General features: G+C 39.2%; 62 protein-coding genes (2 of these 62 only partly in view). 18 read left to right on the forward strand and 44 right to left on the reverse strand.

All coding sequences use genetic code 11. The annotated features are described in order from the left end of the window. The 7 genes from BLQ05_RS10420 to BLQ05_RS10450 all read right to left on the reverse strand — a co-directional run. Window positions 1–263, reverse strand: partial view of a TerC family protein gene (locus BLQ05_RS10420; RefSeq protein WP_023575821.1) — the 5' end (the start) only. It extends 508 nt beyond the left edge of the window; 263 of the gene's 771 nt are visible here — the first part of the coding sequence; the start codon lies at window positions 261–263; the stop codon falls past the left edge of the window. A gap of 35 nt (window positions 264–298) precedes the next feature. Continuing rightward, on the reverse strand, window positions 299–676 hold the full coding sequence (locus BLQ05_RS10425; RefSeq protein ID WP_023575822.1) for a hypothetical protein: 378 nt from the start codon (window positions 674–676) through the stop codon (window positions 299–301). 130 nt (window positions 677–806) lie between these two features. Next, the gene (locus tag BLQ05_RS10430; protein WP_023575823.1) at window positions 807–1,046 is read right to left on the reverse strand and encodes a DUF6095 family protein; all 240 of its coding nucleotides are present in this window, start codon (window positions 1,044–1,046) and stop codon (window positions 807–809) included. 3 nt (window positions 1,047–1,049) lie between these two features. Further along, window positions 1,050–1,505 carry a hypothetical protein gene (locus tag BLQ05_RS10435; RefSeq protein ID WP_023575824.1) on the reverse strand — a complete coding sequence of 152 codons (456 nt, stop codon included), beginning with the start codon at window positions 1,503–1,505 and terminating at the stop codon, window positions 1,050–1,052. A 10-nt stretch (window positions 1,506–1,515) separates the two neighbouring features. Next, window positions 1,516–2,340 (reverse strand): N-acetylmuramic acid 6-phosphate etherase, encoded by an 825-nt coding sequence (gene murQ / locus BLQ05_RS10440; RefSeq protein ID WP_023575825.1) that lies wholly within the window; start codon window positions 2,338–2,340, stop codon window positions 1,516–1,518. 20 nt (window positions 2,341–2,360) lie between these two features. Then, on the reverse strand, window positions 2,361–3,056 hold the full coding sequence (locus BLQ05_RS10445) for a ZIP family metal transporter (protein ID WP_143000946.1): 696 nt from the start codon (window positions 3,054–3,056) through the stop codon (window positions 2,361–2,363). A 4-nt stretch (window positions 3,057–3,060) separates the two neighbouring features. Further along, window positions 3,061–3,804, reverse strand: a complete 744-nt coding sequence (locus BLQ05_RS10450; protein WP_023575827.1) for a class I SAM-dependent methyltransferase — start codon at window positions 3,802–3,804, stop codon at window positions 3,061–3,063. A gap of 142 nt (window positions 3,805–3,946) precedes the next feature. Here BLQ05_RS10450 and BLQ05_RS10455 point away from each other — a divergent pair, with 142 nt between their 5' ends. Together BLQ05_RS10455 and BLQ05_RS10460 are read left to right on the forward strand one after the other, a co-directional pair. Then, complete coding sequence (locus BLQ05_RS10455; RefSeq protein WP_023575828.1) at window positions 3,947–5,116, forward strand: THUMP domain-containing class I SAM-dependent RNA methyltransferase; 1,170 nt, start codon at window positions 3,947–3,949, stop codon at window positions 5,114–5,116. A gap of 54 nt (window positions 5,117–5,170) precedes the next feature. Beyond that, window positions 5,171–5,407 (forward strand): hypothetical protein, encoded by a 237-nt coding sequence (locus BLQ05_RS10460; protein ID WP_023575829.1) that lies wholly within the window; start codon window positions 5,171–5,173, stop codon window positions 5,405–5,407. 76 nt (window positions 5,408–5,483) lie between these two features. Here BLQ05_RS10460 and BLQ05_RS10465 read toward each other — a convergent pair whose 3' ends face one another. The 4 genes from BLQ05_RS10465 to BLQ05_RS10480 all read right to left on the reverse strand — a co-directional run bounded on the left by BLQ05_RS10465 (window position 5,484) and on the right by BLQ05_RS10480 (window position 8,713). Further along, on the reverse strand, window positions 5,484–6,188 hold the full coding sequence (locus tag BLQ05_RS10465) for a DUF6048 family protein (protein WP_023575830.1): 705 nt from the start codon (window positions 6,186–6,188) through the stop codon (window positions 5,484–5,486). Further along, window positions 6,160–6,699 (reverse strand): DUF6452 family protein, encoded by a 540-nt coding sequence (locus tag BLQ05_RS10470; protein ID WP_035654139.1) that lies wholly within the window; start codon window positions 6,697–6,699, stop codon window positions 6,160–6,162. The genes BLQ05_RS10465 and BLQ05_RS10470 overlap by 29 nt, the downstream gene beginning before the upstream one ends. 36 nt (window positions 6,700–6,735) lie before the next feature. Then, window positions 6,736–8,148 (reverse strand): 23S rRNA (uracil(1939)-C(5))-methyltransferase RlmD, encoded by a 1,413-nt coding sequence (gene rlmD / locus BLQ05_RS10475; RefSeq protein WP_023575831.1) that lies wholly within the window; start codon window positions 8,146–8,148, stop codon window positions 6,736–6,738. Window positions 8,149–8,257: 109 nt separating this feature from the next. Continuing rightward, on the reverse strand, window positions 8,258–8,713 hold the full coding sequence (locus BLQ05_RS10480; protein WP_023575832.1) for a hypothetical protein: 456 nt from the start codon (window positions 8,711–8,713) through the stop codon (window positions 8,258–8,260). 178 nt (window positions 8,714–8,891) lie between these two features. Here BLQ05_RS10480 and BLQ05_RS10485 point away from each other — a divergent pair, with 178 nt between their 5' ends. Next, a complete protein-coding gene (locus BLQ05_RS10485) occupies window positions 8,892–9,434 on the forward strand; it encodes a DUF1697 domain-containing protein (RefSeq protein ID WP_023575833.1) in 543 nt (180 codons plus the stop codon). Window positions 9,435–9,656: 222 nt separating this feature from the next. Next, window positions 9,657–10,901, forward strand: a complete 1,245-nt coding sequence (gene rocD, locus BLQ05_RS10490; RefSeq protein ID WP_023575834.1) for an ornithine--oxo-acid transaminase — start codon at window positions 9,657–9,659, stop codon at window positions 10,899–10,901. Between the two features lie 61 nt (window positions 10,902–10,962). On the opposite strand, the gene BLQ05_RS10495 is transcribed toward rocD, so the two are convergent. Both BLQ05_RS10495 and BLQ05_RS10500 read right to left on the reverse strand, forming a co-directional pair. Then, entirely contained in the window at window positions 10,963–11,292 is a 330-nt protein-coding gene (locus BLQ05_RS10495) for a CCC motif membrane protein (protein ID WP_023575835.1), read from the reverse strand. A gap of 29 nt (window positions 11,293–11,321) precedes the next feature. Continuing rightward, window positions 11,322–11,594 (reverse strand): DUF2752 domain-containing protein, encoded by a 273-nt coding sequence (locus BLQ05_RS10500; protein WP_023575836.1) that lies wholly within the window; start codon window positions 11,592–11,594, stop codon window positions 11,322–11,324. Between the two features lie 102 nt (window positions 11,595–11,696). Between BLQ05_RS10500 and BLQ05_RS10505 the strand changes: the two genes are divergently transcribed. Both BLQ05_RS10505 and BLQ05_RS10510 read left to right on the forward strand, forming a co-directional pair. Continuing rightward, window positions 11,697–11,879 (forward strand): hypothetical protein, encoded by a 183-nt coding sequence (locus tag BLQ05_RS10505; RefSeq protein ID WP_035654140.1) that lies wholly within the window; start codon window positions 11,697–11,699, stop codon window positions 11,877–11,879. Continuing rightward, entirely contained in the window at window positions 11,872–12,426 is a 555-nt protein-coding gene (locus BLQ05_RS10510; protein WP_023575837.1) for a Smr/MutS family protein, read from the forward strand. Before BLQ05_RS10505 ends, BLQ05_RS10510 begins: the two co-directional genes overlap by 8 nt. A 9-nt stretch (window positions 12,427–12,435) precedes the next feature. Here BLQ05_RS10510 and BLQ05_RS10515 read toward each other — a convergent pair whose 3' ends face one another. Beyond that, window positions 12,436–12,957, reverse strand: coding sequence for a hypothetical protein (locus BLQ05_RS10515; protein WP_023575838.1), 522 nt, complete (start codon window positions 12,955–12,957; stop codon window positions 12,436–12,438). 113 nt (window positions 12,958–13,070) lie between these two features. Between BLQ05_RS10515 and BLQ05_RS10520 the strand changes: the two genes are divergently transcribed. The 4 genes from BLQ05_RS10520 (at window position 13,071) to BLQ05_RS10535 (ending at window position 17,655) form a co-directional block, all read left to right on the forward strand. Then, complete coding sequence (locus BLQ05_RS10520; RefSeq protein ID WP_035654178.1) at window positions 13,071–14,849, forward strand: MFS transporter; 1,779 nt, start codon at window positions 13,071–13,073, stop codon at window positions 14,847–14,849. A 71-nt stretch (window positions 14,850–14,920) separates the two neighbouring features. Then, a complete protein-coding gene (locus BLQ05_RS10525) occupies window positions 14,921–15,853 on the forward strand; it encodes an EamA family transporter (protein ID WP_023575840.1) in 933 nt (310 codons plus the stop codon). After that, a complete protein-coding gene (locus BLQ05_RS10530; RefSeq protein WP_035654141.1) occupies window positions 15,831–16,952 on the forward strand; it encodes a cysteine desulfurase family protein in 1,122 nt (373 codons plus the stop codon). Before BLQ05_RS10525 ends, BLQ05_RS10530 begins: the two co-directional genes overlap by 23 nt. Before the next feature lie 88 nt (window positions 16,953–17,040). After that, complete coding sequence (locus tag BLQ05_RS10535) at window positions 17,041–17,655, forward strand: porin family protein (protein WP_023575842.1); 615 nt, start codon at window positions 17,041–17,043, stop codon at window positions 17,653–17,655. Window positions 17,656–17,687: 32 nt separating this feature from the next. Here the strand turns inward: BLQ05_RS10535 and BLQ05_RS10540 are convergent, their stop codons facing one another. The 9 genes from BLQ05_RS10540 to lpdA form a co-directional block, all read right to left on the reverse strand. Further along, complete coding sequence (locus BLQ05_RS10540; protein ID WP_023575843.1) at window positions 17,688–18,665, reverse strand: MlaD family protein; 978 nt, start codon at window positions 18,663–18,665, stop codon at window positions 17,688–17,690. A 7-nt stretch (window positions 18,666–18,672) separates the two neighbouring features. Beyond that, the gene (locus BLQ05_RS10545; RefSeq protein WP_023575844.1) at window positions 18,673–19,404 is read right to left on the reverse strand and encodes an ABC transporter ATP-binding protein; all 732 of its coding nucleotides are present in this window, start codon (window positions 19,402–19,404) and stop codon (window positions 18,673–18,675) included. Between the two features lie 2 nt (window positions 19,405–19,406). Then, window positions 19,407–20,189: an MlaE family ABC transporter permease gene (locus BLQ05_RS10550; protein ID WP_023575845.1), complete on the reverse strand. Its 783-nt coding sequence runs from the start codon at window positions 20,187–20,189 to the stop codon at window positions 19,407–19,409. Between the two features lie 141 nt (window positions 20,190–20,330). Further along, window positions 20,331–20,894, reverse strand: a complete 564-nt coding sequence (locus BLQ05_RS10555; protein WP_035654142.1) for a helix-turn-helix domain-containing protein — start codon at window positions 20,892–20,894, stop codon at window positions 20,331–20,333. 204 nt (window positions 20,895–21,098) lie between these two features. Further along, window positions 21,099–23,111, reverse strand: a complete 2,013-nt coding sequence (locus tag BLQ05_RS10560; RefSeq protein ID WP_023575847.1) for an OmpA family protein — start codon at window positions 23,109–23,111, stop codon at window positions 21,099–21,101. A 16-nt stretch (window positions 23,112–23,127) separates the two neighbouring features. Further along, window positions 23,128–24,888 (reverse strand): Ig-like domain-containing protein, encoded by a 1,761-nt coding sequence (locus BLQ05_RS10565; protein ID WP_023575848.1) that lies wholly within the window; start codon window positions 24,886–24,888, stop codon window positions 23,128–23,130. 176 nt (window positions 24,889–25,064) lie between these two features. After that, window positions 25,065–25,475, reverse strand: a complete 411-nt coding sequence (locus BLQ05_RS10570; protein WP_023575849.1) for a cupin domain-containing protein — start codon at window positions 25,473–25,475, stop codon at window positions 25,065–25,067. 70 nt (window positions 25,476–25,545) lie between these two features. Beyond that, window positions 25,546–25,818 (reverse strand): DUF4242 domain-containing protein, encoded by a 273-nt coding sequence (locus tag BLQ05_RS10575; RefSeq protein WP_023575850.1) that lies wholly within the window; start codon window positions 25,816–25,818, stop codon window positions 25,546–25,548. A 180-nt stretch (window positions 25,819–25,998) separates the two neighbouring features. Then, on the reverse strand, window positions 25,999–27,387 hold the full coding sequence (gene lpdA / locus BLQ05_RS10580; protein ID WP_023575851.1) for a dihydrolipoyl dehydrogenase: 1,389 nt from the start codon (window positions 27,385–27,387) through the stop codon (window positions 25,999–26,001). A 209-nt stretch (window positions 27,388–27,596) separates the two neighbouring features. On the opposite strand from lpdA, the gene BLQ05_RS10585 reads away from it, so the two are divergent. Then, a complete protein-coding gene (locus BLQ05_RS10585) occupies window positions 27,597–28,256 on the forward strand; it encodes a CPBP family intramembrane glutamic endopeptidase (protein WP_023575852.1) in 660 nt (219 codons plus the stop codon). A gap of 44 nt (window positions 28,257–28,300) precedes the next feature. On the opposite strand, the gene BLQ05_RS10590 is transcribed toward BLQ05_RS10585, so the two are convergent. Beyond that, window positions 28,301–30,055: an ABC transporter ATP-binding protein gene (locus tag BLQ05_RS10590; protein WP_035654143.1), complete on the reverse strand. Its 1,755-nt coding sequence runs from the start codon at window positions 30,053–30,055 to the stop codon at window positions 28,301–28,303. Then, complete coding sequence (gene truA / locus BLQ05_RS10595) at window positions 30,055–30,798, reverse strand: tRNA pseudouridine(38-40) synthase TruA (RefSeq protein WP_023575854.1); 744 nt, start codon at window positions 30,796–30,798, stop codon at window positions 30,055–30,057. Before truA ends, BLQ05_RS10590 begins: the two co-directional genes overlap by 1 nt. Before the next feature lie 167 nt (window positions 30,799–30,965). On the opposite strand from truA, the gene BLQ05_RS10600 reads away from it, so the two are divergent. Beyond that, window positions 30,966–31,463, forward strand: coding sequence for a metallophosphoesterase family protein (locus BLQ05_RS10600; RefSeq protein WP_023575855.1), 498 nt, complete (start codon window positions 30,966–30,968; stop codon window positions 31,461–31,463). On the opposite strand, the gene BLQ05_RS10605 is transcribed toward BLQ05_RS10600, so the two are convergent. The 4 genes from BLQ05_RS10605 to BLQ05_RS10620 all read right to left on the reverse strand — a co-directional run bounded on the left by BLQ05_RS10605 (window position 31,431) and on the right by BLQ05_RS10620 (window position 34,759). Beyond that, a complete protein-coding gene (locus BLQ05_RS10605) occupies window positions 31,431–33,152 on the reverse strand; it encodes an ATP-binding protein (RefSeq protein WP_023575856.1) in 1,722 nt (573 codons plus the stop codon). The two genes, BLQ05_RS10600 and BLQ05_RS10605, sit on opposite strands and share 33 nt — an antisense overlap. Before the next feature lie 71 nt (window positions 33,153–33,223). Then, window positions 33,224–33,505: a hypothetical protein gene (locus BLQ05_RS10610; RefSeq protein ID WP_023575857.1), complete on the reverse strand. Its 282-nt coding sequence runs from the start codon at window positions 33,503–33,505 to the stop codon at window positions 33,224–33,226. Between the two features lie 20 nt (window positions 33,506–33,525). After that, on the reverse strand, window positions 33,526–34,191 hold the full coding sequence (locus BLQ05_RS10615) for a response regulator (RefSeq protein ID WP_023575858.1): 666 nt from the start codon (window positions 34,189–34,191) through the stop codon (window positions 33,526–33,528). 157 nt (window positions 34,192–34,348) lie between these two features. After that, the gene (locus tag BLQ05_RS10620; protein WP_023575859.1) at window positions 34,349–34,759 is read right to left on the reverse strand and encodes a DUF4293 domain-containing protein; all 411 of its coding nucleotides are present in this window, start codon (window positions 34,757–34,759) and stop codon (window positions 34,349–34,351) included. A 185-nt stretch (window positions 34,760–34,944) separates the two neighbouring features. On the opposite strand from BLQ05_RS10620, the gene rho reads away from it, so the two are divergent. Further along, window positions 34,945–36,666 carry a transcription termination factor Rho gene (gene rho, locus BLQ05_RS10625; protein WP_035654144.1) on the forward strand — a complete coding sequence of 574 codons (1,722 nt, stop codon included), beginning with the start codon at window positions 34,945–34,947 and terminating at the stop codon, window positions 36,664–36,666. Window positions 36,667–36,729: 63 nt separating this feature from the next. On the opposite strand, the gene BLQ05_RS10630 is transcribed toward rho, so the two are convergent. The 3 genes from BLQ05_RS10630 to BLQ05_RS10640 are packed head-to-tail and all read right to left on the reverse strand — an operon-like array spanning window position 36,730 to window position 39,968. Then, entirely contained in the window at window positions 36,730–37,818 is a 1,089-nt protein-coding gene (locus BLQ05_RS10630) for an endonuclease (protein WP_023575861.1), read from the reverse strand. 11 nt (window positions 37,819–37,829) lie between these two features. Next, the gene (locus BLQ05_RS10635; RefSeq protein WP_035654146.1) at window positions 37,830–39,044 is read right to left on the reverse strand and encodes an RsmB/NOP family class I SAM-dependent RNA methyltransferase; all 1,215 of its coding nucleotides are present in this window, start codon (window positions 39,042–39,044) and stop codon (window positions 37,830–37,832) included. Between the two features lie 48 nt (window positions 39,045–39,092). Continuing rightward, window positions 39,093–39,968 carry a helix-turn-helix domain-containing protein gene (locus BLQ05_RS10640; protein WP_023575863.1) on the reverse strand — a complete coding sequence of 292 codons (876 nt, stop codon included), beginning with the start codon at window positions 39,966–39,968 and terminating at the stop codon, window positions 39,093–39,095. A 102-nt stretch (window positions 39,969–40,070) separates the two neighbouring features. Between BLQ05_RS10640 and BLQ05_RS10645 the strand changes: the two genes are divergently transcribed. Both BLQ05_RS10645 and BLQ05_RS10650 read left to right on the forward strand, forming a co-directional pair. Continuing rightward, window positions 40,071–40,430: a DUF983 domain-containing protein gene (locus tag BLQ05_RS10645; RefSeq protein WP_023575864.1), complete on the forward strand. Its 360-nt coding sequence runs from the start codon at window positions 40,071–40,073 to the stop codon at window positions 40,428–40,430. Between the two features lie 42 nt (window positions 40,431–40,472). Further along, window positions 40,473–41,573, forward strand: coding sequence for a WD40/YVTN/BNR-like repeat-containing protein (locus BLQ05_RS10650; RefSeq protein WP_023575865.1), 1,101 nt, complete (start codon window positions 40,473–40,475; stop codon window positions 41,571–41,573). Window positions 41,574–41,613: 40 nt separating this feature from the next. Here the strand turns inward: BLQ05_RS10650 and BLQ05_RS10655 are convergent, their stop codons facing one another. From BLQ05_RS10655 to BLQ05_RS10670, 4 genes are all read right to left on the reverse strand, one after another. After that, window positions 41,614–42,222, reverse strand: a complete 609-nt coding sequence (locus BLQ05_RS10655; RefSeq protein ID WP_035654185.1) for a PAS domain-containing protein — start codon at window positions 42,220–42,222, stop codon at window positions 41,614–41,616. Window positions 42,223–42,439: 217 nt separating this feature from the next. Continuing rightward, entirely contained in the window at window positions 42,440–42,883 is a 444-nt protein-coding gene (locus tag BLQ05_RS10660; RefSeq protein WP_023575867.1) for a hypothetical protein, read from the reverse strand. A gap of 1 nt (window position 42,884) precedes the next feature. Then, entirely contained in the window at window positions 42,885–43,274 is a 390-nt protein-coding gene (locus BLQ05_RS10665) for a hypothetical protein (protein ID WP_143000945.1), read from the reverse strand. A 36-nt stretch (window positions 43,275–43,310) separates the two neighbouring features. Beyond that, a complete protein-coding gene (locus tag BLQ05_RS10670; protein WP_023575869.1) occupies window positions 43,311–43,853 on the reverse strand; it encodes an RNA polymerase sigma factor in 543 nt (180 codons plus the stop codon). 288 nt (window positions 43,854–44,141) lie between these two features. Between BLQ05_RS10670 and BLQ05_RS10675 the strand changes: the two genes are divergently transcribed. After that, the gene (locus tag BLQ05_RS10675; RefSeq protein ID WP_023575870.1) at window positions 44,142–44,807 is read left to right on the forward strand and encodes an HAD family hydrolase; all 666 of its coding nucleotides are present in this window, start codon (window positions 44,142–44,144) and stop codon (window positions 44,805–44,807) included. Window positions 44,808–44,827: 20 nt separating this feature from the next. Continuing rightward, complete coding sequence (locus tag BLQ05_RS10680; RefSeq protein ID WP_023575871.1) at window positions 44,828–45,574, forward strand: DUF3667 domain-containing protein; 747 nt, start codon at window positions 44,828–44,830, stop codon at window positions 45,572–45,574. Here the strand turns inward: BLQ05_RS10680 and BLQ05_RS10685 are convergent. Genes BLQ05_RS10685 through BLQ05_RS10695 form a run of 3 tightly spaced genes read right to left on the reverse strand, consistent with a single transcriptional unit; the run spans window position 45,571 to window position 48,081 of the window. Then, on the reverse strand, window positions 45,571–46,860 hold the full coding sequence (locus BLQ05_RS10685; protein WP_023575872.1) for a cryptochrome/photolyase family protein: 1,290 nt from the start codon (window positions 46,858–46,860) through the stop codon (window positions 45,571–45,573). The genes BLQ05_RS10680 and BLQ05_RS10685 overlap by 4 nt on opposite strands. Window positions 46,861–46,902: 42 nt before the next feature. Continuing rightward, the gene (locus tag BLQ05_RS10690; protein ID WP_023575873.1) at window positions 46,903–47,601 is read right to left on the reverse strand and encodes an SDR family NAD(P)-dependent oxidoreductase; all 699 of its coding nucleotides are present in this window, start codon (window positions 47,599–47,601) and stop codon (window positions 46,903–46,905) included. Window positions 47,602–47,604: 3 nt separating this feature from the next. Then, window positions 47,605–48,081 (reverse strand): SRPBCC family protein, encoded by a 477-nt coding sequence (locus BLQ05_RS10695; protein WP_023575874.1) that lies wholly within the window; start codon window positions 48,079–48,081, stop codon window positions 47,605–47,607. Window positions 48,082–48,231: 150 nt separating this feature from the next. On the opposite strand from BLQ05_RS10695, the gene BLQ05_RS10700 reads away from it, so the two are divergent. Next, the gene (locus BLQ05_RS10700; RefSeq protein WP_023575875.1) at window positions 48,232–49,077 is read left to right on the forward strand and encodes a DUF2911 domain-containing protein; all 846 of its coding nucleotides are present in this window, start codon (window positions 48,232–48,234) and stop codon (window positions 49,075–49,077) included. Window positions 49,078–49,264: 187 nt separating this feature from the next. Here BLQ05_RS10700 and BLQ05_RS10705 read toward each other — a convergent pair whose 3' ends face one another. The 5 genes from BLQ05_RS10705 to BLQ05_RS10725 form a co-directional block, all read right to left on the reverse strand. Next, the gene (locus BLQ05_RS10705; RefSeq protein WP_023575876.1) at window positions 49,265–50,947 is read right to left on the reverse strand and encodes a sodium:solute symporter family protein; all 1,683 of its coding nucleotides are present in this window, start codon (window positions 50,945–50,947) and stop codon (window positions 49,265–49,267) included. 265 nt (window positions 50,948–51,212) lie between these two features. Next, entirely contained in the window at window positions 51,213–53,702 is a 2,490-nt protein-coding gene (locus tag BLQ05_RS10710) for a PIG-L family deacetylase (protein ID WP_023575878.1), read from the reverse strand. Between the two features lie 212 nt (window positions 53,703–53,914). Next, window positions 53,915–54,559, reverse strand: coding sequence for a hypothetical protein (locus BLQ05_RS10715; protein ID WP_023575880.1), 645 nt, complete (start codon window positions 54,557–54,559; stop codon window positions 53,915–53,917). Window positions 54,560–54,775: 216 nt separating this feature from the next. Further along, window positions 54,776–55,309, reverse strand: coding sequence for a hypothetical protein (locus BLQ05_RS10720; RefSeq protein ID WP_023575881.1), 534 nt, complete (start codon window positions 55,307–55,309; stop codon window positions 54,776–54,778). Window positions 55,310–55,387: 78 nt separating this feature from the next. Further along, window positions 55,388–55,884, reverse strand: the 3' portion of a protein-coding gene (locus BLQ05_RS10725) for a mechanosensitive ion channel family protein (RefSeq protein ID WP_023575882.1). Its footprint extends 31 nt past the window's final position; the window shows 497 of its 528 coding nt (coding positions 32–528); the start codon falls outside the window, past its right edge; its stop codon occupies window positions 55,388–55,390.

The following is a 55,884-nucleotide window of genomic DNA, read 5'->3' on the forward strand; positions in this document are numbered from 1 at the left end:
GTAAAATCAGCACTGAACCAACCAAAGTCTACACTAAACCAAGGTTCTTTCATGGCAATCAGATAGGTGATTCCCATTAAAAGCGCAATTCGCATGAACATGGCCAAAAACAAACCTATTTGAGTGGCTTTTTTTCGTTTTTCTTCCGGTAACTTTCCGGTAACGATAGAAATGAAGATGATGTTGTCAATACCTAATACGATTTCAAGAAACGTAAGGGTTAATAATGCTACCCATGCATCGGGGTTTAAAAATACTTCCATAGTAGAGTTTAAATTATACTGCTGTTAAACGTATGTTATTCGATTTTTGTTACAGTGCCGCGTTGTTTTTTTGCATCGCCAACGAAAGCATATTCAAAAGTATACCCTTTGTCGCTGGTAGTCAGGATTTTCATGCCGATGGCTTTTTTTTCCTGCATGTTTTTTGGGTGCAATTTCTGAAGTACAAATTCACAATCGTTTACCCAGCGCACCGATGCCGTGTCTGTTTTTCCGTCGAAAGTTTCAATCTGAAGATTTTCGGTTCGTTCGAAAACCGATTTTTTCTCTTGACCGTCAATTTCCTGAACAAATTCAAATTTACCGGTTTTGTAATCGGTGCAATTGCGCTCCTGATTGTAGCACGAAGCCAGGGTTAAAGCGAGTACCACTACTGCTAGACTGTTTTTTTTCATTTTTAAGGAGCTGTTTCCTGCTATCCGCTGTATCTTTTTTACATCGTTCCGCTTCTTCCGCCAAGCGGAAACCCGAACCGATAAAAAAAAGGATGCCGCTTCTATCAGGGCTATTTAATCGGATTAATTATTATAATTCGGAGCCGTTATTTCCCTCGAATAAACTTTTCATCATGGTCTGAATGCCTTTGTACATCAAAAAACCGGAGCCGAGGCAAAAGATAATCCCGATTCCCAAAATCGGAATATAAAACGGATGTTCCTGATTTTTAAACGAACTGTGAATTACCGACGGTCCGATAAACATCAGCGGTAAGGCATAGGCCAGATAGCGAACGCCTTTTACTAAAAGAGTTTTGTTGGTTCCCATGATTTAAAAGGTGATTTGAAGACCGTAGCCGTTACCGTTTGCCAAAATATTCATATTGAAATCGGTTGTGCCGGTGGATTTCAGGCCGTTATTATACAGTTCGATGGCTTTCTCAAGCCGTTTTTTTCTTCCCGACATTACCGGTATGGAAGCGGCGATACAACCCGCACCCACATAAGTAAACCCGGATGGATAATCGGCATCCGAGACCAATCCTTTAACAAGGTCTCCAACAGTCAGTCCGATGCCCAATCCCAATAAAAAGCCTCCAACACCTTCTTTGGTTTTGGCACTTTTAAAATAGGTGTAGGCCTCATTGTTCGATTTCAGTAAGTTTTTAGTTTCATAACTGGAAATCTGAACCCCGTTTTGGTAAAATTTCCCTCTTTCCATTTTGATTTCCTGAGCTGAAGCTACAGTCAGAAGAAAAAAGCAAAGTAAAGTAAGTACGTTTCTCATGGTATTTTGTTTAAAGATTGTTTTTGGATAAATAGAAATCTACTGCTTTTCGAACACTTCCTTGGGCTTCCAATAGTATTTTCGCTTCGTCATAGGCAACCGGAATTTCACTCATAATCATGCGAACGCCACGGTCAATCAGTTTTACATTGCTCAGTTGCATGTCGACCATTTTGTTTCCTTTCACTTTTCCCAATTGAATCATCGTAGCGGTGGAAATCATGTTTAAAACCAATTTCTGAGCGGTTCCGGCTTTCATTCGGGAGCTTCCGGTTACGAATTCCGGTCCTACAACCACTTCGATTGGAAAGGTTGCGGTTTGCGATAGCGGACTTCCTTCGTTACAGGTAATGCAACCTGTAGTGATATTGTTTTCGTTGCATTTTTCCAATCCGCCGATTACATACGGTGTTGTTCCTGAAGCGGCAATTCCGATGACCACATCCTTTTCGTTGATGTGCCATTCGGATAAGTCTTTCCAGGCTTGGTTGGCATCGTCTTCGGCAAATTCCACGGCTTTTCGAATGGCAGTATCGCCACCGGCAATCAGTCCGATTACCATATCAAACGGTACGCCGAAAGTAGGAGGGCATTCGGAAGCATCCACAATACCCAAACGTCCTGAAGTTCCCGCACCGATGTAAAACAAACGGCCGCCGTTTTTCATTTGTGCCACAACTTTGGAAACCAATGTTTCTATTTGCGGTACTGCTTTTTCCACGGCAAGGGGAACGGTTTTGTCTTCGTTATTGATATTCGTCAGTAAATCGTGAACGGACATTTTTTCCAAATGTTCGTATCTTGAAGATTGTTCTGTGGTTCTGGTAAAAGCCATTCGTTAGATGTTTTTCAAATTTACATAAAATACGCCAATACAATTCCCAACACTATCGCTGAAAGCTTCGCCAGGTTGAACTTATGTCCTTCGCTGGTTTCAAAAATAATGGTAGAGGAAATATGAAACAGGATTCCGATTACAAAAGCGGTAATTTCCGCCTGATAATGAATGATAAAAGGTAACTTTTCAGAAAGTACGGTTCCCAGCGGTGTCATGACGGCAAAGGTAAGCATGAACAGTAAAATCGATTGTTTGTTTAGGTGGGACGTACTGAAAAACGTGGTTAAGATAATTGCGATAGGGAAGTGATGAATGGCAATTCCCCAAGCCAGATCGTTGTTCTGACTCACCGGCATGCCTTCCAACAACGCGTGCAGACACAAACTGATGAACAGCGACCACGGAATGTGATGCATCGTATCGTGCCCGTGTACGTGCCCGTGTTCGGCGCCCTGTGAAAAGTATTCGAGTACAATCTGAAACACGATTCCGAACATGATAAAAAATCCGATACCTCCGTGAACATGGCCGTCAGCTTCAACATGATGTGTGGCTTCATACACCGTTGGCAACAAATGCGACACTGTTAGCGCCAATAAGAAAGAACCACTGAAAGCCAATAACAGCTTGAGGTTTTTTTTGCTTTTCGGACGGAAAAACGTGGCTATCACATAACCGAAAATAACCGAAAGTAAAGGCAGGAGTAGGTACAGCATATTATTTAAAAATCATGATCAGACGTTCCGAATCGTTTTTATAGAATTTACGCAGTTTGTAATCGCCGAAAACATCCAAAAGATAAATTCCGGCTTCTTCCATCATCTGCTCAAAATCGCTTAAAGTTAAGGCTTTTACCTTTTCCGTGAAATGAAATTGTTGCCCTTTGTCTTCAAAATCGATTTCCTTGTAAATATGATTGTCTTTTACGTAACGTTTGATGTGAAAATCGATGCCTTCCACCGTTTTAACTTCTTCGGGAACCAGGTTGTTAATCACATAATTGGTGTTCATAAAATCAATTACCGCGAAACCGTATTCCGAAAGGCTGTCGTGAATGGCTTTTAAGGTGGTCAGGTTGTCCTCATCGTTTTCGAAATATCCGAAACTCGTGAACAGATTAAATACGGCATCAAACTTTTCCTCAAATGGCAAACGCATGTCGTGGACTTTAAAATGCAGTTTATCATTGGCTGCTACAGAAGCTTCCGCAATGCTGTTTTCGGATAAATCGGCACCGGTAACATCAAACCCTAACGTATTCAGATACATGGAATGACGCCCTTTTCCGCAAGCCAAATCCAGAATTTTAGCGTCTTCGGGAAGGTTTAAATAATGCGTGAGGTTGTCCATGAAATGATGGGCTTCTGCTTCATCACGTTCTTTGTATAAAATATGGTAATAGGGAGTGTCGAACCAGGAGGCAAACCAGTTTTCGGTTGATTTATTTTGTATGTCTGACATGTATTCTTCTGTTGGAGGATAATTAATCTTGCAAATTTAACGTATTTTTGCCGATGCAATCAATAAGAGGCAAGAAAATAGAAACAAGAAAAAAGAAGATGCTGAAATAACAGCTTATTGTCATTGCGATTGAAATTAAATTATGGAACAGAATTTTAAAATGATTGCCAAAACCTTTTTTGGCTTCGAAGAGATATTAGCAAAAGAGTTGCAGCAACTGGGCGCACAAAATGTCGAAATGGGAACCCGAATGGTGAGTTTCGTAGGCGATAAAGGATTTATGTACAAAGCGAATTTAGCGTTACGTACGGCCTTAAAAATCCTGAAACCCATTTACCATTTCCGAGCGTTTAATGAAGTTAGCTTATACAAAGGCATTCAGGGTATCGACTGGTCGCAGTATATGAATGCGCATCAGGCTTTTGTGGTGGATGTAACGTTACATTCGGAACATTTTAACCATTCGCAGTTTGTGGCGTTGAAAACCAAAGATGCGATTGTGGATCAGTTCCGCGATAAATTCGGAAAACGTCCGAGTATTGATAAGGATTTCCCCGATTTAAGAATTAACATCCACATCGACAAAGACCAATGTTCGGTTTCTTTGGACAGTTCCGGAGATTCCTTACACCACCGTGGTTATAAAACCGCTACCAATATCGCTCCGATTAACGAAGTGTTGGCAGCAGGAATGCTGTTGCTTTCCGGTTGGGACGGTCAAGGGGATTTTATAGATCCGATGTGTGGTTCGGGAACGATTTTAGCCGAAGCGGCGATGATTGCCTGTAACATTCCGGCGAACATCAACCGTAAGGAATTTGCTTTCGAGCGTTGGAGCGATTGGGACAACGACTTGTTCGATCAGATCCTGAACTCCTTAATGAAAAAAGTAAAAGAGTTTCATTATACCATTACAGGCTACGATAAGGCGCCGTCTGCCGTGATGAAAGCGAAGGATAACATTAAAAATGCGAATCTGGACGAATACGTAAAAATCTCAGAACGCAATTTCTTTGATACCGAAAAAGAAACACGCGGACCGTTGCACATGGTTTTCAATCCACCTTACGGAGAACGTTTGGATATTGAAATGGAGCGTTTTTACAGAGAAATCGGTGATACCTTGAAGCAAAGTTATCCGGGAACCAATGCGTGGTTTATCACGGCCAATCTGGAAGCGTTGAAATTCGTGGGTTTAAAACCATCCCGAAAAATCAAACTGTTCAACGGAAAACTGGAAGCCCGTTTGGTGAAATACGAAATGTATGAAGGCAGTAAGCGTACGAAGTTTCAGAATAACGATAAGGAGTAGGCAGTCTTAGTCTTTAAACTTATAACTCATAATTTATAATTCATAACTCGAAATATGACTTTAAAAACAAAATCCATCGTATATAACTTTTTAGGCTTTGCCGTATTGTTTACCATTATCCGTTTCGCTGTATTACCGGAGTTTACAAATCTTACGGGTATCTTTTTGCCTTTAACCGCTTTTGTGGTAGCAACCTTATTGGCGCCTAAATTTCAGGCCATTCAAACCAATGAAGGGGAGAAGTTGTTTATGAAATGGTTGTTTATAAAAGGAGTGAAGCAAATTAAGTAGGTAGAAAATTTTATCAATAAAAAAATCCCAAATGCTGTCTGCAAATAGTGCTTGGGATTTTTTATATGTTGTATAATTACTTTTGACTCTTATACAAAGGAATAAAGTAACTCAGCGTGTAATTAAAACCGGCGCCAAATTTTCCGTCATAGGTTCGGTTGAATCCCGGAATGTAAAGGTTGTCAAAGTTTTCCGGTTTTTTATCGGAAACCAAATAGTTGATGCGAACCGAAAAACCTAAATACAAATTATTGAACAATTCGGCTTTCATTCCGCCAATAAGCTCAATCCAACTGGCATTCAATCCGTCAAATTTTGTTCCGGGGGTTATGGTGGTTTGCCCGAAATACGGATTCGTGTTGTAGATGGTATAACTGTTCAGTTCCTGTGAAAAGGAGCTTACCCCATAACGCATTCCGGCATAAATCATGTTTTCCATGTCCAGCCAGTTTTCGTAAGTGTTGTAATCAAAACCCACTTTAAAATAACTTCCTTTGGTTGTGAAATTCAACTGGTCGTCTTTAACGGTTTTGTTTTCATTTCCCAACTCACCGGCGACGTAGATTTTTTTAGTCAGACGGTAATCACCGGTAACTTCAAATCCTTTGTAATTGTCATCGTAAAACGATTTGGTCAATCGGTGTAAATCAAGACCAACGCGAACGCCATAACGTTCGGTTCTGGTTTGTTTAACGGTATCTTTTGCCTGATTTTGTGCCAATGTTGTTAATGAAACCAACATTAAAGCGCTACTAAAAATAGATTTTAATATGTGTTTCATTTTCGTTTTGAATGTTTGATTGCATAACCTCTATATCTGTAATCCAAAATGTGGCATCCGCATCCGTTACAACCGGATTGTTTTCATTTAACTGAAAAACGGTTTTATAACCACAGGCTCTTGATATGAAAACATCTTCTTTTGTGTAGCTGAAATTCAGTATATCTGTATTGCTGTCTGCTGGATTTGCAGCGCCAGAGTTTAAAGCAAAACTGTAAATAACGTTTTCAGCATTCGTCTTTAAAGGAAGACGTAGTTTTGATCCATTAAACCAGTATTTTTGTTCTGTAATCGTTGCGTTCGGATTGAAAATAATGCCTTCATTCATTCCGTCAGCAATTACTTTCAGATTAGTTACACCCTTCAGATTGGTCGGATTCAAAGCATCATAAAACTCAATTACAACGCTTGGTGTTGTAGGAGTTCCTTCGGTACAGATATCGTCTTTTTCACAACCCCAAAAAGAATTGGCAAGCAAGAGCGAAAGGGCAATTATCTTGATTTTTTTCATTTTCAAATTTTCAAATCTGCAAATTTTCAAATTGATTTATCGTTTTTCCAAAAGTACAACATTTTCCACATGATGTGTTTGCGGGAACATATCCACCGGACGCACTCGGGTCACTTTGTACATTTCATCCATTAAAGCCAAATCACGTGCTTGTGTAGCCGAATTACAACTCACATACACCACTTTTTCAGGAGCGATACTCAGAATTTGTTTCACTACCTCGGCATGCATTCCGTCACGCGGCGGATCGGTAATGATTACATCCGGATGACCGTGGGTTCTGATGAAATCGTCATTGAATACGTTTTTCATGTCCCCTACGAAGAATTCACAGTTGGTAATGTTATTGCGTTTTGCGTTTTCTTTGGCATCGGCAATCGCTTCCGGAACGGCTTCCACACCGATTACTTTTTTCGCTTTTTTGGATACGAATTGCGCAATGGTTCCGGTTCCGGTATATAAATCGTAAACCAGTTCTTCTCCGGTTAATCCTGCAAATTCTCTTGTAATCGAATACAATTCATACGCCTGTGCGGAATTCGTCTGATAGAATGATTTCGCATTGATGCTAAAGTTCAACCCTTCCATTTCTTCCAAAATATAATCCCTTCCTTTGAAAAGGATAACGTCCTGGTCGTAAATTGTATCGTTGGCTTTCTGATTGATTACATATTGTAAGGATGTGATTTCCGGGAAGCGCTCTGCCAGGAAATTCAGCAATAATTCGCGTTTTGCTTTGTCATCCTCGAAAAATTGAATCAATACCATGATTTCCCCTGTTGAAGCGGTACGAATCATCAATGTACGCAACAAACCTTCGTGGTTTCTCGGATTGAAAAACGACAAATCATTTTCATTGGCAAATCGTCTAATCTCATTGCGGACATCGTTTGACGGATCCTGTTGCAAATGACATTTGTTGATATCCAGAATCTTATCCCACATTTTCGGAATATGGAAACCGACCGCATTTTTATTGTCCAATTCAAGATTGCTGTCAATTTCATCCTGAGTCATCCAACGCGAACTCGAGAATCCGAACTCCATTTTATTTCTGTAGAAAAATTGCTCCTTAGAACCTAAAATAGGTTCGAAATCGGGTAATTCAATTTTTCCGATTCTTTTTAAATGATTGTAAACTTCCTGATTTTTGTAGAACAATTGCTGTTCGTATTTCATGTTTTGCCATTTACAGCCACCACAAACCCCAAAATGCTCACAAACCGGCTCGGTGCGGTGTTCTGAAAACGAATGAAATTTTATCGCTTTTCCTTCAAAATAGGATTTGCGTTTTTTGAATGTCTGCACGTCCACCACATCGCCTGGAACGACATTAGGTATAAATATAACCTGACCTTCCGGGGCTTTTGCCACCGATACGCCTTTTGCACCCGCATCAAGGACTTTTACGTTTTCGAATACGATTTTGTCTGTTTTCTTTCTTCCCATGGCGCAAAAATAAGGATTCAATCAGAAACGAATCCTTTTTTGAAAAAATATAATAAAAAAAATACGTCTTTTTGTTTAAAGACGTATTCGAAACTAAGTGTAGTCGATATTAATAGTAGATATCAAAAGTTCCATCGGTAACTGAAACCGGTTCTATTATGTTAACAGTGTGCTGCATCGTGCCGGAAAATGTTCCTTTAAGTTTTTTCGCCGTGTTTTCTCCAATGGTTAGCGAAAAGGATTCCAAAGGTGCCGGTTGGTAATAGTTTCCGATTTCGGAATACTGTGCGAAATAAACTTCACCGCTGTCCCTTGTTAAATTCAATTCAAAAGTGGTGGTGGGATCACCCGATAGTTGAGCGGTTATCTCCACATCAGTATATTCCGCATATACCATAACAGCAACATTTGTAACAGTGAAATTTTTTTGAACACCGTTAATCTTTGCTGTAAATACATCTTCAGGTGTTGGAGTGGGCGAAGTGTCATTACTGTCGTCGTCATTGGAACAGGATGAAAAGAAACCGAAAGACAGCATTGCTAAAAACAGAATTAAATTTTTCATAATCAGGGTATTTTGGATTCAACATTAAGTGAATTTAACCATAATGGCTGAATTTCTTTTTCAGCGAACAGTGAAAATCGTTATCGGTTATTGTATTATCGTTAAAGAACAATAAATAAGAAGTTACTTCCAAATACATTTGTATTTTTGAAGTTTATTTTGAAATTCAGGAATACCTATGAAAACCCACTTAGCACTTTTGCGCGGAATTAATGTTTCCGGTCATAACATGATTAAAATGGATGCCTTGAAAACAATGCTTGAAGATGTTGGTTTTCAAAACGTTCAAACCTATATACAATCGGGGAATGTTTTTGTGGATTCGGAAGATGAAAGTCCTTCAGCGGTTGGTTTTAAAATTAAGCAGGAAATTTTTAAGAGGTTTGGTCATGAGGTTCCTGTAGTGGTAATAGGGAAGGAAGATCTGGAAGCCTGTTTTAAAAACAATCCGTATCTCAAAGAAAATCACGCGGATACTAAAAAACTGTATGTGGCGTTTATATCTAAAGAATTGGCGTCTGGTGCTTTAAACGATTTGAAAATGAGTCAGGTAAAGCCAGATGAAGCTTCGATTGATGCATCCAGAATTTATATAAAATATGATGTGGGTGCCGGAAAGACCAAATTTGATCAAAAGTACATTGAAAAGAAATTAAATGTTACGGCAACTATCCGAAATTGGAATACGGTTTCAAATTTACATGCACTGTTTTCGAAATAAAGAAAATTATCACATTTTATTTGATTTTTGTTAACCTCTTGTAATATAACTCCTTCCTTTATTTTTTGTTATAATTAACTATAAATTAATTGATATCTGTTATAAAAACACTAAATTACACTGTTAAAGTTTATTTTTTTCATTTTGAATTAGTAACTTGCGAAAAAATTAACCATTAAATAGTTACGTATAAAACAAAACTACTAAACCCCAATATTAATAATGCAAGTTTTAGAAAAAATGAGTTCAGCAGAAGCAATTCAGTTAGAAGACAAATTCGGTGCGCACAATTACCACCCGTTGCCGGTTGTTTTGAGTAAAGGAGAAGGCGTATACGTGTGGGATGTGGAAGGTAAAAAGTATTATGATTTTCTATCTGCGTATTCTGCTGTAAATCAAGGACATTGTCATCCAAGGATTATAGGAGCCATGATGGAACAGGCGCAAACGCTTACCCTTACATCACGTGCTTTTTACAATGATAAATTGGGTGTTTACGAAGAGTTTGTAACCAATTATTTTGGTTTCGATAAAGTGCTTCCGATGAATACCGGCGCCGAGGCTGTGGAAACGGCTTTGAAATTGTGCCGTAAATGGGCTTATGAGAAAAAAGGAATCCATGAAAATGAGGCTCAGATAATCGTATGTGAGAATAATTTCCACGGAAGAACCACAACCATTATTTCGTTTTCCAACGATGAAAACGCGCGTAAAAACTTTGGACCATACACCGCTGGATTTATAAAGATTGCCTATGATGATCTCGATGCTTTGGAAAAAGCAATCAGTTCTTCACCAAATATTGCCGGATTCCTTGTGGAGCCAATTCAGGGCGAAGCCGGAGTTTATGTGCCTTCTGAAGGATATTTGGCTAAAGCAAAAGTTTTATGTGAAAAATACAATGTTTTATTCATTGCCGACGAAGTTCAGACAGGAATTGCTCGTACCGGAAAATTATTAGCCGTTCACCACGAGAACGTGCAACCGGATATCTTAATTTTAGGGAAAGCATTGTCTGGAGGAGTTTATCCTGTTTCTGCCGTTTTGGCTAATGATTCCATCATGAATGTTATCAAACCGGGACAACACGGCTCTACTTTCGGCGGAAATCCCATTGCGGCTGCTGTTGCAATCGCTGCTTTGGAAGTAGTAACGGACGAGAAATTGGCTGAAAATGCCGAAAAATTAGGAAGACTTTTCCGTTCCGAGATTGGAAAATATATTGAAACATCATCTATTGCGACTTTAGTACGCGGAAAGGGATTGCTTAATGCTATTGTAATTAACGATACGGAAGAAAGCGATACAGCCTGGAATATTTGTATGGCTTTGCGCGATAACGGTTTGTTGGCCAAACCAACCCACGGAAACATTATTCGTTTTGCACCGCCTTTAGTAATGGACAAAGAGCAATTGTTGGATTGTGTTCGCATTATTACCGAGACGCTGAAACAATTTGAAAAATAAGCCTCATAGCATATAATAAAAAAATCCGCTTTTAAGCGGATTTTTTTATTTAAGAGAATGGTTATTTGCCTTTTTGCAGTTCCTCAATCATTTCCATGTATTGCGATTGCATTTCTTCGTATTTTCCGGTTGCAAGCAGGTAAACAAGATAAATCACAAAAAGGGCGCTGATAATCAGACTTACCAGGTTTATGATTTTCCATGTTTTTAAGGAGCCTGGAAGGTAACCCTCTGGATTTTCAGTCAAAAGTTTCTCATCTTTATTGGCAAGGTAAAGACCAATTCCCGATAAAATCACGCCTAAGATGCCGTTTGTGCAGCAACATCCGATATAGGATAATATTCCCAGAATCATAACTACTTGTTCATTCGGTAATTTTTGTTTTTCCATAATTTAAATATTGGTTAGTGATTGATTTCTTAAAAATGTTTTATGAAATAGGAGATTACCATAACGGCAGCATTGATTATTCCCAAGCTAACGATGTATTTATGGTAATTGCGGCTCTTGTCGATAAAATTAAGTCCTATTACAAAAAGAAAAGGAATCAGGGTGTAAATGGCAGGAAATAGGGTAAAGGCGTTTGCAAACTCGCCTTTAAGAAGCAGAACCAAAGCTCTTTGTGTTCCGCAGCCAAAACATTCAATTCCTAAAAATTTTTTACTTAGACAGGGCAGCATGTATTCTTCCATAGTAAGCTTTTTCTGTAAGCCAAAGTAATAAAAAAATATATAATTTTGGAATAATAGTACTGCTATTTTAAAGTTCACTATTTTTGAAAACTAAAAAAAATTATGAAAACAATATATATACTACTTATTTTCGGACTGATGGGGTGGGCATTTTACGAGCAGACCAAACCCAATCCGAATGTGTTTATTCAGGTGATAGGCGTACTGGCTTTTTTCTACGGAATGATGAAACTGATGTCTAAAGTGTCCTCAAATACTAATGATAAAAAAGAAGAGGATGTTTAATATAGGGGATAGGGTTTTTGTACTTGATGAAGACTTCAGTGGCGTAGTGGTTGGCTTTCAAAAAGAGCAGGTTATTGTCGAAACAGAGGACGGATTTATGATGACATATTTTGTCAACGAATTGATTAAAGAGCAGATTTCCAATGATTTAAAGTCTTTTACTTCAAGTCATAATATAAATCAGGTTTTAAAAGAGAAAGAGCAGCCACAAAAGCGTTCTTTTGTGAAAGAAAAGAAATCCCGTAAGGAAGAATTTGTGCTGGAAGTCGATTTGCACATCGAAAAATTAGTGCCTAATAAACGCGGAATGTCAAACTTTGATATCTTGAATTTACAGATGGAAACGGCAAAACGCCAACTCGATTTTGCGGTCAGAAACCGAATGCCGAAAGTGGTTTTTATCCACGGTGTGGGTGAAGGGGTTTTAAAAGCCGAACTGGATTTTCTGTTGGGAAGGTATGAAGGGATTTCGTTTCAGGATGCCAACTATCAGAAATACGGATTGGGTGCCACCGAAGTGTACATCAAACAAAATCCGAACCGGTAAAAATGGAAATTATAAAGTAGTAGTGTAGGTTCCGAAAAGGTATTCGTCAAAAACAAACGAATCGTTGCTGCCCACAAACTGAATGTTGATAAACTTGATTTGGTGATTGTAGCCTGTTGTTGTAACTTCTCCAGTAATCTCATCGGTTATGGTAATGGCTGTGGTAATTATTTCAACCGTTCCTCCGTTAGCGGCAGTCCATTCGTTTGAAACTATAGGAGAGGCTGGCGGAACATCCGCGCAAATGCTGCTGCTTGACACGTTATCACTGTATTTACGGTATAAAACACGGTTTATTGATGAAATGGTTGCAATTCTGGGTTCTCCGTCCGGTGTAATTTCATTGGGGAAATAAATGGATGGAATATCCAATAACAACATTTCCTCTTCATTGATTTTAAACAGAACTTCTTTGTTACTGCATTTCTGAATGGCAACTGTGTCAAAGTTAAATGACTGTAAAACAATTTCGCCATCATCACAAGAGGATAAAAGCAGGGCACTAACCAATATTCCGAATAACTTTTTCATAAGTAGCAATGTTTGGGACAAAAATAGCATTTTTAGATTGCAAAAGCCAATAAAAGAAATAACGAAAATTCAGCAATATTGCTATATTTGAAATCCAAATGAAAAACGAATTTATGTCATCTAAACACCAAACCAATTATCCTGCGCTCTATACGCTAATTACGGTCTTCTTTTTTTGGGGATTCATCGCAGCGGGAAACAGTATTTTTATTCCCTATTGCAAAATTAAATTTTCACTGGATCAGTTTCAGTCACAGTTAGTCGATTTTGCGTTTTATACGGCGTATTATGTGGGTGCCTTGTTGCTTTTTATTTTCGGCACCTCCAAGCAGAAGGATATTGTAGGGAGTTGGGGCTATAAAAAAAGTATTGTTTTCGGATTGTTGTTTTCCGCTTTGGGTGCCGGAGCGATGATTATTGCTGTAGAGGCCAATATCTATGCAGGAATGCTGGCCGGTTTATTCATCGTGGCGTTAGGGTTTTCGTTGCAACAAACCGCTGCCAATCCGTTTGCCATTTCCTTGGGTAATCCGAAAACGGGAGCCGATCGCGTGAATTTGGGTGGTGGAATCAACTCTTTCGGAACAACCATCGGACCTTTGGTGGTCGGATTAGCGCTTTTCGGAACTACGGCGTCGGTAACCGATGAGCAAATTAAAGGGTTGCCGTCAGACAAAGCGATATTGCTTTATATCTGTGTCGGACTTTTGTTCGTTGCTGCTGCGGCACTTTTCCGTTTTTCGAAAAAAGTTCCCGAAGGAATTTCCAACGAGCCCATGGAAAAAGCCAATAAGGCATTACGCACCTTGTTAATCATGACAGGATTGCTGGCTATAATGTTTGCTCCAGTTTTTAACAGTTATAAGAGTAAAGAAGCACTTCAGATTGTAGATCTTGAAAGGAGAATAGAAACAATTAAAACACAGTTTTCCACTAATGAGGTACGTGATTTGTCTGGGGATGAACTGAATAGATTAAGAGCCGAAATCACTGTTCATGAGGCTGAAATAGGAACAATCAAACCGGGACTGGAACAGTACAGAATGTATTGGCTTTTGGGAGCGCTGATTGTTGTGGTAGGAGGATTGTTGTTTTCCTATAAAGCTGCTCAGAAAAATAGTGAAGGTTGGGGCGCCATGAAATATCCGCAACTGGTATTGGGTATGTTGGCCATCTTTACATACGTTGGCGTTGAAGTGGCTATCGGAAGTAATTTAACGGAATTATTGAAGTTGAAAGCGTTTGGCGGTTTCAGTGTTTCAGACAGCGCTCCGTATATTTCGATGTATTGGGGAAGTTTGATGATTGGTCGTTGGGCCGGTGCCATAAGTGTATTTCATTTGAATAATACCAAAAAAACATTGGCTTTAATTATTGTTCCGCTAATTGCATTCGGAGTGATTATCGGAGTAAATACATTGGCACAGAAAGACATGACTCCGTTGTATTATTATGTGGTTTGTGTCGTATTGCAGATTATAGCGTTCTTTATCAGTAAAGACAAACCGGCACGCACGTTAACGATTTTCTCGATTTTCGGAGTTGCGGCCATGCTTATCGGATTGTTTTCAACAGGAACCGTGGCAATTTATGCTTTTTTAGCGGGCGGATTGGCGTGCAGTATCATGTGGCCGGCGATTTTCAGCTTGTCGATTATCGGATTAGGAAAATATACTTCTCAGGGTTCTGCTTTCCTGGTAATGATGATTTTGGGTGGTGGTATCATTCCTCCGATTCAGGGTAAATTGTCTGATATTATCGGAATCCATCAATCCTATGTTATTCCGGTGCTTTGTTTCGGATACTTGTTGTTCTTTGCGGTTGCCGTAAAATCAATGCTTAAAAAACAAGGAATTGAGGTAGATGAAATCGAAGTGGAAGCGGGGCATTAAGTCTTAATAAAATAATAATATCCAATTCGGAGCGGGGGAAATGATTTACCTTTGCTCCGAATTTCTTTTATATGCGAATCAACAAATACTATCTGGCCGCATTCATAGCCTTTGTTATATGGGGCTTCTTCAGTCTGGCGTTAAAGCCGATTCATCATTATCCTTCGTTGGATATTTTGTTTTACCGCGTTTTCTTTAGTGTGGTGCTTATCTCGGCCATCAATTTGATTATCAGAAGGAATGTGCTTTTAAAAGACTGGAAAAACTACAAGTCAAAATCGAAATCAGACCGAAATAAAATTATTCGCGTGAATGTTGGCGGCGGATTACTGTTAACGGCCAATTGGTTTATTTTCATTTATGTGATGAATCATATCAGTGTTAAAGCCGCATCGTTTGCGTATCTGGTTTGCCCGATTCTCACAACCGTTTTGGCTTTCATTATTCTGAAGGAGAAATTGAGTAAATGGCAATGGACTGCTGTTGGAATCAGTGTTTTAGGATGTACGCTGCTTTCCTTTAACAGTTTTGCCGATATCTTTTACAGTCTGATTGTAGCGCTAACGTATGCTTTCTATCTGATTTCCCAGCGAAAAAATACCGAAGTGGATAAGTTCGTCGGGCTGAATATTCAGATACTGACTTCCGGATTGATTTTATTGCCGTTTTTTCCGGCGTTCAGCGGACCGGTTCCAACCGACAGTCTCTTCTACATTTGTCTGGCTTTTATAGTCATTTTGTTTACCATAATTCCGTTGTTTCTGAATTTATTCGCACTTAAAGGAGTCAATTCATCTACAGTCGGAATCATGTTGTATATCAATCCGTTGATAAATTTCGTTTTGGCGGTTTTTTATTATAAGGAAGCGGTCAATGAAATTCAGCTGATTTCGTATTCCCTGATTTTAATTTCGATTATAGTTTTCAACGAAAAACTTATCTTTAACAGAAAATTGAACCCACAGAAAGTTACTGAATCTCATGAAGAAAATATATCTAGATAACGCCTCTACCACACCATTACGCCCTGAAGTTATTCAGGAAATGACCAAAGTGCTTTCGGAAGATTTCGGAAACCCGTCATCCACTCACAGTTTTGGACGAAGTGCTAAGGTTTTGATCGAATCGGCGCGCAAATCCATTGCGAAGCAACTTAACGCTGCAGCTTCCGAGATTATTTTCACGTCCTGCGGAACCGAAGCCAATAACTGGATTTTGCGTTCGGCGGTAAAGGATTTGAAGGTTGAACGAATTATTACCAGTAAGATCGAGCATCATGCCGTTTTACATACGGTGGAAATGTTGCAGCACGAATTTGGTATTCAGGTGGATTTTGTAGCTGTTAAACCCAATGGTGAAATCGATTTTACCGATTTGGTCGAATTGCTTTCACAGCAAAAAAAGACGTTGGTGAGTTTAATGCACGTGAATAACGAAATCGGTACGGTATTGAATGTGGAAAAAGCGGTTCGGCTTTGTCAGGCGCATAACGCGTTGTTTCATACCGATACGGTACAATCTGTCGGGAAAACCGAAATCGACGTACAAAAGACTCCGGTGGACTTTCTGGTGGCTAGTGCGCACAAGTTTCACGGTCCAAAAGGAGCAGGGTTTGCCTATGTTAAAAAGAACAGCGGTTTACAGCCCTTGTTTTTTGGAGGAGAGCAGGAAAAAGGATTTCGGGCCGGAACCGAAGCCGTACATCAGATTGTAGGAATGGCAAAAGCACTGGAATTGGCCTACGAACATCTTAACGATGAAAGAAACTACATTTCCGAACTGAAAAACTACGCCAAAGAGCGTTTTGAGATTGATTTTCCGGAAAGTAAAATTAACGGGGAAGATACCTTTTACAACATTCTGAATGTGAATTTGCCCTTGTCGGAAGAGAAAACAGCCATGCTTTTATTTCATCTGGACATTAAAGGGATTGCGGTTTCCAGAGGAAGTGCCTGCCAGAGCGGAAGTGTGAAACCATCCCACGTTTTAGCCGAAATTCTCGATATGGAGGAAGTCAAGAAACCGAGTCTGCGTATTTCGTTCAGTCATTACAACACCAAAGAAGATATTGATGTGTTGATGGAAGGCTTAAAAGCGCTCTAAATCGGATTTAAAATCAAGGAAAAAGATTTTTTCGTAAATTTAGTCGTCCCAAATTTATAGCGTCATTACGAATCTTAAATTTAGCGGTATGAAAAAGTTTCTTCTTCTGTTTTTTACTGTTTTCAGCGTAACAGCTTACTCTCAAGGTAAAGGTGATGTAGAATTTGGACTTCATATCGGTGGCAACTTTTCCAATATTACACAAGCCGATTATACGTATTCTTATGCCATAGGTTTTAACGCCGGTGTTTCGATGGAGTACTATTTTTCAAATTCCTGGGGAATTAAAACCAAACTGATGTACGATCAGATGGGGTGGAACGACGATGTGATTTATGACCCTGTTACGGATAGGTATGTCGATACCAATTTCAGACTGAATTACTTAACCATTCCGGTGATGGGCAAATACCATTTCGGAAATAAGAAAGAGTTTTATTTTAATGCAGGACCATATTTAGGAATTCTTCTGGAAGCCCACGATACGCGATACGATACCGATGTGAAAGAATTTTTTAACACTACCGATTTCGGACTGATGTTGGGTGTTGGATACACTGCTTTGCTATCCGAAAAGGTTAAGTTTTTTGCCGGTTTTGATGCCCGCGGCGGTGTAATTGATATTATTAAATACAATGAGAATCCGGTGGTTTTGAATTCCTGTATGAATTTTAATGTTGGAATAAACATGCTTCTGAAATAACTTCTGATACACCATCTGTAAATAAGTGATTTTTACTTCTTTAACGCTTTTTGCTGCTCTTTTTCCTGTTTTTTGAAATACCCTCTGAAAAGGAAATTATGTTTCAAGGCTTCCATATTCTGATTCAGTTTGATACTCGATTGGTTGATGTTCGTCATGGTCGAATCGATTTTCTGTACCAGTTTCGGATCGTTAGAAAGGTAATTGATGGCTCCTTTTCCGTCTTTGGCATTGGTAATCGTCGCGTTCAGATTCTCCACCACACTGTCAATCTTGATGCTGGATTTTTCTAAATTAGTCACAATATGTTTTATTTTATTGGCGACGGCTGTATCGTTAATGACTCCCACCACATTATCCTTCCGGTTTAAGGAAGCCATCAATTGGTTTAATTGCGCGACCGATGTTGTGGTTCCCTGACTCGTAATTTTAAGATAATGTAACGTTTCTTTTAAATCGTTCGCCATCGAAGTATCGTTCAAAAGCATCCCGACGGTTCCCTTACCATCGGTTATTTCTTTGGTAATCTTAATTAAATCGGCAGTTAAAATAGCCGCGTTTTCGTTGGTGACACTCAGCGTTTTCAATATATCTTCGGTGCGTACTTTACTGAAAGATTTAATGACATCGCCCGCCTTTACATTAGGAGCATTGCCTTTTCCGGGAAGAATATTAATGATCATGTTTCCTACCAATCCGTCTGAGCTTATCGTTGCCACAGCATCGGTTTTTATGTGCGGCAGAATTTTATCGTTGATTATCATATCCACCCGAATCATGGTATCGTTAATCATTTCGATATCTTTCACTGTTCCGACATTGATACCGGAATACCGCACGTTATTTCCAAGCTGTAACCCGTTCACATTATTGAAAACCGTACTGATATGCGACGTTTGCCCGAACATGTTTTGTTTTTTTCCAATAAAATATACGGCAGCCACAAATAGTGTTAAGCCTGCCAAGACAAAGATTCCGAGTTTTATTTTTTGTGCATTCGTTTTTTCCATACCCGTTTTATTTAAAGAAAGCTTTTACCTTGGGATCTGTTGACGAGGAGAGTTCCTTAAAAGTTCCTTCGGCATAATTAATTCCGTCCACCAGTAAAATCATCCGGTTCGAAATCACCCTGGCACAATCCACATCATGCGTGATGATAATCGAAGACGTTTTGTATTTTTCCTGTACCGATTGCATTAGTACGATAATTTCTTTTGATGTGATGGGGTCAAGCCCGGTTGTTGGCTCGTCGTATAATATGATTTTTGGTTGTAATATCAATGTACGCGCTAAAGCGATACGACGTTTCATTCCGCCGGAAAGTTCGTTGGGCATCAAATCAATGGCATGTTCCAGACCGACATTGCGCAGGGCTTCCGTTACCAGTGGTGTGGTGTCTTCAATAATGCCGAATTTCTTGGTATGCCGTCGCAACGGAAATTCCAGATTTTCCCGCACCGACATCGAGTCGTACAAAGCACTTCCCTGAAACAAAAAACCAATTTCGGTGCGCAATTCGTCCATAGCATCCCTTTCGAGTTTCATGATATCTTTTCCCATGATTTCTATGCTGCCGCTGTCCGCTTCTTCCAGTCCAATGAGACATTTGATCATTACCGATTTTCCCGAACCGGATTTTCCCATGATTACCAAATTTTCGCCTTCATTTAAAATCATATTGAAGCCGTCTAATACATGATTGGAACCATAGCTTTTTTTCAGATCTTTTATGACGATTATCGGGTTCATGCTTATAAATCGTAAAATATATCGGTAACAAAAACCGCCACAAAATCAATGATAAACAACAGCATCGATGTATATACAACCGCCGAATTGGCTGCTAAACCCACTCCGGCTGTCCCTTTGGTGCAATAATACCCTTTGTAACATCCTACTAATCCAATGGCAAAGCCGAAAAAGAATGATTTGATGGTAGCCGGCATCAGATCGCCAAATTCCAACGCTTCAAATACCTGATTGAAATACAACTGAAAAGAGACGTTTCCTTTTAAATTCTCAACCAAATACGAACCATATACCGCAATGGCATCACCGATGATGACCAAAACGGGTAACATGAATGTAGTGGCCAATATTCGGGTAACGACTAAGTATTTGAACGGATTGGTTCCGGACACCTCCATGGCATCTATTTGTTCGGTCACCCGCATGGAGCCTAGTTCGGCACCAATACCCGAACCGATTCTTCCGGCGCAGATTAACGCGGTGATAATCGGACCGATTTCCCGGATAATCGAAATACTCACCATGGAGGGCATCCAGGAAACCGCTCCGAATTCCTGTAAAGTAGGGCGGGACTGCAACGTGAAAACCAACCCGATGATAAATCCGGTTACCGCCACTAGCAAAAGCGAACGGTTGCCCATATTATAGCATTGCCGTAAAAACTCTTTGAATTCGAATGGTCTTTTGAATACTTCCTTAAAAAAACGACCGGCAAAATAGGAGAGATCGCCAACTTCGGATAAAAAAGATTGGAAGGATTCGGATATTTTTAAAACTGTACTCATGGAATGAATTCATTTTTAAGCAATGAGTTACTCAAATATAAGCTTTTTCTGTAAGTTATTGATTGTAAATGAAATAAAAAAATCCGTTCTGCTTTCACAAAACGAATTTCAGATACTGTTCCTGAATCCTTGTTTCGAATCTTATAGTTCTTCTAACATGATTCGTTTTTTGTATTGTTTTATTTTCTTAAAATAAGTTGGGGTCAATCCGGTGATTTTTTTAAACTGATGGGATAGATGGGCAACACTGCTGTAATCCATTAATAAGCTGATTTCCGTAAGACTTAACTCGTCATATAAAAGGAGCTCTTTTACCCTTTCGATTTTGTTGATTATAATGTAGTTACCTATGGTTGTACCCGTAACTTCTGAAAAAAGTGTGGCAAGATGATTGTAATTGTAATCCAGTTTTTCGCTTATGTAATCCGAATAATTGACTTTAGGATATTTTTCCGAGTAGTGGATAAGTTCGATAATGGTGGTTTTGGCTTTTTCTATCAGTAACGATTTTTTATCGTCAATTAACTCAAGCCCTTTTTTTAAAAGTCCAATCCGTAACAACTCCCTGTCATCACCCGAAATAGCCTTTTTAAGATTTATTTCACCTAATTCAATGGCGGTATGTTTTAGTTTTAATCGGTCTAATTCTTCCTTCACTGCCATTTTACAACGCAGTGAAACCATATATTTTATGTGTAATTTCATGATATAAGTTTACTAATTAGTTAAGTTGTATATCTGTTGGTAGTTCAAAATATCAAGCACTTTTCTAATTTACAGTCTTATAAAGGTATTCTTTTTTGGCGGTTTAGAGTTTGTTTATCGAAGTTATTTGTTTTGATTTAAAATCCTGTCATACACTTTTTTCAAAAAAAAATCCGTTTGGGTTAGCAAACGGATTTTAGGAATTTATTTAATTATATCTATAATAACGGTTCGGTTATAGAATCGTTCTTCGGGATATTTGTTCTCAAAGGGTGCAGCTTTTTCGTCTTCACCATCACCGCGAACTTTAAACGTTACATCGGTTCTTCCGGCAGCCGCAAGACTTTTTTCCAGAATACTTTTCACATCATTTGCTCTAGCTAAGGATAAGTTTTTATTGTGATCCACTTCTCCGATTACATCGGTGTGCCCTGTTATGATAACGGTAGCATTTTTCGGAATTTTAGGAGCAACAATTTCCGTTAAATACTTATCATAAATTGCAATGGATTTCGATTCGTTGAATTCATAAATGACACTGAATCGAATGCTTTCCTGAACGACAGGCGCTACGTAAGGAGCCAAATGCATGGTGCTTTCCTGACGGATGCTTTTTCCTGATTTTGTAGTTCCGGTCATTACAATCTTGTAATCGCCTTCCGGTTGGTTAGCCATAATTGTTTTTCTTGGAATACTGATTTCCTCTTCTGTGTAAGGACCAAAATTTTGTGTTTTTCCTTTTTCATCTTTAATTTGTAAAGACCACATTTTTAAGGTTTCCTCAGCGCCTTTAACGTTAAAGACCACATCATTGTTAGGATTTTGATTGCCTGTAATGATTTCTATAGGTTTTAATGGTGCATTTTTACCACTTTGAAATTCCATCAATAATTCGGAGGAGTTACTCTCGATGGAGACTCTTCGGTCGCCTTCTCTAAGTAATCCAAGTTCTTTTGTACCTCCGGTTTGTTCGGATGGCACTTCAGGTTTATCTCTTCCTTCTACTGCAATTCTGTTTTCTTTAATTTCAAAAACGGTAGTAAGATAGTTCTTTACATTTTGCGCCATGGCTAATCCCTCTTGACGACCATTTTCTGATGAGCCTACCAAAGTGATTTTGGCATTGGGATTTTTAACCATTCGGTCTCCCAGAATGTTTAGAATATTGTAATACACTAACATTTGGCGATCAGAACGACCCGACATGTTTTTAGGAGTATTGAATTGCACCTGATCTTCTTTGAAATCTTTAACCTGATTTTTACTTAATAAAACATATCGGTTTGGAATTTCTGTTGAACCTTCATTAAAAAACACATAATTACGGATAGGGAATACTTCTCTTACCACTTTTACATTTTCAACGTTTGCAGGAGGGTTCACTGAGAAGGTTACCTGCCCATCAACGGGTGTTTCCATTAATTTACCCTGACCGAATTTCAATACCATTCCGGCTCTTAAAGTAGTAACATTCCAGGTTTCCACACTTCTTGGGTTTTGACCAAAGTAAGGATGATAGGATACAAACGGCGATAAAACGAATTGTGTTTTACTGGTTGTGGCATTAAGAGGAAAATCATATCCTAATCCGATTTGCATGGAGATGATGTTTTTATTGACAGCACTGAAATCCCCTTTTACATCCGGATTTTGCTCTTGACCCGGATAATCCGGATTCGTTCCTTGCTCATAGGTGAACGATTTGTTCTGAATAAAAGCAAATCGTGGTCCGCCATATAAGTAGAAATCAGATTTGAAAGGAGCAAATCGTAAACTAGGTTCAATTGTGATATAGCTTAGTTTCGTGTTCAAATCGGCAGGACAATTACAAGGAGTTGTTACTTCTTTAAATTTTCCGCGACGACTGTCGTAACCTGCTTGTAAAATGAATCCAAATCTCGAGTCCGGTCGATGGAATTCAATGTTGGGAGCAATGAATAAGCCTACACCGTTTCCATTATGAAATGCTGTTGGGGGTGTAAAAGTCTCGTTTAACATAAAGGTGGAGCCGCGATAGAAATTAAAATTGGCTCCTGCCGCTACACCAAATAACCACGAAGGTTTTGTGTATTGGTTTACTTGTATGGTTTCCTGCGCATTTACTTTAGTTGAGCTCGTAAGAATAAGTAGTGTAATTACAAATAAGGCTTGTAATTGAAGCAGGCTTTTGAATCTCATATTGGGAGATGCAGCCGCTGTTGTATAATTGATTTTCATAGTTGATTTTTTAGTTTTACTGAGGAACATTTATGGTTGTATTTACCATTGTTACTGATGCTACAAGTGATAGTGCTCTTCCGTTCAGTACCGTTTGAGCTGCATTACCGGCAGTTGAGATTGTAACACCTGAATTGGCAATTATCGTACCTACCATGGTTCCGCCACCAGCACCATTGATAGTAGCCGTGCTTCCAACATACCAGAATACGTTTTTAGGTAAGGCACCATTGATTAAGACGACACTCTTTGCTCCAGTGGGTCCGGCAATACCTACTGTTAAGCCGGAAGCTGTTTGAAAAACCCATACTGCGTTTGGATCACCTTGCGCATCAAGCGTTAAGTTACCATTTGAAATGTTGAACGTTCCGCTGGCTGATTTATAAACACCGGGAGCCAATGTTAATCCACCCAATTCTCCAGCTCCGGGATCAGTACCTCCAGGCATTGATGCGGGTGAAATACTTAGGTATGCTGCATTGGCATCAGATAGTGCTTGAGTTGCAATTGCAAATGATGTTGCTGTACCGGGCATTGGTGGTGCTGTGAAAATTGCTCCGGTTACCCGACCTACATTTAGAGGTGTTTCGGTATAAATTGCTGTGGCATCGTGAAAACCGGTTACTAATGTAGAGGCTGCAGTTGTTGCAATGCTTCCGTTAATTACCGTGTTTAAACCTTGATTGGTTATGCCGGCATTTCCGCCAAACGCTCCAAATTGTGCCGCTGATCCTAAATTCGGACTAATCGAACTGTTGATGGTACTAAATGTCCAAACATAATCGGTAGCGATAGAATCACCTGCAGGGTTTTTGGCTCCTGTTGTAATGGTGGCAGTAAATACCGCATTTTCCAAAAGTGGATTTGCAGGTGTAAATGACGCCATGTTTCCACTATAGCTTACTGTACCCACAACGGTGTTTGCTCCTTGTTTTAAAGTAAAAGTTGTGGCAGATATTGTTAAAGGATCCATAGCCATATCAAATGTTGCTGTAACCACTTTATTAAGTGCGACACCAGATGCATTGTTTGCCGGATCGGTTAAAATTACCGTTGGCGCTACAATTGTTCCTGTTGTAAAATTCCATGTATAATCGGTTCCTAAAGGAACATTGGCAGTATTTTCTGCTCCGGTAGTAATGGTAGCTGTATATACTGTGTTGGCAGTTAAGTTTACATTAGGAGTAAAAAAAGCCTCATTCCCGGAATATGTAACAATACCGGTAATGGTGTTGGTTCCTTCTTTTAATGTAAATGTTGTTGTGTTGATTGTTGCAGCATCCATTGGCATATTAAAGGTAGCGCCGACTACTATGTTTAAGACCACTCCGGTTTCATTTCTTGTGGGGTTGGTTGCAATTACCAGAGGTTGCAAAGTTGCTCCCGTACTGAAAGTGAAAATGTAATCTTCCTGTAAAGCATTACCTCTTAAGTCTTTTACTGCAGTTGTAATTCTTACGGAATATGTAGTGTTTGTAGTTAAATTTACTGTTGGAGTAAAAGTAGCGGTTACACCCGAATAAGTCAGAGTACCTGTAATTGTTGCGTTTCCGTTTACTATAAAAGAAGAGGAATTGATTGTAGAAGGGTTCATCTCCTCATTAAAAGTAACTGTGATTACTTGATTAAGAGGAACGTTTACAGCCGCATCAGTAGGATTTGTCGTGACAACAACAGGACATAAGCCAGCCGTTTCCTGAAAATCATCTTTTGCGCAACCTGTAATTAAAGTAGCTAAAACTATCGCAATAGTTACTAAAAAGTTTTTTTGTTTCATATTATTATTAGATATGAGGCAAAGGTGATTCTAAAACAAGCGGATAGTGTTACACAAAAAAAAGTATTTGTTACATAAATACCACCTATAAAAAAATCCGTCCTGTTTTCACAAAACGGATTTCAAAATGTATTGGCTTTGAAATGTATTTCGATTCAATAAGTTAAAACGACCGGTTATTTTTTTTCGGTAGTCATTTTGGTTTTCATTTTTTTCATCATCAGGCAAGGTTTAACTTCGGTTACTACCATTTTTATGGTGTTTGTTCCGATGTTTTTAGCCATATGTGTCACAGACGGTATGAATAAGGCGTCTCCCGCTTTAATATCATACACCACACCTGTTTTTCCTTTGTCTGTAATTTCCAGTTTACCGTCAGTCAAGGCGTAAGCCACATGATCCGGATGGTTGTGCCACGGACCTGTTTCACCGGCGGCAAATTCAATCTCAATAACCCTTACTTTGTCATTGTCAATAAGCACTTTTTTGTAAATATTTGGAGCAGCAACCACCGGGTCCTGAGCATATGAAGAATTACAGACCATTAGAAATCCCCCTAAGAGCATTCCTGTTACAATCCGTTTCATTGCGTTTGGATTTAAATTAAATTAATTTAATCGCGTGGTATTTTTCATTTTTAATTTATTGCCGAAAACATTATTCAGCAGTTACAGGGTCAATAATTTCGGTTACTTTGTTTACGGAATTAGCGGGAAATCCGCCTTGTTTCGCATGTTCGCGAATCATTTCTTCATTTGGAGCGTTATAAACACAATATATTTTATCCGCTGTCACATAACTGTGTACCCACTGGATTTCAGATCCCATTTTACTCAAAACTCCACAGGAAGTTTGTGAAATGGCTTTTAACTGTTCGGGACTAAAATTTCCTGCTCCGGGAATTTCTCTTTCGATTACATACTTCGGCATACTGTTTTGTTTTTTGATTAGTATTGGTTTTAAGCGACTTTAAAGTTACGAAAATATCGTGGTTTATTTTGTGTAACTGCTTGTTATGTAGAATTTTATGAAATAAAAAAATCCGTTCTGTTTTCACAAAACGGATTTTTTACTATTTCTGAATTCTAATTTCTGAATTCTAAATTAAAGTTACAAGTGAATCACTTCGCCGTAAGCATCAGCCACAGCTTCCATAACCGCTTCACTCATGGTAGGGTGAGGGTGAACTGCTTTTAAGATTTCGTGACCTGTAGTTTCCAGTTTACGGGCCACAACTGCTTCAGCAATCATATCGGTAACGCCGGCACCAATCATGTGGCAACCCAACCATTCGCCGTACTTTGCATCGAAAATTACTTTTACGAATCCGTCCGGAGTTCCGGCAGCTTTCGCTTTTCCTGAGGCAGAGAACGGGAATTTACCGATTTTCAGTTCGTATCCTTTTTCCTTAGCTTGTTTTTCGGTCATACCTACTGAAGCAATTTCAGGAGTAGCATACGTACAACCCGGAATGTTTCCGTAATCTAACGCTTCCACGTGTAAACCTGCGATTTTCTCCACACACAAAATTCCTTCCGCAGAAGCAACGTGAGCCAAAGCCTGACCCGGAGTCACATCACCAATAGCATAATAACCTGGAATGTTAGTTTGGTAGAAATCGTTAACCAAGATCTTATCTTTGTCGGTAGCAATACCGGTTTCTTCTAATCCGATGTTCTCGATGTTGGTTTTGATTCCAACTGCCGATAATAAGATATCCGCTTCCAAAACTTCTTCTCCTTTTGCTGTTTTAACAAATGCTTTCACTCCTTTTCCGGAAGTGTCGATACGTTCTACAGAAGAATTGGTCATTACAGTGATTCCTGCTTTTTTCAACGAACGCTCAAATTGTTTTGAAATGTCTTCGTCTTCCACCGGAACTACGTTTGGCATGAATTCCACAATAGTCACTTCGGTACCCATTGCGTTATAGAAATGTGCAAATTCCACTCCGATAGCACCGGAACCAACAACAATCATTTTCTTTGGCTGCTCTGGTAACACCATTGCCTGACGGTATCCGATTACTTTTTTACCGTCCTGCGGTAAGTTCGGTAATTCACGGGAACGTGCGCCAGTAGCGATAATGATATGATCCGCCGAATATTCGGTAACTTTTCCGTCAGCGGCAGTTACGTCTACTTTTTTACCCGGTTTCACTTTTCCGAAACCATCGATAACGTCAATTTTATTTTTCTTCATTAAGAACTGAACACCTTTGCTCATTCCTTCTGCCACACCACGGGAACGCGCGATAACAGCGTTGAAATCTTTATCAAATTCCTTTACGGTTAAACCATAATCGGAAGCATGTTTTAGGTAATCAAAAACCTGAGCCGATTTTAATAACGCTTTTGTTGGAATACATCCCCAGTTCAGGCAGATTCCTCCAAGGTTTTCTTTTTCGATAACGGCTACTTTAAAGCCTAATTGTGATGCTCTGATAGCAGTTACGTAACCACCTGGGCCACTTCCTAAAACAATAATATCGTATTTCATGTCAAATAATTATTTCTTTGTTAGTTTGTGATTGCGAAAATAAGGATTTATTTTTTTGCAGCAATGAAACTAGTTTTCAAATTAGTTTGGTTTCTGATCTTACAGTGTGCTACGATGGAATTAACAGGAAAAATAGTTTTAATCTATATTTGTAATAAATAAAGTTTTTATTTTGGGATACAAAAGATGTTTAATTTCTAATGTAGTGAATGCTTATGAATACCCTTTCGAAATTTCTTAATGCCAAGATTGGTGTTTTTGTGTTGTTAGCCATTTCGTTTGGATTAATTTACAATCCTCTTACAAAATTTCCCGTCACATTTTGTGTTATTATTGTCTTCATTTTCTTGTCGACTTATTTGCAGGATGGTAATTTCAAGGCTCTTAATTTTAATAGATTGAACCTGAAAACTGTTGGGCTGATTTTGTTATTGTATGTTTTTTTGGAAGTAACGGCGGATTTCGTTATCCAGCCTTTAATTACTAAAATATTTAACGAACCGGCCGATTATTCGAGTTTTAAATTTATTGAAGGCGACACTCCTAACTATTTAAAGTATTTGATTTTCATGTGGATTAGTGCCGCTTTTGGGGAAGAGTTATTGTTTCGTGCTTTTGTCTTTTCCCAGTTGAAAAAAATTATAGGGGAGCAAAAAATTGTGATTGTATTGTTGAGTACTGTTTTATTTTCACTTCCACATTTGTATCAGGGTACTGCAGGTTTGGTAATTACCTTTTTGTTTGGGATATTTTTCGGATTGATTTATCTTAAATTTAAAAATATTTGGATAAACATTATTGTACACGGTCTTATTGATACCGTATTTTTAACACTTAGCTATTATGGATTGTTATCGTTTTACAGTTAAATTCGAATGGATTTAATCCGTTTTTTGAAAACAGATTTATAGAATTAATTGTTATTCTCCACTGCAAATTGCGATTCGTACAAATTTTTGTAATAGCCTTCCGGTTTACTGATTAATTCGTAATGTTTGCCTTCTTCCACAATCATTCCTTTATCCATTACAATGATTTTATCGGCGTTGATTACCGTTGCCAATCGGTGTGCAATGACAATGGAAGTACGTCCTTTGGTGATTTTTTCCGTGGCTTCCTGAATCAGTTCTTCCGAATAGGTATCAATGGAAGAAGTCGCCTCATCCAGAATCAGAATACTCGGGTTACTTACATAGGCGCGTAAAAAAGCAATCAACTGTCGTTGTCCCGAAGACAGCATCGCACCGCGTTCTTTTACATTATAGTCGTATCCTTCGGGTAAACTCATGATGAAATCGTGTACGCCAATTTTTTGGGCCGCCGCGATAACTTCTTCACGGGAAATAGCGGTGTTGTTTAAGGTAATGTTGTTCAGAATCGTATCGGCGAACAGAAAAACGTCTTGTAAAACAATGGCAATTTGTCGGCGCAGACTGTCCAGATCGAAATCGTTGATGTCCGTGCCGTCAATCAGTATTCGTCCGCTGTTGATTTCGTAAAAACGGTTCAACAGATTGATAATGGTTGATTTTCCGGCTCCCGTAGCACCCACAATGGCAATTGTTTCCCCGGCATTTACTTTCAGGTTGACGCCTTTTAAAACCTCTTCGTCCTGAATATAACTGAAACGTACATTCTCCAGTGTGATATCGCCCTTAAAATGACCCGCAATTTTAGTTCCTTTTTTCTGCACCAAATCTTCACGGTCTAAAATTTCAAAAACACGTTCGGCTGCAATAATCCCCATTTGCATCACGTTGAATTTATCCGCAATCTGACGCAAGGGATTGAATAACATACCAATTAACATCGTGTAAGCGAACAAATCTCCGAAAGTGGTCATTGTATCGCCGTGCATAATGTTCCAACCGCCGTACCAAACCACCAAACCTAAAGTTACTGATGATAAAATATCGGCGATAGGGAAGAAGATGGAGTTGTATAAGATGTTTTTTAGCCAGGCTTTATTATGCAATTCGTTGATTTGCTTGAATTTTTCCAGTTCAATTTCTTCACGATTGAACAGCTGTACGATTTTCATTCCGGTTACACGTTCCTGTACGAAGGTATTCAGATTGGCCACCTGATTACGCACTTCTTCAAATGCGATTTTCATTTTTTGCTGAAAAATACGGGTCGCATACAGTAAAATAGGCATCCCCATCACTACGATAAGGCTCAGTTTCCAGTTCATGTAGAACATGATACCGAGTACCACAAACATTTTCATCAAATCACTCACAATCATGAACAATCCCTGACTGAAAATACTCGCAATGGATTCGATATCGGTTACCGAACGCGTGACTAATTTTCCAACCGGTTCGTTGTCGAAGTATTTCATTCGGAACGTCGTAATGTGGCGGAACAGTTTTTCACGGATGTCTTTTACAATATCCTGTCCGAGCCAACTGGCCCAATACGTAAAATAGAATTGGGAAGCGACCTCCAGTATCAAAACGATTCCCATTAAAGCGATGTAGTATAAAAGTCCGACCTGATCGTGTTCTTTTAGGTAACCATCGACGGTTTGTTTTAATAAATAGGGGCGGACTGCCGCGAAAATGGAAAGCGTAACCGAAAACAAAACCACCATGTAAAGCCTGTTTTTATAAGGCTTCGCATACTGCATTACTTTCTTTAGTGATATGGATTGGATGACTTTCATTAGTGCTTGTGAATATACGGATAAATTACTTTGGTTAAATACAAACCATGTGCCGGTACCGAAAATCCGGCTTTTCCTCTGTTTTTACTTTCAATGATGTTTCGGAAATCGTCTAGGGATATTTTCCCGATGCCTACTCCGATAAGCGTTCCTACAATCGCACGAACCATGTTTCTCAGAAAGCGGTCGGCAGAAATGGTAAACACAAGTTTCGTTCCGTTTTGTTGCCAAAAAGCTTCTTTGATAACACAATTGAATGTTCTTACATCGGTATGCGTTTTGGAAAAACATTCGAAATCAATGTAATCAAACAGGATTTTCGCGGCTTCATTCATTTTTTCCACGTTAAGCGGATGAAAATGGTACCAGCTTCCTTCGTTTTCAAAGGCGTCCTTAAATGTGTGAATGTGATACTCATACGTTCGGCTGGTAGCGTCAAATCGGGCATGGGCATCATCGTGAAGCGGAAGCAATCCGTACACCACAATGTCTTTCGGCAAGAACGAATTCAGTTTCTGAGTCCAATACGCCGAATCCAACATTTCATCATAATCAAAATGGGCATACATCTGTTTGGCATGCACACCGGCATCAGTACGCCCTGCGCCCATAAGCTCTATGTCTTTTTTCAGTAAAAGCGATAAGGCTTTGGTTAGGGTTTCCTGCACGGATACCGATTGTGGCTGGTATTGCCAACCGTGGTACTGTTTTCCGTTGTATGCGAATTCGATGAAGTATCTCAAGGTGATTAAGGCTCAAAGTTTAAGAGTAGCAAAGTTACAAAGATTTTATGTTTTGGAAAGGTTAAAGTTGTAAGGGAAAAGGGAAAAGGAAAAGGGAAAAGACAGAGAGGTTGTTGGTATACTTTAAAATTGGAAGTATCTTAGCGGTTTAGCTTATTCAGTAAACAATGAAGAAGATTCTTTTGCTCTCCGACACGCACAGTCACATTGACGAGACTATTTTGAAATACGTTCGCTTAGCCGATGAAGTCTGGCATGCGGGAGATGTCGGGGATTTATCGGTTACGGATACCATTAAGAAAATCAAGCCGTTGCGAGGAGTTTATGGTAATATTGATGATGCCAAAGCGCGTTTGGAATTCCCGTTACACAACCGTTTTTTCTGTGAAGGCGTTGATGTCTGGATTACACACATTGGCGGTTATCCGGGGAAATACAATCAGGATATTCGCAGTGAAATAAAGCAAAATCCTCCGAAATTATTCATCTGCGGACATTCCCATATTTTAAAAGTACAGTTTGATAAGGAACTGAATTTGTTACACATGAATCCGGGTGCTGCCGGCATACACGGGTTTCATCAGGTGCGTACCATGCTGCAGTTTGAAATCGACGGCGATAAGATTCAGAATTTAAACGTTGTGGAAATTGGAACCCGGGGCTGATTTCGATTCCGGAATCTGTACTTTGATATAAATAATGGTACCCGATTGCTCTTTGGAATTGATAGTCATGCTTCCGTTCAGACTTTTGATACGCGTTTTTATCTGCGAAAGTCCGAGGCCTTCTTTTGGTTTTCCTTCTTTGGTGCTGAACCCTTTTCCGTTATCTTCAATATTAATGGTAAGTTGATCGTTCTCTTTGTCAAGGGTTAATGAGGCTTCCGCAGCATTACTGTGCTTCATGATGTTGTTGAACAATTCGGCAACGATAAAATACAGTTTCATTTCAAAATCATTCTGAAAACGAAGGTCTTCTTCTATGAAATTGTTGAATTGAAAATGAATCAGTGAATTGGAATTCTTTTCACACAAATCTTCAAAAGCGGCAATCAACCCTAATTTTTCCAGTACGGGCGGAATCAGATCGTGTGATAAATCGCGTACTTTATCATGGGCTTCTTTGATAATTGCTTTGGTTTTTTTGAGCTCCCCGTCAATTTCCGGATGATTCGCTTCAAAGGCCATTAAATGCAGACTTGCCGAGGAAAGCAACGCACTGATGTTATCGTGCAAAACCCCCGAAAGGCGTTTGCGTTCTTCTTCCTGACCATCTATGGTAGCATTTACAAGGTTTTGCTGTACGTTATGGTTTAGGTCTTTCAGTTTGTTTTTTTGTCTCAGTTTTAAATTCTGATAGAAAAAGTAAAACAAGATGCCCGCAAAAGCCAATAAGGCCAGCATGAGGTACAATATTTTTTCGCTTTTGAGTTGTTTCTGGTTTAAAAGCTTTTCCTGATTCCGGAACTCTTTTTCCGCTTTGTCCAGTTCGTATTTGGTACGGATGCCTTCAATCTCACTGTCGAATTTTTTAGTAATGGTATTTTCCTGATAATCGATGTATTTATTCAAATAGTTATTTGCGGTTTTAAAATCCCCTAATTCTTCATAAACCATGGAGATATTTAAATATGCAATCGCAAGATCTTCGTTCAAAGGATCATTTTCATTTTCGGCAATTAATTCCAGATAGATATCTCGTGCTTTATTATAATCAATTTCTTCAGTTAAATAATGCACGCCAAGATTGCTTTTGGCGGCATTTATAGTTAGCCTGTCTTTAGATTTTTCGGCGTAAATCATACTGGAATCTAAATATTTTTTGGCGATATCCTTTTCTTTGATGAGTGAGTAAAAAGCAAAATGTGTATTATAAGCAGCTGCAATTTTTTGATTATCCTTTATTTTTCTTGCACCTTTTAAGGAAGGTTCCAGATGCGGGAAAGCGTTTTGAGAATCCTTGATTGTCAGGTAGTTGCGAAGAACTACATAGTTTAATATTTGAGTAATGGTATCGTTTTTGGAGTGCGATGCCATTTTTAATCCTTTTTTAGCAATCTCATTGCTTTTATCAAACTGTTGTAATCGGGAGTAGATTGCCGATATTTCGGGATAAAGTTTTACTTTTTCAAATTCAGGTACATTGTTTAATAGTGTAAGTGACTCATAAATAATTTTTAAAGAACGTTTATGGTCTTTAATGTTTTTTGAAAGAATTCTCGATTTATTGGTAATGTGTTTTATGTAATTGGAATAATCTTTTTTGTTTAAAAAATAGGCTGCTTTTTTATCCGAGTAATCCAACGCTTTCTGGAACTGGCTGTTTTCTTTGTAATAATCAAAAGAATCTTTCACGACTTTTTGCTGCGAAAAGGCCGTGAAAGAAAAAAGTAAGAGGAATAAATAATTATTTTTTTTCAATGTTGTTAAAGTGTAATAACAATCTTTGGTTTTGTAATTGTTGAGCCATTAAGTTTCTGTTCGAAGTTAATGTTTGCGGCATTGTTGTCTGCTGAAACCGTGTGATTGCAGGGAACAAAGACACCTGAAGGTTGTGACTGTCCGGAGTTGAGCTGAACAGTTATAGTATTAATTTTTTTTGTTGCATCGTAATGCGTGGTAAAATTACAATTGTTGGGAATTGTAAAGGTTACATCGAATTCATCATCCGGCAAGGAGTCGAAGCCAAAAGTTCCTAATAGTGCCATAGTTTTTGTTTTTTAGTTGATTATTGATTGATTAAATTATGTTTGAGAGCAAATTTCACGAGTCCGACCGTAGTTTTAACGTTGAGTTTCTTAATCAGGTTTTTGCGATGGGTTTCCACCGTATTGGTACTGATGAACAACGCTTCGCTGATTTCTTTTCCGCTGTATTCCAGTGAAATCAGTTTTAAGATTTCCAGTTCCCGGTCGGTAATGGATTCCGGGGATATTTGGCCGTTTGTAGCGTCGTTTTCTTTTTCCTTTCCGGTAAACGAAAGAAAGATTTTCTCTCGCACCGATTTCGAATAGTATTCTTCGCCGTTGTAAACGGTGGTTATGGCTTCAATGATGTTTTCTCCCGCCGATTGTTTGGTCAGATAGCCTTTGGCGCCCAATTGCAGTACTTCCTTAATCAGTTTAATGTCGTCGAAACTTGAAAATACGATGACATTACAGGAAAAACCTTTGCTGTTAAATTCCTTCAGCACTTCAATACCGTCTTTGCCGGGCATGTTGATGTCCATGATTAACACGTCGATGTTTTTATCGGCAACTTCATCCACAAGGTTTTCACCGGATAGGGAATAACCCACCACTTCAAACAATTTGTTGGTTTTTAAAACAGCGACCAGTCCGTCTATAAGTATCTGATGGTCATCGGCAAGGAAGAGGCGTATTTTTTCTGTCATTCGGTACAATTGATTAATCCAAATTTAACATTTATATTGAAATTTGAATTCATTAAATTTAGTGATTTTATATCACTAAATTTAGTGATATAAATAAAAAAATCCGAACCAGTTAAGATTCGGATTTTCCGCGCACTAATAAACTAAGATGAAAGGTTTATCGTAATCGGTCTACAGATTTTACGAGATCTTCATCCTTCTTGATGGCCTTATTGGCCAAAACCAACAAAACGATAGAAACAATAGGAAGGAACATCCCAATACCCTTCTCAGAAACCGTGGTTTCTCCGGATAAGCTTAGTAAACGATACACAAATAATCCTAGTAATATAAAGTTCAATATTATGTTCAGTCGGTTCATCACAAACTGATTTTGTCTTTTCTTGTAACTGAAAATGCTTACTATGGCAAGTGTCGTACACAAACCAAAAACAGCAGCATAGCTCATATCCAGCATAAAGTAAAAATCTTTTCCTGCCGCATCTTTCCATAACGGAAAAACGAAAGGCAAAACCCCTGAAAAAACAAAGGCTAAAAAAAGATAAACGGTCTGAATTCGTTGAATCATTTTTGGTTCTATTGTTGCACAAAAATAGTTTCTTTTTCGTAAAAATGCTATTGTTTGTTAAATTAAATTCGTATTATTGCAGTATAAAATCGTAAGTACTTCATTCTTCGATTGTTTCGATTCAAAAAAAATCCTTACCCAAAAGTCTATTCTACATTTACCTTAATTAAATTCAGATTCAATACATGTTTGATATTTCTGTATTAAAAGAAATGAAGCTGCCTGAGCTTCAGGAAATTGCAAAAGTTGCCAAAATCAATAAATATCGTAATCTTAAAAAAGACGAATTGGTTTATCAGATTTTGGATTATCAGGCAGCCAACCCCGAAGTGGTCAAACCTGCTTTGGCAGAACAACCACAACAGGAAGAAAAGGCCAAAAGAGCCCGAATTGCTCCCGTAAAAGGACCGGCAAAATCGCCTGCAGAAAATAAGAAAACCCCTTTTGCTCCCAAAAAGGAAGAAAAAGAAATACAAGCGGCGGTAGCTCCTGAAGCAGTTACTGAAAAACCCGCAGCAGCAGAACCGGAAATGAAACGCGAACCTTTTGTACCTAAAAAGAAAGAGTTTCTTCAAAAACCACGTTTTGTAAAAGAAAACAACCCGAACGCTCCGGCACGTCCACAGCAAAATAGGGAAGTAAAAGAAACTTCGGAAGCGACTGAAACGGAGACTGAAACTCCGGTTGCAAAATCTCAGAATCCGAATCCGAATCAGAATCTGAACCAAAATCCGAACCATAACCCGAATCAAAAGCACAAAAAACAGAATTTCAGAGAATCCGATTATGAATTCGACGGAATCATTGAAAGCGAAGGTGTTTTGGAAATGATGCCGGACGGTTACGGCTTTTTGCGTTCTTCCGATTATAACTATTTGGCTTCGCCCGATGATATTTATCTGTCGACCTCCCAAATCCGTTTGTTCGGATTAAAAACAGGAGATACTGTAAAAGGTGTGGTACGTCCGCCAAAAGAAGGTGAGAAATACTTCCCTTTGGTAAAAGTGCTGAAAATTAACGGACATGATCCTCAAGTTGTTCGTGACCGAATTTCTTTCGAGCATTTAACGCCTGTTTTCCCAACAGAAAAATTCCGTTTGGCCGAAAAACAGAGTACCATTTCCACTCGTATCATTGATTTGTTCTCTCCGATTGGAAAAGGACAGCGTGGAATGATTGTGGCACAGCCGAAAACCGGTAAGACGATGTTGTTAAAAGACATTGCCAATGCGATTGCCGCCAATCATCCGGAAGTGTATTTAATCGTACTTCTAATTGACGAACGTCCGGAAGAGGTAACCGATATGCAGCGTAGTGTTAGAGGTGAGGTAATTGCTTCGACTTTCGACAGAGAGCCGCAAGAACACGTAAAAATTGCCAACATTGTTTTGGAAAAAGCGAAACGTTTGGTAGAATGTGGTCATGATGTGGTAATCCTTTTGGATTCGATTACGCGTTTGGCACGAGCTTACAACACGGTACAACCGGCCTCCGGAAAAGTATTGAGTGGTGGTGTGGATGCGAATGCATTACAAAAACCAAAACGTTTCTTCGGAGCGGCCCGTAATGTGGAAAACGGTGGTTCCTTAAGTATCATCGCTACTGCCTTAACGGAAACCGGTTCTAAAATGGACGAAGTGATTTTCGAAGAATTCAAAGGAACAGGTAACATGGAATTGCAGTTGGACAGAAAAATTGCCAACCGTCGTATTTTCCCTGCTATCGATCTTACGTCTTCCAGTACGCGTCGTGACGATTTGTTATTGGATGAGAACACGATTCAGAGAATGTGGATTATGCGTAAGTATCTTGCCGATATGAACCCGGTAGAGGCGATGGATTTCATCAATGACCGATTCAAGAAAACCAGAAACAACGAAGAGTTTTTAATCTCAATGAATGATTAAGTAATTGATATAAAATAAAAAATCCACCAATTGGTGGATTTTTTTATGACTGTAAGTGAAGGATTAGTTCACTAAAATTTTCTTGGTTGTAGTCTGATTATCCGCAGAAGACAATTTCACGAAATAGAAGCCTTGTGGTAAGTTTTCTAAAGTATAGGTGTTCTGAACGCGGTTAGGGTTTTTAATCATTTGAATCACCTGACCGTTAAGGTTGATTAACTGAATTTCATTCAATTCCACTTCCGAGGTAATGTTGATTCGGTTGTCTCTGGTTGGGTTTGGATAGACAGTTACGTTTGCTAAAGCGTCAAAGGTATCTGTGCCTAATGTTGGGCCCCAAATAACCGCTACCCATTCCGGATGGTCGATATAAGGGTTTCTGTTATTCTGACGGGCATAAATAGCATTGTTACGGTCAATTTCCCTTTGAGACACAGGATCCAAAATATGCCATTGCTTTAATATTTCAAGATGTGTATTGGTAAAAACCTGATTGCTGGTATTGTTAAACATAGCGTATGACCAACCTGCAACCTGATCTTCATAACGGGTTGCAAAATAGAGAATCATTCGGGCAATATCACCTTTGAATTCGTTAATAGGTTCGAAAACAGTCCCGCTGTACCCTGCAGAATATCCTGAATTTAAGTTATTTCCTTTTTTTGAGCCATTAGAATATGTGTTGGTAGCAGTTTGGACAACCCCAAAAGGAAAGTTATCTCTTTGTGCATTTACATATTTGTCTGATGGTGTGACAAAATGCGCATCAGAAACCATCGGATTTGCAGAGCCAAAAACTGATTGTGGAATGATGTGTTCGCGATTGTATTTATCACATTCACTTCCTCCACCTGTTCCGTCATCCTGATTTGTTCCGTAGGTAAAAGCGCATTCCGCCCCGGTGGGATTTTCGGTGTACATGTCCAGCATCGTACCGTCATTTTCATAATAACTGTCGATGTCAGAAGTTAAGTACGTGGTGTATAAACCTGCGTAAGTTCTGTCGGTATGATTGTCGATGATATTAAAAAGTTGTGTTTTTAAGGTGTAACCCGTTCCGGTTGCAGTACTGTAATATCCTGGAGGAACACCTGTTTGAGCAAAACCAAAAGCAACGCTCAATAACAATACTAAAGAGTAGATTTTTTTCATTTGGGATGATTTTATTGTTTTCTGTCTAATAAGGCCATGTAAAATCCATCAAATCCCGACTCGGAAGCCAAGACCTTCACATCTTTTACAAAGGTAAAGTTTTTTCCACTTTCCGTACTTAAGAATTTCTCAATTTGCTCCTGATTTTCAGAAGGTAATACCGAACAAGTGGCATAAACCAATTTTCCGCCGGGCTTCACAATTTTGGAATAACTTTCCAAAACTTCCGCCTGAACTTTTTTAATATTATCGATGAATTCCGGTTGTAATTTCCATTTGCTGTCCGGATTACGTTTCAAAACGCCCAAACCGCTACACGGAGCATCAATCAGTACTCTGTCCGCTTTTTCATAAAGCTTTTTAATTACTTTCGTGTTTTCAATTACGCGGGGTTCAATATTGAACGCACCGTTTCTTTTCGCACGAAGTTTCAATTGTTTTAACTTACTTTCATATAAATCCATCGCAATCAATTGCCCTTTGTTTTCCATTAAAGAAGCAATGTGCAATGTTTTTCCTCCCGCACCTGCGCAGGTATCCACAACTCTCATGCCTGGTTTTACGTCTAAGAAACGGGCTACCAATTGCGAAGAAGCGTCCTGAACTTCAAACAAGCCTTCTTTGAAAGCATCCGTTAGAAATACGTTCGCTCTTTCTTTTAAAATCAGAGCGTCCGGATATTCGGCAGGGGTTTCTGTATCGATATTCAAATCCATTAAGATAGCGCGAAGCTTTTCTCTGGTGGTTTTTAAGGTGTTCACACGAAGAATTACTTTTGCCTGTTCGTTTTGCGCTGCCAATTCTTTGGTCCAGACCTCTTCGCCCAATTCTTTCACGCCCAATTCGTCCATCCAATCCGGAATGGATTCACGGAAACGTCGGTCTTTGGAAAGTTCGTCAAAACGTCCTTTGATTTTACGCACCGGAGTCGATTCGAAATATTTCCAATCGGGTAGGGTGTAGCCGCGTAAAACCGCCCAAACTGCAAACATTCTCCAGATGTTGTCTCTGTCGTAAGGTTCTTTCACTTCGGCAATTTCGGCATACAAACGCTTCCATCGAACGATTTCATAAATAGTTTCGGCAACAAATTTTCGGTCATGGCTTCCCCAGCGTTTGTCTTTTTTCAAAGCTAAAGCTACCATTTTGTCGGCATATTGTCCTTCATTGAAAATCGCCATAAGCGAGTCAATGGTTGTAAATACTAAGTTTCTGTGTAATCTCATTGTGTAAAAATCAGCTTGCAAAGATAAGTAATTAATCGATTCAAAAGATTATCTGTATTTATTTATGAATGAAGAGGGTGTTTCGCCGCATTTTTTTCTGAAAAGCCTCGAAAAATAAGCGTAATCATCATACCCTAAATCATCCGCAATCTGATTGAAACTGAATTTTCGGGAAATCATTTCGCGTTTGGCTTCCAGAAAAACCCGTTCCAGTATGATATCGGTGGTGGTTTTGCCAATCATGTTTTGGGTAATGCGGTTGAGATGTTTGGCCGACATGTTCAGCCAATCGGCATATTGCGAAGGGGATTTTTCGGTTTTATAATGTTGTTCCACCAGTTGTTCAAATTCCTGAAATTTGTTGGTATAGGAATTCTGCGGAATCACTTCCAATTCGTTTTTCCGAATGTAGTGCCGCGTACTTTCGATGTAAATCAAATCGACAAGAGAAATGATTTTATTGGATTTCAGAATAGCATCGGATTGATTTTCGGTATAAATCAATTTGAATAACGATTTGAAATAATTAATGTCTTCAGATTCAAGATACAAAGTGGGTGAATTCTGAACGCTGTAAAAAAACGGAAAACTGTTAATTCTGTTTTTGGTGTAATGAATGTCGTAAAACGATTGGGTGTGAAAAAAAATGAAACCCTGAATGTCGTCTGAGAGCTCCCAATGGTGCATTTGTCCGGGATTCAAAAAGAAAAGACTTCCGGGTTTCACATCGTATTTTACAAAATCGATTTCGTGAATACCGCTTCCATGCGTGAAAAGTACAGTCAGATAGAAATTGTGTTTGTGTGGTTTCAGGATGTTTTTGTGACTTGTAATCAGGTGGTTTTCTATTGTATTGGTATAAAAATCTCTTTTGTTTTCGTTGGATTCGAATTGTTGAATATCTAAAACGGTGAAGCTCTTCATAGGTTTGGAAATAGAATGATGTCCTAAAAGTACAAAATATTGTGCAATTCGTCTATGGTCAATCCCCGTATATTGCAGAACTTTGCCTAAAATTTATATCCTATGTCAGTTTTAACAGAACTACTTACCGAAAAATGTCCGAAATGTGGAAAAGGCCAGGTGTTTGCCGAAAAAGGAAATATTTTTCTGTTCCGTTTACCGAAAATGCACACTAATTGTTCCAATTGTAACCATAGATTTGAAAAAGAACCCGGATACTTCTTTGGGTCGATGTTCGTGAGTTACGGACTGGTTTTTGCAGAAATGGTTGTTTTTTTTCTGATAGTCAATCAGTTTGTCGACAGCTATTTAACCATTGTAGTGTTAATTGGAATCCTATCCGTTGTTTTGAGTACGTTTAATTTCCGGCTTTCCAGAATGTTGTGGATTTACATGCTCGACGGAAAAGATAAACAGCTATAAACGTGAAATGTTTCGTAAATTAGCTTTTCAAAATTTTCCCTGATGAAAAAAAGTTGGATTGCGATTCTTTCCTTTTTGTGCTTTTCCTGTGGTTTGAAATCGGTTTTCGATACACCGAAATCGGATGTGGTTTCTGATAACAAAACGGTTGTAAAAGATACCTTAAAACCCGGTTTCACTTCGGTGGAAATTGATACCTTATTGTTGGAGAAGCTTAGCATTCGCGCCCTTGAAGTGGATAAGGACAAGGTGTGGTATGCCGCGAATAACGGAAATTATGGCTATTTGAGTCTGAACGGCGGTAAAAATTTCGTCGGGAATATCGTCAAAGACACGCTGAAACTCGAATTTCGTAGTATGGCACAAACCAAAGACCATGTTTTTGTATTGAGTGTTGGTAATCCCGGATTGTTGTACCGAATTTCGAAAGACCAAACCGAAGTCCAATTAGTCTATCAGGAAAAAGGTGAAAAAGTGTTTTATGATGCGATGCAGTTTTGGAATGATATCGAAGGCATAGCCGTGGGTGACCCTACCGAAGATTGCTTTTCACTGATTATCACAAGAGACGGCGGGCAAACCTGGACCAAAACATCTTGTGAACAACTGCCTAAATTAGCCGATGGCGAAGCGTTTTTTGCTGCCAGCAATACCAATATTATCATCAAAGGGAACCGAACATGGATTGTTTCCGGTGGAAAGAAATCAAGGGTTTTTTATTCGGACGATAAAGGAAAATCATGGCAGGTTACGGAAACGCCTATCATTCAAGGAAGTGCGATGACCGGTATTTTCTCGGCCGATTTCTATAATGAAAGTATCGGTTTTGCAACGGGTGGCGATTATGAAAAACCACAGCAGAATTTCGGAAATAAAATCATTACACTTGATGGCGGAAAAACATGGAATCTCATTGCTGAAAATGAAGGGTTCGGTTACGGTTCCTGCGTGCAGTTTGTGCCGGGAAGTAATGGCAATGAATTGGTTACGGTTGGCGCTTCCGGAGTCTATTATTCCTATACTCAAGGGAAAAGTTGGACTAAGATTGCCGATTACAAAGATTTGTTTACGATCCGTTTTACAGATGCTAAAACCGCAATAGCTGCAGGCAATAAGAAAATCATCAGAATAAAATTCAAATAAAAAGACCGATAGTCATTTACCGGTCTTTTCAGTTTCGAAATTAGTTGAAGAATTTGGAGAAAAATCCTTTTTTATCTTCCACTTTTGTTACGTTGGCAGCATTTTGTTGTGCCATTGCTTTCTCATGTTCGTTCATGATTTCCATAATGAAATCCACATACGTTTTGTTTTGCTCTTCCAGGTAGCCAACAAGGTATTTTTCACTGGCTTCCATGCCGCTTGCATTTTCAATTTGGAGTAATCTTTTGTATAATGGTTCAATGTGTTTGGTTATTACTTCTTGCGGCACCGCTTTTCTTCGGGCAAAATAATTCACGATGTTTCCTTTTTCGTCTTTTGAAATATCAAAATCGGTTATTACCCAATAATAACGTCCTGATTTCGCAAGGTTTTTTACAATTGCGTGGTAATTTTCTCCTTTTTTCAAATTATCCCAAAGTACTTTAAAAATAACTTTCGGCATATCGGGATGACGGATGATATTGTGGGGTTGCGACATTAATTCATAGTCTTCATAACCACTAACATCAATAAAAACTTCATTGGCATACTCAATCGTACCAAATCGGTCTGTTTTACTCATGATGGTTTTTGTCTTATCCCATGACACTTCTTTGTCGATAGGTACTGGTCTTTCAAATACTTCCATTTTAAAATAAATTTTTAATTCGTTATCAATGGCAAAGTACATGGATTTTTTTGTGCCAAAACATGACAAAAATCAGCTTGCGGTTACTTTTGTTTTTTTAAAAAAACTGTGTATTTAAAGGGTTTTAAGCTGGATTTTACCCTAATTTAACCTTGATTTAACACATAGGTCAAGAAGGGTGATTTATTTAACAAAAAAGGAGCAAACTGCTCCTTTTTTAACGTTGTCTTTTACGGTTTCTCATTTGCTTCAACAATTTTTCCTTGAATTCGATTTCCAACTGTTTCAGCATTAGTATTTTCTGATTCGGAATAACGCCTTGTAAATCTTTCGTCAGCTTACGGCGGTTTTCCTGAATGTCACTTTCCAGTTTATCATCTTCGTCCATCAGTGCGGCTGTTTCCTTGTCGGACAAACCGGCAGCATTTTCGGGGCGTAATTTGTGCATTAAGTGTCTTTTCTGTTTGTGCAGTTCAAACTGACGTTCGTCAAACTGATTGAAAATAGGCCAGAATTTCTGTGCTTCTTCCGGAGTCAGATCCAATCGGTCCGATATGAAAGCCACACGCAAAGCCTTGATGCGATCCATGTGTTTTTCTCTGTCCTGGGCAAAAGTTACCAGCGACAAAAAAAGCAATAGTATGGTAATTAATTTCTTCATTTTAATTCAAATATTCGTTAACGTAAGTTTCAGATTCGGTATCGTATAACCCTAATTCTTTTTCAATAGTGGTAATGTCTTCGTCAGTTAGATGATAGGCAATTTCCTCGGTAGTAATATCATTGGAATAAGCCAGATATTCCTGTGAAGAAACAGAAAGCTCCGTACTTTGCTGGTTAAAATAAAACCATGTTCCGAAGGAAACCACCAAAACCGCAGCCATACCGGAAATCCAAACCGATTTGCGTTGCCACAACGAAATCACTTTCACATCCTGTTCCGGAAGCTGATTCATGATACGGTCTTCCAAATTCTCGAAATAGTGCTCGGGAATTTTGAATCCGGTTTCAATTTTCGGGTCGTTATGTAAATCAAACTTTTTCATATTCATGTTCCTGACTGTTGGACAAAATTAAGCGCTAATGGTTTAATTCGTGTTTAAATATTCTTCAATTTTTTTGACGGCGTGGAAATAAGAGGCTTTCAATGCTCCTACGGAGGTACCTAAAATCTCCGACATCTCTTCGTATTTTATTTCTTCAAAATACTTCATTTTAAAAACCAATTGCTGTTTTTCGGGTAATATGGCCACCGCTTTTTGCAGTTTCAGCTGAATTTCATCACCATCATAATCCACATCGGCCGGTAAACTGTTAAGCATCTTTTCCTGTACTTCCTCATTCGAAATGCCTGATTTTTTGGCGCGCTGGTTGATAAACGTAATCGATTCGTTGGTTGCAATGCGGTACATCCACGAAAACAGCTTGCTTTCTCCCTTGAAGTTCTTCAGGTTCTGAAAAATTTTCACAAAAGTATTCTGCAACACATCATCGGTATCATCATGATTCAGTACGATTGTTCGGATATGATGGTACAACGGTCGCTGATACTCGCGCACCAATTTCCGAAACGCTTCGTTCTGCGTTTTCGGGTTCAGTAACTCCGCGATAAAGGCTTTTTCGTCCTGCAAGTGAAATCGATTTGTTGTAAGACTAAAGATAGGGGAAAAGGTTTAATTAGTAATAAGGGATAAGTGAAGAGGGATAAGTGAAAAGGGATAAGTGAAAAGGGATAAGTGAAAAGGGATAAGTGAAAAGTTTTGGAGCAAAGGGTCGTTTTGTGTCCGGTTTTGTATTTCCTGCTGTCCGCTCTACGCGGTGCCGCTCCCATCAGGGCTAAAGAGGAAGCCATTTTTCTTTTTGTTAACTAAAAATAACCGGGCAACTTTGTACCTTTGCACGCAACAACACAATTTACAATGATTAAGACAGTAATTTTCGACATGGACGGCGTGATTGTCGACACCGAACCGGTTCACAAGTATGCCTATTTCAAACATTTTGACGAATTGGGAATTCAGGTTTCCGAAGCAATGTATGGTTCTTTTACCGGAAATTCCACCCGAAATGTTTTCCAACGTATTAAAGATACCTTCCATTTAGAACACGAAGTCGAAGATTTGATTCTGAGAAAACGCCATCTTTTCAACGAAGCGTTCGACACCAAACCCGATTTAGAACTGATAGAAGGCGTTCATGACCTGATTAAAAACCTGCACGAAAACGGCATGCAGCTTATTTTGGCTTCTTCGGCATCGAAAAGTACGATTCAGCGCGTTTTCAACCGTTTTGATTTGCACCAGTATTTCACCCATACCGTAAGCGGTGAGGATTTCCCGAAATCCAAACCACATCCGGCCATATTTTTACATGCGGCGTCACTTTCCGTTGCTCCGAAAGAACACTGTATTGTGATTGAAGACAGTACCAATGGTGTTCAGGCTTCGAAATCGGCGGAGATTTTCTGTATCGGTTATCACAGTGAAAATTCAAAGCATCAGGATTTGTCGTTGGCAGACCATATTATCCATGATTTTAGCGAAATTGACTTTGAAACCATTTTAAACATCAAGAAAAAAGCCTAACTTAGTAAAAACTAAGATTCATGGCGGAACCTGTTAAATGTCTTCAATGTGATTCGGCAGTAACAACAGCATATTGCGGCGTTTGCGGCCAGAAAGCATCAACGCGCAGGTTTTCATTCAAAGAAGTGGTCATAACCGATTTCATGTACGGTGTTTTTCATACCGAAAAAGGTTTTTTCTATACTGTTAAAGAGTTGGTAACCAGACCTGGGCACAGTATTCGCGAATACATCAACGGAAAAAGAGCCGTGCATTTCAGTTATTTCCCGCTTTTGATTATTCTGGTAACGATTTCATTTTTGGTGAGCCGGTTCGCAGAGATAAACATCGCAGAGATTTACGATAAAAACGGACAGGGTGTTTTCTCGGAAGTACAGGATTTCTACCATAAGTATCCCAGAGGTTATTTGTTGCTGTCCATTCCGATTTATTCGTTATTCAGCTTTGTTTTTTTTATAAAAAGCGGCCTGAATTACGCCGAAAATATAGTGCTGAATTGCTACAGAACCGCCGGTGAATCTCTTTTCACGATTGCATTTTACATCGCGTGCATTTTCATAAAAAACATCGATCTGATCAGTGTTATGTATATTGGTTTGCAATTGCTGGTGTTGTTGTATATGATTTGGTTTTATTATCAGTTTTTCTCCTTCTACTATAAAGTGAAATGGCTTCTTTTTCTAAAAACGATTATTGTTTCGGTACTCATTACCGTATTAAGTACGGTGTCGATTATTTTTGTGATGGGAATTTATGGTGCGAGTTAGCTGTCTAAAGCTGTTTTGTAAACGTTCAGACATTTTTCGCGCGCTTCTTTATGATCTACAATGGGTTTTGGATACTTCGAAGTTTCCAGTTCCGGAATCCATTTTTTGATGTATTTCAAATCCTTGTCGAATTTTTTAATCTGTTCCGTAGGGTTGAAAATCCTGAAATAAGGCGCCGCATCCACACCGCTTCCGGCGGCCCATTGCCAATTCCCCACATTGCTGGCTTGTTCATAATCCAAAAGCTTTTGCGCAAAATAGGTTTCGCCCCAGCGCCAGTCGATTAGCAGATGTTTGCAAAGAAAACTGGCCACAATCATACGCACGCGGTTGTGCATGTGTCCGGTAGCGTTAAGTTCGCGCATGCCTGCATCAACAAAAGGATAACCGGTTTTTCCTTCGCACCATTTTTGGAACAATTCCTCATCGTTACTCCACCGAATCGCTTCGTATTTTTCACGGAAACTCCGGTTAACCGTATGCGGAAAATGCCATAGGATTTGCATGAAGAATTCACGCCAGATCAGTTCATTCCAAAAGGTTTCGTTTTTTGCGGTAATAGCTTGAGCAATCATTTTCCGAATCGAAACCGCACCAAAACGCAAGTAGATTCCGAGTAATGAAGTCCCGGCAATAGCAGGAAAATTACGCGTGTCTTCATAATTGGCGATGAGTTTTTCGGAAATATTGAAAGGCGGAACGGTTATGGCTGATGTTGTGAATCCAATGTCGGATAAGTTCAAAAACGGGTAGGAGTGATTGGTTATTTTTTCCAAAAGTGTTTCCGAAGGATAGTGCACCAAAGCGGTTTTACGGAAGTTTTCTTTCCATTTTTTAGAGTAGGGCGTATACACCACATAAGGGCTGCCGTCCTCTTTAACCACTTCGCTTTTTTCAAAAATCACCTGGTCTTTACAGGTTTTGAATGCGACGGAATTCGCTTTGAAAAGGTCATTCAGCATTTTATCCCTTTTTCGGGCATACGGCTCGTAATCGTGATTGGTGTAAACGGTTGTTATTTTGTTTTCGGACATCAGTTTCTTAAAAACCGTTTCCGGAGTTCCGTGAAACACTGCCAGTGATTTTCCAACAGTTTTCAGTTGCTCCTGAATCTTGACTAACTGACTGTGTATGAAGCTTACCCGTGCATCGTCTTTGGATAATTGGGACAGGATGTTCTCATCAAAAATAAAAATGGGAAGTGTTTCCTCATTGCTGTTTAAAGCATGAAAAAGCCCTGTGTTGTCTTCTAATCGTAAATCGCGTCTAAACCAAAAGATGTTCATGTTTTATGTTTATGGTTTTATTTCAACTAATGATTTCTCTCACTACCCGTTTAGTAACAAGGTTGACATACCGCCATCTACATGGAAAATTTGTCCGGTAATCCATGAACTTTTATCACTTAATAGAAAGCAAGCCATTTGAGCATTGTCTTCCGGTTTACCAACTCGTTTTAACGGATGCCGCTCGGCTGATTTTTCCTGTTTGGTTTCGTTGTTCAGGAATTTATCGGCCAGTGGCGTATCCGTTAAGGAGGGCGCTATTACATTGACTCTGATTTTTGGGGCATATTCTGCGGCTAATGCTTTGGCAAAACCTTCAATGGCACCTTTTGAAGCTGCAACGCTGGTGTGAAATGGCATTCCCATAGTGGCGGCAACACTGCTAAACATAACAATGCTTGCTTGTTCGGCAGCTAATAGGTTAGGTAAAACCGATTGAATCACTTTCACCAAGCTTATGAAATTAAGTTGTAAATCGGTTTCAAAAACTTCCGGTTTTAATCCTTTAAACGGTCTTAAATTGATGCTTCCGGGACAATACACCAAACCATCAATAACAGTTGGCAGAAGTAAAGTATCAATTGTGTCGGTTATGGCATCGAACGAAATATGTGTCGCATTTACATCAGACAAGTTATCATTACTTCTTGAAGCAATGAAGAGGTTATTCTTGTTTTGAAGTTCTTTTGCAATGGCTAACCCGATTCCGTAGGAACCACCTATTAATAGTATGTTTTTCATAATTTATTTTCTGGAATTTGTTCTGTCGAATTCACCAAAAAGTTCAGTCAGTATTTTTTTTCTGAAGGTAAAGATCTCATTCAGTTTCGGTCGCACCACAATCGGATGAAATAATTTTCCGATGAATCCGTAAGGTACTTTATAGTGTACGATGTCTTCCATTTCCACACCGCCGTCAATTTCTTTGAAAAAATGTTTGTGATGCCAGAATTTATAAGGTCCGAATCGCTGTTCGTCCACAAAGAATTCTTTGTATTGTACCTGCGAAATTTCAGTGACCCATTCCATGCTAATACCTGGAAAAGGCGATATTTTGTAATGAATGACCTGTCCGGCAAACATTTTACGTTCGTCTCCGGAAAGGGTGTGGAACTTCATCGAATCCGGTGTAATGGTATTTAAGTTTTTCGGATCTGAAAAGAATTCCCATGCTTTGTCAAGGGTTATGGGAAGTTTTTGCTTTGCATGAAGAGTATACATTGGACTATTTTTTTGTAAAATTACAACAATGTTTAATCTTTTTAAAAAATAATTAAACATAAAATCTTATTTAAGCTATTCTTAACATTTTGAGTTTGTATTTTTTACTATTTTCGTTGCACAGAAATAAAATAAACGAAACCTAAGATTATGAAAAAAATAATGCTGACTGCGGTTTTTGCTTTTGCAACATTGGCAATGCAGGCGCAGGTTAAAACACCACAGGCGAGTCCGATTACTAAAATTGAACAGGTTGTAGGCCTTACAGACGTTGCGATTGACTATTCGCGTCCGAGTACAAAAGGGAGAACCGTTTTCGGAGAATTGGTTCCTTATGGTAAGCTTTGGAGAACCGGAGCAAACGCAAATACAACTGTTTCTTTCAGTGAGGATGTTACTATTGCCGGAAAAACATTAAAAAAAGGGAAGTATGCTTTGTTTACATTACCAAAAGCAGACAGCTGGGATGTGATTTTTTATTCGGACACCGATAATTGGGGTTTACCTGAAAATTGGGACGAGGCTAAAGTGGCTCTTAAAACAACGGTTAAGCCGGAAACCTTAAACCGCAAAGTGGAAACCTTCACTATTGGCGTGAATAATGTGGATAACGATTCGGCTTTTCTGGAATTGTCATGGGAGAAAACCATTGTAGCGGTTAAGTTTGAAGTGCCAACACAAAAAACGGCAATGAAGAGTATCGAAAAAACATTGGCCGGACCTTCATCTGCAGATTTCTTCTCTTCCGCAAACTATTTTTACCAATCTAACGGCGATTTGAATAAAGCGTTGACTTGGGTTAATAAGGCTGTGGAAATGGAAAAAGAAGCACCTTTCTGGTACTTGCGTCTGAAATCTCTGATCCAGGCGAAAAAAGGAGATAAAGCGGCGGCTGTTGAAACGGCAAAGTTGTCTTTGGCTGCAGCTGAAAAAGCTAAAAACATGGATTATGTTAAGATGAACAAAGATTCCATTGCAGAATGGTCTAAGAAATAATCTTACGTTTTATATAGTAAAAAGGCTGTCAATTGACAGCCTTTTTTATTGGTTTCGATTTAACTTCTGAAATTCTATTGTCACAGATTCCACACCCGAGCGAAGCGAACTGACGAAGTAATTCCCACGGATTGATTTATGCAAATTTGTTTAATCTGCGGCAAATAATTGCTTTATCCTACTATTTTTATTCTTTAGTTTTTAGTACCGATTGCAGCAAAACGCCCAGAATAATGGTAAGCATCGCTCCGATAAAATTCAGCCAAAGGAAACTTACGATGTCAAGATAAAAAATGTAAAAGATGGTAAGTTGTGTTATAACGGCACTCCAAAATACGGCTCTCGCTTTTACAAACTTCACATAGAAGGCCACAAGGAAAATCCCCAATACCGTTCCGTAAAAAATGGAACCTACAATATTTACCAACTGAATCAGGTTTTCGAAAAGTGTACCCACACAGGCAAACAAGATGGCAATGACTCCCCACATTAAAGTGAAAAGCTTGGTTGATGTTACAAAATGTTTTTCAGATTTGTCGGCTTTAAGGTTTCGCTTGTAAATGTCTATGGTTGTGGTCGATGCCAATGCGGTTAGTCCGGACGCCGAGGACGACATCGCTGCGGAAAAGATTACCGCCAATAACAAACCGATCAAGCCTTTAGGTAAGAAATTCAGAATGAAATACAGGAAAACATAGTCTTTATCGTTGGTTTCGGTTTTCTCATCCACTTTAGCGATAATCTCTTTCGCCTGTTCACGCAGATCTTTTTCCTTTCCGGAAAGGGAAACCATTTTCTGTTGTAAAATAGGGTTGTCGAAATCCTGATTCAATTGCCCCACATACAACATGCTGATTTCTTTCTTTTCGGACTGAACGGCATCCAGCTCTTTTTCCAGTTTTTCGTATGCGGCCTTGTGAGTCGAATTTCTCACCAAATCATTATTCGTCGGATTAAAATGCAAAGGTGAGGAGTGGAATTGGAAAAAAACAAAAACCATAACACCGGTAAGCAAAATGAAAAACTGCATCGGAACTTTCAACAAACCGTTCATTATCAGTCCCATCTGACTTTCGCGAATCGATTTCCCGCTCAAATAACGACCAACCTGCGACTGGTCCGTACCAAAATAGGAAAGCGCCAAAAAGAATCCGCCCGTAATGCCGCTCCAGAAGGTGTATCGGGTTTCAGGATCAAACGAAAAATCAACAATGTCCATTTTATCATTCGCACCCGCAATGCCCAAGGCATTACTGAAACTCAATTCTTCGGGTAAATAGCTTAAAATCAGAAAGAAAGTGATGAACATTCCGGTCATAATTACGAACATCTGTTGTTTTTGCGTCACGTTTACGGCTTTGGTTCCGCCCGAAAAGGTGTAAATAATCACCATGATTCCAATCACAATGTTCATCAGCGTCAGGTTCCAACCCAATAAGGCCGACATGATAATCGCCGGGGCATAAATCGTCAGTCCGGTTCCCAATCCGCGCTGTATTAAGAATAGGATGGAAGCCAACGAACGCGTTTTAACATCGAATCGCTGTTCCAGAAATTCGTATGCGGTAAAAACCTTGAGTTTGTGGTAAATCGGAATAAAAGTGATGCAAATCACCACCATCGCAATCGGCAATCCGAAGTAAAACTGTACGAAACCCATGCCGTCATGATACGCTTGTCCCGGCGTGGAAAGAAACGTAATCGCGCTCGCCTGTGTAGCCATCACCGAAAGTCCGACTGTCCACCAAGGTGTTTCGTTGTTTCCTAAAATGTATTCTTCCACGTTTTTACTGCCTTTGGTCTTCCAAGCGCCGTAAATCACAATAAATAAAAGCGTTACCGAAAGTACAATCCAATCAATGATCTGCATAGTCTAAGCGTACATTTGCATTAAGAAATAGAAAAGCAAAATATAGAACGCGTTGAGCAGCAACACAACCGTATAACTTTTTTTCCATTTGAATTCTTCTTCTTGCATGTTTATTTTTTTTAGGAGCATCACGCTCGTTTTATCAATCACTTTCAGTCCTGCTGTACGCTATATCTTTTTTTACTGCCTTCGGGAACCGCAGTCAGAAAAAAAAGGATGCCGCTGCCATCAGGGCTATACAACACCTTTCGTATTTCAAATTGTGTTATTCCCCGATCGCAATCAGGTTGGCCATCAATCGGAATGCTCCGGGAACCCCTTCCGGCAATTCTCTGAAGAAACTCAATCCGGTATAAATATAATGCCCTTTGCCGTATTTCGCTACCAACAAACCTCCGTTTTTATCGGTTTCGCCTTTATCGTGCGCCGAAAGTATCGGAGTGAATTCTTTTGCCCATTTGTTAGGATAATACAATCCTTGTTCCTGAATCCAGCATTCGAAATCCTTTTCGGTAATTTTATTCGGGAAGTTTAAAACCGCGTGTTTCGGCTCGAGGAACGTCACTTTGGCCGTTTCTTCGGTAACCCTGTCCTGGGATAATTTCAGCTCGTAAGGAGCAATGTCGTTGGTAACCAGTTTTCCAGCCGTATTGTACTGCACTATGATGGTTCCGCCGTTTTTTACATAATCAAACAGCACGTTTTGCTTGAATTTCAAAGCGTCAACGGTGTTATAGGCGCGAATTCCAACTATAATCGCATCAAAATCCTTAATGTTTTCTGCGGTAATTTTTTCCGGAGAAAGCAGTGTTACGGTATAATCCATCTGGCGTAAACTCTCCGGCACTTCATCGCCGGCCCCCATAATGTAACCAATATTGCTGCCACGGGTTTCAATTTCAATCTTGTTGAATTTCGCCTCCGAAGGCAACAAAACCTGCTGCAACGGAATGTGTCCGTAATCTATCGTAACCAGTTTTTTATCAAAATGTACATTGTCGATTACCGCAATGCTTTTCGCCACGGCTTCAGTAGGATAGGATGGAGGAATCACTTCAAAAGTTACGGTTTTTTCGCTTCCTTTTTGAGGTAATTCAAACGCGATTTTTTTAGGCCAGACTTTCCAATCGGCGGGCAAATCCAAAATAACATCGCCTTTGCAGTTGTCTTTTCCGGCTTTGATTTTTACGGAAATAAGGTGTTTTCGGTTGTTCGGGAATAATTCTACTTTGTTCAGAATTTCCGTAGTCACTTCCGGTAAAACGGCTAATGGTTGGTACATTTCGCCTTTAACCGGATCGTTGAATTTGTACACGACTTTCTTATAAATATCAAAAGGAACATCGCAAATGGAAACTTTCCAGTGCAGTTGCAGCGGATCGGTTTCGGGTTTTCCAACGCTATTTTTATCGGTTACCGAAAATAAACCCAATGTTCCTTTTTCGTTTAACCAATACGGTGACGAAAATGGTGTGGATTCCGGTATTTTGACTTGCTTTTCGGTTTTGAAAGCGACGTTGTTTCCCAGTTTTTTATCTTCTGTAATCACCGTGTTCAAAAAATCTACAGATTCAATGGTTATGAATTCATTGCTACGGTTGGTCGCTTCGAGTTTTAAAGTGATTTCGCTGTCCGGATTGGTATTCTGTATTGAGGCAACCCCTTCCAGGTACAAACCGCAACAAGCCATAATGATGTTTTCAAGCTCTTGCTTTTTAAGGGTACGCCAGTGTTCGTCGTCTAATTTGCAGATTAATTTATAGGCTTCCACCAATTTAGGCAAATGGATTTCCGGGTTTTTAAAATTGAAATTCTGTTGAACATCCATTAGGATTTTACCAATGGCTTCTCCGCCCTTAACTCGTGTCCAGGTCGTATTAATCCCATCAAAAAGGTTGGTCTTGTCTTTCGGAAAGTCGCCTTTTAAAAATTCCAGATATTCCAATTCGTTACCGCGCGTGCCGGTACTTCCAAAACCCTGGCATTGGTGCTGACTTCTGCTTAAAGCCGCAATTTCACCATTACTCTTCCCTTTCAGAGGATAATAAACACCGGTATTGATGCTGATTAAATTCGATTTATCGGCTTTTTTGAAATTCTCTTCACTGCCGTAAAACCACCACGAGGTATTGAAAAACAAGCGTTTCGGTTGCCAAACGGACGTTGTAGTTAACTGTTCGGGATACACGGTGGCATCGTTTGCTTTTTCAAAAGCTTCATAACTTAAAATTGCCGATGCGGTATGATGCCCGTGTGTGGTTCCCGGCGTTCGGTGATTGAAACGGTTGATGATTACATCCGGTTTGAATTTTCGGATGGTTAAAATAACGTCGTTCAGGATTTCTTCCTTGTTCCAGATTTCAAAGGTTTCTTCGGGTTCTTTGGAATACCCGAAATCGTTGGCACGGGAAAAAAACTGTTCGCCGCCATCGATTCTTCGAGCTGCTAAAAGCTCCTGAGTACGTAAAACGCCCAGCAATTCCTTAAGTTCCGTTCCAATCAGGTTTTGTCCGCCGTCGCCACGGGTTAACGATAAATAACCGGTACGGGCTTTGGTTTCATTGGCTAAATAGGAAATCAGTTTGGTATTTTCATCGTCAGGATGCGCAGCCACATAAAGTACGGAGCCTAAAAAGTTGAGTTTCTCAATCTGACTGTAAATGTCGGAGGTGCTTAATTTTTGCGGTTGTTGGGCAAAAACCGGTATAGAAATGAAATATAAAAAGGCATAAAAAAGTAAGCTGTGCTTCTTCATAATGTAATGTTATTCTTGTTTTCAAATATAATGAAATAGGTGGTGAGAACTATTTATTTAACATAGAACCCATAGCAAAATAACATTTTTTTGGCAATGAATCGAAAAAGTGGGTTCCCAACGACTTAGGGCAAACAATACCTTTACCGGAAGTAACTAAAAAAGGCAAAGACTGTATAGCCTCTGCCTTTTTTCCAAATTATTTGTGTGAATTAACCTCTTCTTCCGTTGCCGTTATCACCACCATTTCCTCTTCCGTTTCCGCGACCGTTTCCGTTTCCGCGGTCATTTCCCCTTTCACGGCCTTTGTCGTTTCCTCTCACATTTGCGTTGTCCCTTGAACCTCTGTATTCGTTTCTGTAATCATTGTTACTTCTTCTTTCGCTACGGTTATCGTTTTGATTTCTGTAGTAATCTCTTCTGTTATCGTCATCGCGGTCTCTTCTGTAACCGTCTCTCGGTCCATTATAAACAACCTGTGGTCTCGGGCCAATCGTTCTTTGCGCAGGTCCTCTGTACCCATGTTTGTATTTTACTTTGTGGTGTTTGTAATAAATGTATGGGTTTGGACCGTAATCGTGTAAGCATACCTTATAGGCTCCATATAAATCATAATGTCTGTAACGGTAAGGCAAATAAGCCGCTCTGATCCATCCGCCACCATCAAAATAAATAAACATTGCAGATGGGATATCATAATAAACCTCAATGTCCGGGATGTAATAATAGCGTGTTTCGGCATAACCCACAGGACCCCAAACCGGAGGTGTTCCAATATTCACATTCACGTTAACCTGTGCCTGAGTGCTCAGCGTCATCAGCAATAATCCTGCGAATAAAAATTTGATAGTTTTCATAATCGTATATTTTAATTTAACCAATATTCGTTTGATGTTTGACTATTTCCAACTTCCGTGCCAAAATAATATTTTTTCGGAAAAAGAAGTGGTGTCAAGCAATTGAAATAGTGGTTAAATAGCTGTATTTCAATAAAATAGAAAATGTTGTTTTTTGCCTAAAAAAATAAAGCAAGGGTATTAGCCTTGCTTGGTTTTTTATATTTAAAAGTGATTTTATTTTCCTTTACCGTTTCCTTTTCCGTTGCCGTGACCTTTTCCGCCTCCATCATTACCTTTTTTTCCACCATGGGAATTATCATTGAAATGTATTGCGTTTCCGGATTTTGCATTCCCTTTTTTATAATGCCCGGAATGATTTCCGTTGTCGTTTTTCATTTTAAAAGGCTTCTGCTTGTGATTCTTATATCCTTTTGGAAACTTCGCTTTGTGCATTTTATAATAACGATACGGATTATCGCCTCTGAAATTCAGCACAACTTTATAACCGTTGTATAAATCAAAATGCGAATACCTGCTTGGTAATGTCCTTGCGTGAATCCATCCGCGCGGCCCCATATAAACAAACATTCCCGAATTTATGTCGTAATAACTTTCAATATCCGGAATGTAGTAATAGCGGGCTTCTGCATACCCAACAGGTCCCCAAACCGGAGGTGTGCCAATGTTTACATTCACATTCACCTGTGCGGTGGCGAATAACGAAAAGGATAAAATGAAACCGAGTAAGGCTAATTTGATTGTTTTCATAGGATTTGGTTTTAAAAATGAGTTGCGTTAGTTGTATTTAAACGTAAAATATTTTCAAAAGATAATGAAAAAACTGTATTAATCCATGAACTCTCTTTCGTCGTTGTATTGTTTAATAATCGTGATCCCTTTTTGAATCAGGAGATTGTTGGGATAGGTAACGCGTTCGCCGCTTTTGGTTTTCAGGAGCGCATGAAAAGCAGTGATGTCCATGATTTCGCCCTCAACGGGAAAGTCTTTATCGTGAATTAAGATAACATCGCCAATTTTAAAAGGAAAATTAAAGAAGAGGATGATTCCTGCAGTAATGTTACTTAGAATCGACCATTGTGCAAACATGGCCACACCAATAATGGCCGAAATAGAAGAAGCAAACACAATAATGTGAGTGGTTCGGATTCCCCAAATCGTAAATAAAACAATGGCTGTTAGGATATTGACCAGCACATTGATGTATTTTATCACAAGATTTGTCCGATGTTCAATCGAATCGGAAACTTTTGCAAAGCGTCGCACAATTTTAGCCAAAAAAAAGCGTACCGACAAAAACAATAGCAGCGTTATTAACGTAGCTA

The organism is Flavobacterium saliperosum (genome assembly GCF_900100625.1).
Taxonomy (GTDB): domain Bacteria; phylum Bacteroidota; class Bacteroidia; order Flavobacteriales; family Flavobacteriaceae; genus Flavobacterium; species Flavobacterium saliperosum.

Coding starts and splice junctions, on each gene's coding strand:
- BLQ05_RS10575 (WP_023575850.1), bottom strand. CDS start 25,818: ATGCCGAAGTATGTAATCGAAAGAGAAATTCCCGGAGCAGGAAATTTT.
- BLQ05_RS10435 (WP_023575824.1), bottom strand. CDS start 1,505: ATGAGAAACGTACTTACTTTACTTTGCTTTTTTCTTCTGACTGTAGCT.
- BLQ05_RS10570 (WP_023575849.1), bottom strand. CDS start 25,475: ATGAAACGGATTGTAACAGGAATGCTCTTAGGGGGATTTCTAATGGTC.
- BLQ05_RS10560 (WP_023575847.1), bottom strand. CDS start 23,111: ATGAAAATCAATTATACAACAGCGGCTGCATCTCCCAATATGAGATTC.
- BLQ05_RS10500 (WP_023575836.1), bottom strand. CDS start 11,594: ATGGAAGAATACATGCTGCCCTGTCTAAGTAAAAAATTTTTAGGAATT.
- BLQ05_RS10645 (WP_023575864.1), top strand. CDS start 40,071: ATGTCAGTTTTAACAGAACTACTTACCGAAAAATGTCCGAAATGTGGA.
- BLQ05_RS10610 (WP_023575857.1), bottom strand. CDS start 33,505: ATGGCACTATTAGGAACTTTTGGCTTCGACTCCTTGCCGGATGATGAA.
- BLQ05_RS10510 (WP_023575837.1), top strand. CDS start 11,872: ATGTTTAATATAGGGGATAGGGTTTTTGTACTTGATGAAGACTTCAGT.
- BLQ05_RS10710 (WP_023575878.1), bottom strand. CDS start 53,702: ATGAAGAAGCACAGCTTACTTTTTTATGCCTTTTTATATTTCATTTCT.
- BLQ05_RS10545 (WP_023575844.1), bottom strand. CDS start 19,404: ATGAACCCGATAATCGTCATAAAAGATCTGAAAAAAAGCTATGGTTCC.
- BLQ05_RS10555 (WP_035654142.1), bottom strand. CDS start 20,894: ATGAAATTACACATAAAATATATGGTTTCACTGCGTTGTAAAATGGCA.
- murQ (WP_023575825.1), bottom strand. CDS start 2,340: ATGGCTTTTACCAGAACCACAGAACAATCTTCAAGATACGAACATTTG.
- BLQ05_RS10700 (WP_023575875.1), top strand. CDS start 48,232: ATGAAAAAAATAATGCTGACTGCGGTTTTTGCTTTTGCAACATTGGCA.
- BLQ05_RS10480 (WP_023575832.1), bottom strand. CDS start 8,713: ATGAAAAATTTAATTCTGTTTTTAGCAATGCTGTCTTTCGGTTTCTTT.
- BLQ05_RS10695 (WP_023575874.1), bottom strand. CDS start 48,081: ATGTATACTCTTCATGCAAAGCAAAAACTTCCCATAACCCTTGACAAA.
- BLQ05_RS10430 (WP_023575823.1), bottom strand. CDS start 1,046: ATGGGAACCAACAAAACTCTTTTAGTAAAAGGCGTTCGCTATCTGGCC.
- BLQ05_RS10600 (WP_023575855.1), top strand. CDS start 30,966: ATGAAGAAGATTCTTTTGCTCTCCGACACGCACAGTCACATTGACGAG.
- BLQ05_RS10615 (WP_023575858.1), bottom strand. CDS start 34,191: ATGACAGAAAAAATACGCCTCTTCCTTGCCGATGACCATCAGATACTT.
- BLQ05_RS10470 (WP_035654139.1), bottom strand. CDS start 6,699: ATGAAAAAAATCAAGATAATTGCCCTTTCGCTCTTGCTTGCCAATTCT.
- rocD (WP_023575834.1), top strand. CDS start 9,657: ATGCAAGTTTTAGAAAAAATGAGTTCAGCAGAAGCAATTCAGTTAGAA.
- BLQ05_RS10720 (WP_023575881.1), bottom strand. CDS start 55,309: ATGAAAACAATCAAATTAGCCTTACTCGGTTTCATTTTATCCTTTTCG.
- rlmD (WP_023575831.1), bottom strand. CDS start 8,148: ATGGGAAGAAAGAAAACAGACAAAATCGTATTCGAAAACGTAAAAGTC.
- BLQ05_RS10485 (WP_023575833.1), top strand. CDS start 8,892: ATGAAAACCCACTTAGCACTTTTGCGCGGAATTAATGTTTCCGGTCAT.
- BLQ05_RS10715 (WP_023575880.1), bottom strand. CDS start 54,559: ATGAAAACTATCAAATTTTTATTCGCAGGATTATTGCTGATGACGCTG.
- BLQ05_RS10460 (WP_023575829.1), top strand. CDS start 5,171: ATGACTTTAAAAACAAAATCCATCGTATATAACTTTTTAGGCTTTGCC.
- BLQ05_RS10450 (WP_023575827.1), bottom strand. CDS start 3,804: ATGTCAGACATACAAAATAAATCAACCGAAAACTGGTTTGCCTCCTGG.
- BLQ05_RS10505 (WP_035654140.1), top strand. CDS start 11,697: ATGAAAACAATATATATACTACTTATTTTCGGACTGATGGGGTGGGCA.
- BLQ05_RS10685 (WP_023575872.1), bottom strand. CDS start 46,860: ATGAACATCTTTTGGTTTAGACGCGATTTACGATTAGAAGACAACACA.
- BLQ05_RS10515 (WP_023575838.1), bottom strand. CDS start 12,957: ATGAAAAAGTTATTCGGAATATTGGTTAGTGCCCTGCTTTTATCCTCT.
- BLQ05_RS10650 (WP_023575865.1), top strand. CDS start 40,473: ATGAAAAAAAGTTGGATTGCGATTCTTTCCTTTTTGTGCTTTTCCTGT.
- BLQ05_RS10630 (WP_023575861.1), bottom strand. CDS start 37,818: ATGAAAAAAATCTACTCTTTAGTATTGTTATTGAGCGTTGCTTTTGGT.
- BLQ05_RS10660 (WP_023575867.1), bottom strand. CDS start 42,883: ATGAAGAAATTAATTACCATACTATTGCTTTTTTTGTCGCTGGTAACT.
- BLQ05_RS10550 (WP_023575845.1), bottom strand. CDS start 20,189: ATGAGTACAGTTTTAAAAATATCCGAATCCTTCCAATCTTTTTTATCC.
- BLQ05_RS10540 (WP_023575843.1), bottom strand. CDS start 18,665: ATGGAAAAAACGAATGCACAAAAAATAAAACTCGGAATCTTTGTCTTG.
- BLQ05_RS10690 (WP_023575873.1), bottom strand. CDS start 47,601: ATGAAAAACATACTATTAATAGGTGGTTCCTACGGAATCGGGTTAGCC.
- BLQ05_RS10565 (WP_023575848.1), bottom strand. CDS start 24,888: ATGAAACAAAAAAACTTTTTAGTAACTATTGCGATAGTTTTAGCTACT.
- BLQ05_RS10465 (WP_023575830.1), bottom strand. CDS start 6,188: ATGAAACACATATTAAAATCTATTTTTAGTAGCGCTTTAATGTTGGTT.
- BLQ05_RS10495 (WP_023575835.1), bottom strand. CDS start 11,292: ATGGAAAAACAAAAATTACCGAATGAACAAGTAGTTATGATTCTGGGA.
- BLQ05_RS10590 (WP_035654143.1), bottom strand. CDS start 30,055: ATGAAAGTCATCCAATCCATATCACTAAAGAAAGTAATGCAGTATGCG.
- BLQ05_RS10665 (WP_143000945.1), bottom strand. CDS start 43,274: ATGAATATGAAAAAGTTTGATTTACATAACGACCCGAAAATTGAAACC.
- BLQ05_RS10455 (WP_023575828.1), top strand. CDS start 3,947: ATGGAACAGAATTTTAAAATGATTGCCAAAACCTTTTTTGGCTTCGAA.
- BLQ05_RS10520 (WP_035654178.1), top strand. CDS start 13,071: ATGTCATCTAAACACCAAACCAATTATCCTGCGCTCTATACGCTAATT.
- BLQ05_RS10585 (WP_023575852.1), top strand. CDS start 27,597: ATGCTTATGAATACCCTTTCGAAATTTCTTAATGCCAAGATTGGTGTT.
- BLQ05_RS10530 (WP_035654141.1), top strand. CDS start 15,831: ATGAAGAAAATATATCTAGATAACGCCTCTACCACACCATTACGCCCT.
- BLQ05_RS10640 (WP_023575863.1), bottom strand. CDS start 39,968: ATGAAGAGCTTCACCGTTTTAGATATTCAACAATTCGAATCCAACGAA.
- BLQ05_RS10620 (WP_023575859.1), bottom strand. CDS start 34,759: ATGATTCAACGAATTCAGACCGTTTATCTTTTTTTAGCCTTTGTTTTT.
- BLQ05_RS10635 (WP_035654146.1), bottom strand. CDS start 39,044: ATGAGATTACACAGAAACTTAGTATTTACAACCATTGACTCGCTTATG.
- BLQ05_RS10525 (WP_023575840.1), top strand. CDS start 14,921: ATGCGAATCAACAAATACTATCTGGCCGCATTCATAGCCTTTGTTATA.
- BLQ05_RS10425 (WP_023575822.1), bottom strand. CDS start 676: ATGAAAAAAAACAGTCTAGCAGTAGTGGTACTCGCTTTAACCCTGGCT.
- BLQ05_RS10655 (WP_035654185.1), bottom strand. CDS start 42,222: ATGGAAGTATTTGAAAGACCAGTACCTATCGACAAAGAAGTGTCATGG.
- BLQ05_RS10535 (WP_023575842.1), top strand. CDS start 17,041: ATGAAAAAGTTTCTTCTTCTGTTTTTTACTGTTTTCAGCGTAACAGCT.
- rho (WP_035654144.1), top strand. CDS start 34,945: ATGTTTGATATTTCTGTATTAAAAGAAATGAAGCTGCCTGAGCTTCAG.
- BLQ05_RS10680 (WP_023575871.1), top strand. CDS start 44,828: ATGGCGGAACCTGTTAAATGTCTTCAATGTGATTCGGCAGTAACAACA.
- BLQ05_RS10705 (WP_023575876.1), bottom strand. CDS start 50,947: ATGCAGATCATTGATTGGATTGTACTTTCGGTAACGCTTTTATTTATT.
- lpdA (WP_023575851.1), bottom strand. CDS start 27,387: ATGAAATACGATATTATTGTTTTAGGAAGTGGCCCAGGTGGTTACGTA.
- BLQ05_RS10675 (WP_023575870.1), top strand. CDS start 44,142: ATGATTAAGACAGTAATTTTCGACATGGACGGCGTGATTGTCGACACC.